This is a genomic window from Polaromonas sp. YR568 (assembly GCF_943371715.1).
Classification (GTDB): Bacteria; Pseudomonadota; Gammaproteobacteria; order Burkholderiales; family Burkholderiaceae_C; genus Polaromonas.
In genome coordinates this window covers 1-40,432 of record NZ_CALRVW010000034.1, presented here as the reverse complement: position 1 = coordinate 40,432, position 40,432 = coordinate 1, and the positions used below count along the sequence as shown (strand labels likewise).

Annotated in this window: 35 protein-coding genes and 1 riboswitch; of the genes, 22 read left to right on the top strand and 13 right to left on the bottom strand. The window is 64.5% G+C overall.

What is annotated here, in order from left to right:
• Positions 1-1,423: cation:proton antiporter (locus AAG813_RS18200; protein WP_341917322.1), on the bottom strand; the 1,423-nt coding region annotated here is incomplete at its 3' end.
• A 91-nt stretch (positions 1,424-1,514) separates the two neighbouring features.
• Between AAG813_RS18200 and AAG813_RS18195 the strand changes: the two genes are divergently transcribed.
• Genes AAG813_RS18195 through AAG813_RS18180 form a run of 4 tightly spaced genes read left to right on the top strand, consistent with a single transcriptional unit; the run spans position 1,515 to position 4,648 of the window.
• The gene (locus AAG813_RS18195; RefSeq protein ID WP_341917320.1) at positions 1,515-2,507 is read left to right on the top strand and encodes a KpsF/GutQ family sugar-phosphate isomerase; all 993 of its coding nucleotides are present in this window, start codon (positions 1,515-1,517) and stop codon (positions 2,505-2,507) included.
• Positions 2,508-2,515: 8 nt separating this feature from the next.
• On the top strand, positions 2,516-3,118 hold the full coding sequence (locus AAG813_RS18190) for an HAD hydrolase family protein (RefSeq protein ID WP_341917319.1): 603 nt from the start codon (positions 2,516-2,518) through the stop codon (positions 3,116-3,118).
• Positions 3,118-3,807 carry an LPS export ABC transporter periplasmic protein LptC gene (gene lptC / locus AAG813_RS18185; protein WP_341917318.1) on the top strand — a complete coding sequence of 230 codons (690 nt, stop codon included), beginning with the start codon at positions 3,118-3,120 and terminating at the stop codon, positions 3,805-3,807. Before AAG813_RS18190 ends, lptC begins: the two co-directional genes overlap by 1 nt.
• A gap of 58 nt (positions 3,808-3,865) precedes the next feature.
• Positions 3,866-4,648 carry an SDR family oxidoreductase gene (locus AAG813_RS18180; protein WP_341917316.1) on the top strand — a complete coding sequence of 261 codons (783 nt, stop codon included), beginning with the start codon at positions 3,866-3,868 and terminating at the stop codon, positions 4,646-4,648.
• Between the two features lie 127 nt (positions 4,649-4,775).
• On the opposite strand, the gene AAG813_RS18175 is transcribed toward AAG813_RS18180, so the two are convergent.
• The 3 genes from AAG813_RS18175 to AAG813_RS18165 all read right to left on the bottom strand — a co-directional run bounded on the left by AAG813_RS18175 (position 4,776) and on the right by AAG813_RS18165 (position 6,503).
• Positions 4,776-5,198, bottom strand: coding sequence for an RNA-binding protein (locus AAG813_RS18175; protein WP_341917314.1), 423 nt, complete (start codon positions 5,196-5,198; stop codon positions 4,776-4,778).
• A gap of 486 nt (positions 5,199-5,684) precedes the next feature.
• On the bottom strand, positions 5,685-5,927 hold the full coding sequence (locus tag AAG813_RS18170) for a zf-HC2 domain-containing protein (protein ID WP_341917312.1): 243 nt from the start codon (positions 5,925-5,927) through the stop codon (positions 5,685-5,687).
• Positions 5,928-5,936: 9 nt separating this feature from the next.
• The gene (locus tag AAG813_RS18165) at positions 5,937-6,503 is read right to left on the bottom strand and encodes a sigma-70 family RNA polymerase sigma factor (RefSeq protein ID WP_341917310.1); all 567 of its coding nucleotides are present in this window, start codon (positions 6,501-6,503) and stop codon (positions 5,937-5,939) included.
• Between the two features lie 239 nt (positions 6,504-6,742).
• On the opposite strand from AAG813_RS18165, the gene AAG813_RS18160 reads away from it, so the two are divergent.
• From AAG813_RS18160 to AAG813_RS18140, 5 genes are all read left to right on the top strand, one after another.
• Positions 6,743-7,240, top strand: a complete 498-nt coding sequence (locus tag AAG813_RS18160; protein ID WP_341917308.1) for a TlpA disulfide reductase family protein — start codon at positions 6,743-6,745, stop codon at positions 7,238-7,240.
• 137 nt (positions 7,241-7,377) lie between these two features.
• Positions 7,378-7,683 (top strand): DUF2282 domain-containing protein, encoded by a 306-nt coding sequence (locus tag AAG813_RS18155; protein ID WP_341917307.1) that lies wholly within the window; start codon positions 7,378-7,380, stop codon positions 7,681-7,683.
• Positions 7,684-7,748: 65 nt separating this feature from the next.
• A complete protein-coding gene (locus AAG813_RS18150; protein WP_341917305.1) occupies positions 7,749-8,633 on the top strand; it encodes a DUF692 domain-containing protein in 885 nt (294 codons plus the stop codon).
• Positions 8,630-9,436 carry a putative DNA-binding domain-containing protein gene (locus AAG813_RS18145; protein WP_341917303.1) on the top strand — a complete coding sequence of 269 codons (807 nt, stop codon included), beginning with the start codon at positions 8,630-8,632 and terminating at the stop codon, positions 9,434-9,436. Before AAG813_RS18150 ends, AAG813_RS18145 begins: the two co-directional genes overlap by 4 nt.
• A 62-nt stretch (positions 9,437-9,498) precedes the next feature.
• Positions 9,499-9,951 (top strand): DoxX family membrane protein, encoded by a 453-nt coding sequence (locus AAG813_RS18140; RefSeq protein ID WP_341917326.1) that lies wholly within the window; start codon positions 9,499-9,501, stop codon positions 9,949-9,951.
• Between the two features lie 85 nt (positions 9,952-10,036).
• Here AAG813_RS18140 and AAG813_RS18135 read toward each other — a convergent pair whose 3' ends face one another.
• Positions 10,037-11,239, bottom strand: a complete 1,203-nt coding sequence (locus tag AAG813_RS18135; protein ID WP_341917302.1) for an ammonium transporter — start codon at positions 11,237-11,239, stop codon at positions 10,037-10,039.
• Positions 11,240-11,385: 146 nt separating this feature from the next.
• A riboswitch (yybP-ykoY riboswitch) is annotated at positions 11,386-11,559 on the top strand.
• 7 nt (positions 11,560-11,566) lie between these two features.
• Here AAG813_RS18135 and AAG813_RS18130 point away from each other — a divergent pair.
• The 6 genes from AAG813_RS18130 (at position 11,567) to AAG813_RS18105 (ending at position 18,426) form a co-directional block, all read left to right on the top strand.
• Complete coding sequence (locus AAG813_RS18130; RefSeq protein ID WP_341917301.1) at positions 11,567-12,133, top strand: TMEM165/GDT1 family protein; 567 nt, start codon at positions 11,567-11,569, stop codon at positions 12,131-12,133.
• 272 nt (positions 12,134-12,405) lie between these two features.
• Positions 12,406-13,575 carry a homoserine O-acetyltransferase gene (locus tag AAG813_RS18125; protein WP_341917324.1) on the top strand — a complete coding sequence of 390 codons (1,170 nt, stop codon included), beginning with the start codon at positions 12,406-12,408 and terminating at the stop codon, positions 13,573-13,575.
• Positions 13,569-14,168 (top strand): methionine biosynthesis protein MetW, encoded by a 600-nt coding sequence (gene metW, locus AAG813_RS18120; RefSeq protein WP_341917300.1) that lies wholly within the window; start codon positions 13,569-13,571, stop codon positions 14,166-14,168. Before AAG813_RS18125 ends, metW begins: the two co-directional genes overlap by 7 nt.
• Before the next feature lie 121 nt (positions 14,169-14,289).
• The gene (locus AAG813_RS18115) at positions 14,290-15,171 is read left to right on the top strand and encodes a chromate resistance protein ChrB domain-containing protein (RefSeq protein WP_341917298.1); all 882 of its coding nucleotides are present in this window, start codon (positions 14,290-14,292) and stop codon (positions 15,169-15,171) included.
• Entirely contained in the window at positions 15,168-16,544 is a 1,377-nt protein-coding gene (gene chrA, locus AAG813_RS18110; protein WP_341917297.1) for a chromate efflux transporter, read from the top strand. The genes AAG813_RS18115 and chrA overlap by 4 nt, the downstream gene beginning before the upstream one ends.
• 46 nt (positions 16,545-16,590) lie before the next feature.
• Positions 16,591-18,426 carry a SulP family inorganic anion transporter gene (locus tag AAG813_RS18105; protein ID WP_341917295.1) on the top strand — a complete coding sequence of 612 codons (1,836 nt, stop codon included), beginning with the start codon at positions 16,591-16,593 and terminating at the stop codon, positions 18,424-18,426.
• Here the strand turns inward: AAG813_RS18105 and AAG813_RS18100 are convergent.
• The gene (locus AAG813_RS18100) at positions 18,410-19,237 is read right to left on the bottom strand and encodes a DUF72 domain-containing protein (protein WP_341917294.1); all 828 of its coding nucleotides are present in this window, start codon (positions 19,235-19,237) and stop codon (positions 18,410-18,412) included. The genes AAG813_RS18105 and AAG813_RS18100 overlap by 17 nt on opposite strands.
• 163 nt (positions 19,238-19,400) lie before the next feature.
• Here AAG813_RS18100 and AAG813_RS18095 point away from each other — a divergent pair, with 163 nt between their 5' ends.
• Positions 19,401-20,873, top strand: coding sequence for a M20 family metallopeptidase (locus AAG813_RS18095; RefSeq protein ID WP_341917292.1), 1,473 nt, complete (start codon positions 19,401-19,403; stop codon positions 20,871-20,873).
• Between the two features lie 11 nt (positions 20,874-20,884).
• Positions 20,885-21,781 carry a lysophospholipase gene (locus AAG813_RS18090; RefSeq protein ID WP_341917291.1) on the top strand — a complete coding sequence of 299 codons (897 nt, stop codon included), beginning with the start codon at positions 20,885-20,887 and terminating at the stop codon, positions 21,779-21,781.
• A gap of 59 nt (positions 21,782-21,840) precedes the next feature.
• Here the strand turns inward: AAG813_RS18090 and AAG813_RS18085 are convergent, their stop codons facing one another.
• The 3 genes from AAG813_RS18085 to AAG813_RS18075 form a co-directional block, all read right to left on the bottom strand.
• Positions 21,841-23,010 (bottom strand): MFS transporter, encoded by a 1,170-nt coding sequence (locus AAG813_RS18085; protein WP_341917289.1) that lies wholly within the window; start codon positions 23,008-23,010, stop codon positions 21,841-21,843.
• Positions 23,011-23,013: 3 nt separating this feature from the next.
• Positions 23,014-23,751, bottom strand: a complete 738-nt coding sequence (locus AAG813_RS18080; RefSeq protein WP_341917287.1) for a 16S rRNA (uracil(1498)-N(3))-methyltransferase — start codon at positions 23,749-23,751, stop codon at positions 23,014-23,016.
• A 97-nt stretch (positions 23,752-23,848) separates the two neighbouring features.
• Positions 23,849-24,922 (bottom strand): phosphotransferase, encoded by a 1,074-nt coding sequence (locus AAG813_RS18075; RefSeq protein WP_341917285.1) that lies wholly within the window; start codon positions 24,920-24,922, stop codon positions 23,849-23,851.
• 108 nt (positions 24,923-25,030) lie between these two features.
• Between AAG813_RS18075 and AAG813_RS18070 the strand changes: the two genes are divergently transcribed.
• From AAG813_RS18070 to rsmA, 3 genes are all read left to right on the top strand, one after another.
• Positions 25,031-27,511, top strand: coding sequence for an LPS-assembly protein LptD (locus tag AAG813_RS18070; RefSeq protein ID WP_341917284.1), 2,481 nt, complete (start codon positions 25,031-25,033; stop codon positions 27,509-27,511).
• On the top strand, positions 27,504-28,898 hold the full coding sequence (locus AAG813_RS18065; RefSeq protein WP_341917282.1) for a peptidylprolyl isomerase: 1,395 nt from the start codon (positions 27,504-27,506) through the stop codon (positions 28,896-28,898). The genes AAG813_RS18070 and AAG813_RS18065 overlap by 8 nt, the downstream gene beginning before the upstream one ends.
• Positions 28,899-29,151: 253 nt before the next feature.
• Positions 29,152-29,979, top strand: a complete 828-nt coding sequence (gene rsmA / locus AAG813_RS18060; RefSeq protein ID WP_341917280.1) for a 16S rRNA (adenine(1518)-N(6)/adenine(1519)-N(6))-dimethyltransferase RsmA — start codon at positions 29,152-29,154, stop codon at positions 29,977-29,979.
• Between the two features lie 323 nt (positions 29,980-30,302).
• Here rsmA and AAG813_RS18055 read toward each other — a convergent pair whose 3' ends face one another.
• The 4 genes from AAG813_RS18055 to AAG813_RS18040 all read right to left on the bottom strand — a co-directional run bounded on the left by AAG813_RS18055 (position 30,303) and on the right by AAG813_RS18040 (position 34,233).
• On the bottom strand, positions 30,303-30,704 hold the full coding sequence (locus tag AAG813_RS18055; RefSeq protein WP_096696873.1) for a barstar family protein: 402 nt from the start codon (positions 30,702-30,704) through the stop codon (positions 30,303-30,305).
• 54 nt (positions 30,705-30,758) lie between these two features.
• Complete coding sequence (locus AAG813_RS18050; protein ID WP_341917278.1) at positions 30,759-31,166, bottom strand: ribonuclease domain-containing protein; 408 nt, start codon at positions 31,164-31,166, stop codon at positions 30,759-30,761.
• Between the two features lie 188 nt (positions 31,167-31,354).
• Entirely contained in the window at positions 31,355-33,667 is a 2,313-nt protein-coding gene (locus AAG813_RS18045; RefSeq protein WP_341917277.1) for an NADP-dependent malic enzyme, read from the bottom strand.
• Positions 33,668-33,990: 323 nt separating this feature from the next.
• Positions 33,991-34,233, bottom strand: coding sequence for a DUF2061 domain-containing protein (locus AAG813_RS18040; protein ID WP_341917275.1), 243 nt, complete (start codon positions 34,231-34,233; stop codon positions 33,991-33,993).
• Between the two features lie 395 nt (positions 34,234-34,628).
• On the opposite strand from AAG813_RS18040, the gene AAG813_RS18035 reads away from it, so the two are divergent.
• The gene (locus tag AAG813_RS18035) at positions 34,629-36,317 is read left to right on the top strand and encodes a ShlB/FhaC/HecB family hemolysin secretion/activation protein (protein ID WP_341917274.1); all 1,689 of its coding nucleotides are present in this window, start codon (positions 34,629-34,631) and stop codon (positions 36,315-36,317) included.
• Positions 36,318-36,339: 22 nt separating this feature from the next.
• On the top strand, positions 36,340-40,432 hold a 4,093-nt coding region (locus AAG813_RS18030), incomplete at its 3' end, for a filamentous hemagglutinin N-terminal domain-containing protein (RefSeq protein WP_341917272.1).

Sequence of the window (40,432 nt, the reverse complement as noted above, 5' to 3'; positions counted from 1 at the left end):
GCCCGGCCGCCATCAGCGACTGCAGCCGCACCGCGTCGCCGAACACCACCGAGTCGCCAGCGGCGGCGGCCTGGCGCACCCGGTCCGGGTCCAGGTCCAGCGCGATGTAGGGGATGCCTTCGCGCTCCAGCATGTGGCCCAGGTTCTGGCCGCAGCGCCCGTAACCGCAGACAATCACGTGCCGGTCGGTGTTGATGGATTTGCGCGCAATCGTGGTCATCTGCAGCGACTGCTGCAGCCACTCGCTGGAGACCAGCTTCATCACGATGCGGTTGCTGTACATGATGATGAAGGGCGTGGCCAGCATCGACAGCACCATGCTCGCCAGGATGGGGTTGAGCAGCGACGGGGGCACGAGGTTGTTGCCCTGCGCCAGGGTCAGCAGCACAAAGCCGAACTCGCCGGCTTGCGCCAAGTACAGGCCGGTGCGCAGCGACACGCCGGTGGTGGCGCCCAGGCCGCGCGCCAGCGCCGTGATCATGACCAGCTTGAACAGCACCGGCACAGTCAGCAGCAGCAGCACCAGCGGCCAGCGTTCGAGCACCAGCCGCCAGTCCAGCATCATGCCGATGCTAATGAAAAACAGGCCGAGCAGCACATCGTGGAAGGGCCGGATGTCGGTCTCCACCTGGTGCTTGAATTCGGTCTCCGAGATCAGCATGCCGGCGATGAAGGCGCCGAGCGCCAGGCTCAACCCGGCCAGCTCGGTGAGCCAGGCCAGCGCCAGCGTGACCAGCAGCAGGTTCAGCACGAACAGCTCCTCGCTCTTGCGCCTGGCCACCAGCGTCAGCCACCAGCGCATGACACGCTGGCCGCCGGTCAGCAGCAATCCGACCAGCACCGTCGCCTTGAGAGCGGCAATCGCCAGGGCCATCAGCAGCTTGTCGGGAGAGGCGCCCAGCGCGGGAATCAGCACCAGCAGCGGCACCACGGCCAGATCCTGGAACAGCAACACGCCCATCACGCGTTTGCCGTGTTCAGAGTCGAGCTCGAGCCGCTCGGACAACAGCTTGACCACCACGGCGGTGCTGCTCATGGCAACGGCGCCGGACAGCGCCAGCGCCGTCTGCCACGGCATTTTCCAGAGCGTGGGTGCGAGCGTCGCCAGAAACAGGGAGCCGACCGTGGCCAGCACCATGGTGGACACGACCTGGAGCATGCCCAGGCCGAAGACATGACGCCGCATCGAGCGCAGCTTGGGCAGGTTGAACTCGAGTCCGATCACAAACATCAGGAACACCACGCCGAACTCGCCGAGATGGCGCACGCCATCGGAGTTTTTTGCCAGCGCCAGCGCGTTCGGGCCGATCACCACGCCGACGGCCCGGTAACCCAGCATGGGCGGCAACTTGAAGAAGCGGCAAGCAACCACGCCAAGCACTGCAGCCAGCAAATACAGCAGTGTGAGTTCGAGCGCGGTCATGCTTGGATGGTAGCCGATGGGTGTTCTCTCTCTCCCGGAGGGTGAGTGGGCAGGACGGTCCCAATTCAGTGCGGCTCTATAGAATGCAGGCATGAGCTTTGATCCCGCGAAATTCGACCCTGCGCAAGCGCTGGCACTGGCCCACAGAACCTTTGACATTGAAGCCGCCGCGGTACTCGGCCTGAAAAGCCGGGTCGGCCCCGAATTCGCGCAAGCCGTGCAGGTCATGCTGGCCTGCAAGGGCCGCGTCGTGGTGATGGGCATGGGGAAAAGCGGTCACATCGGACGGAAAATTTCCGCGACGCTTGCGTCCACCGGTACACCGGCCCTGTTTGTCCACCCGGCTGAAGCCAGCCATGGCGACCTCGGCATGGTGTCGCCGGGGGATATCGTGCTGGCGATCTCCAACTCCGGCGAAGTCCAGGAGCTGGCGGTCATTCTGCCGGCCCTGAAGCGCCTCGGGGTGACGCTGGTGGCGATGACCGGCCGCGCCGGCTCGACGCTTGCGCAGCACGCCGATATTGTCCTGAACAGCGCCGTGGATGTGGAGGCCTGCCCGCTCAATCTGGCGCCAACGGCGAGCACCACGGCGCAAATGGCGCTGGGTGATGCGCTGGCGGTGGCCTTGCTTGATGCACGCGGCTTCAGGGAAGAAGACTTTGCCCGTTCCCACCCGGGCGGGGCGCTGGGCCGCAAGCTGTTGACGCATATCGAGGATGTGATGCGCACCGGCGATGCGGTGCCGTCGGTTGGCTTGCAGGCCAGCTTCACGGAGCTGATGCGCGAGATGAGCAGCAAGGGCCTGGGTGCGTCGGCCGTTGTCGATGATGCGCGCCAGGTCCGCGGCATTTTCACCGATGGCGATTTGCGCCGGCTGATTGAAAAAGGCGTGGACCTGCGGGCCAGCAAGGCCGCCGATGTGATGCATCCCAACCCGCGTACCCTGCGTGCCGGCGCGCTGGCGGTGGAAGCGGTGGCGCTGATGGAGCAGTACCGCATCACCAGTGTGCTGGTGGTGGACGATGCGGGCGTCTTGTGCGGTGCGCTCAACAGCAATGATCTGCTGCGTGCCAAAGTGATTTGATGTTAACGATGAAACCCCATTCGCCAGCCCTGAATTTCGCGCCCCAACTGCTGCTGCTTGCGCAGCAGGTGAAAGTGGCTTTTTTTGATGTGGACGGCGTGCTCACCGACGGGGGCCTGTATTTCGGCGAATACCCGGAAGGCGATCCGAGGGCGACACCGCAGGTGGGGTTTTATGCCGCGGGCGAAACGCTCAAGCGCTTCAACTCCCTCGACGGCCATGGCCTGAAGTTGCTGCAGCGCGCCGGCATCACCCCGGCGGTGATCACCGGGCGCGACAGCGCCGTGCTGCGGACTCGCCTGCAGGCCCTCGGTATCGTGCATGCTCATTTCGGAACCGAAGACAAACGCCCGGCCGCCGAGATCACGCTCAAGGCGCTGGGCCTGGACTGGTCGCAGGCGGCCTTCATGGGCGATGACTGGCCCGACCTGCCAGTGATGCGCCGCGTGGCCTTCAGCTGCGCCCCCGCCAACGCGCATGAGGAGGTCAAGGCCCTGGCCACGCATGTCACGCAGGCCCGCGGTGGTGACGGCGCCGTGCGTGAGTTCTGCGACCTGCTGATGGTGGCCAGTGGCCGTTACGCGGCCTTGCTGCAGGAGTACACCGACTGATGGTTGCCAATCCCTCCCTGGACCCTCCTGCCAACGCGGTTCCCGCATGGCGCAACGCGCTGGACAGGGTGTCGCTGCTGTGGGAGCGCACGGCCATCTACATCCCGGTACTGATGATGGGCGTGCTGGCGCTGGGCACGTACTGGCTGGTCAGAAACACGCCCGCCTCGCTGCCGCCTGAAGGCCAGCGGGCGGTCAGCGCCGAGCCGGACTACTACCTGCGCAAGTTCGGCATCAAGACTTTTGATGACGCGGGGCGGCTCAAAAGTGATGTCTCCGGCGCCGAGCTGCGCCACTACCCCGAGACCGACACGCTGGAGATCGACCAGGCGCTGATCCGCAGCTACAGCCTGGAAGGCCGGCTGACGACCTCCACCGGCAACCGCGCGCTGACCAATGCCGACGGCTCGGAAGTCCAGCTCATCGGCAATGCACGCGTGGTGCGCGAAGCGGCCGTGGATGCGGCCGGCCGGGAAATTCCGCGGCTCGAATTCAAGGGCGAGTTCCTGCACGTGTTTGTCAACGAGGAGCGCGCGAAGTCGCACCTGCCGGTGGTCATCACGCGGGGCAGCGACCAGTTTGCAGGTGACACCTTTGCCTACGACAATTTTGACCGCGTGGCAGACCTCAAGGGGCGCGTCAAAGGCGTGCTTGTACCGCGCAAAGCCCCCGCGGGTGGCGCGCCCTGACGGCGGCTGGCGGCCGCCTGTAAAAAGCCGGCCGGTTCAGGCGCGGCAGGAGTTTTCCATGTCCAGACTTGTTTTCATCACCGGCGCCTCCAGCGGCATTGGTCAGGCCCTGGCCCTGCGGTTTTTTCAGGCCGGCTACCGGCTGGCACTGGTGGCGCGCCGGACCTCCGAGGTGGAATCATGGGCGCAGGCACAGGGAATAAGCGCCGAGAGCTATAAAATCTATAGCGCTGATGTGGCGGACTGCAACAGCATAGTGGCCGCAGGGCAGGCCTGCCTGGCAACCCAGGGGGTGCCGGATGTGGTGGTGGCCACCGCCGGCATCAGCATTGGCATGGACACGGCGGTGCGCGAGGACCTGGAGGTGATGGCACAGACCTTTGCCACCAACAACATCGGCCTGGCGGCGACGTTTCATCCTTTTGTGGCTGCCATGGTGCAGCGGGGGTCGGGTTCGCTGGTGGGCATCGGCAGCGTGGCGGGCATTCGCGGCCTGCCTGGCCACGGCGCCTACTGTGCCAGCAAGGCGGCCGTGATCAGTTACTGCGAAAGCCTGCGGGGCGAGCTGCGGCCTGCGGGCGTCAAGGTCGTGACCCTGTGTCCCGGCTACATCGACACCCCGCTGACGCAGAAGAACCGCTACGCCATGCCGTTTCTCATGCAGCCAGCGGCGTTTGCCGACAAGGCTTTCTCCGCCATCGAAGCCGGCGTCAGCTACCGCGTGATTCCCTGGCAGATGGGTGTGGTGGCCAAGCTGCTGCGCCTGTTGCCCAATGCGGTGTTCGACAAGGCCCTGGCGGGCCGGCCGCGCAAACACCGGCAACCGGAAAAGCCGCTCTAACGCTACAAAAACAATAGCTGCAGGCGACCGCAGATCAAGGGCCACCATGCAAAAAGGCTTCAAAACCGAAGTCTTGAAGCCTTTTCAAGCTGTCTTCAGCCGAAGCTGAAGGGGCTGGGGTCAGGGCTTAGTAGCCGCCGCGTCCACCGCCGGAGCCGCCACCACCGTAGCCGCCGCCGCCGGAACGGCCACCGCCGCCACCACCGCCGCCGTAACCACCGCCGCCGCCGCCACCACCGTAGCCGCCGCCACCACCACCGCTACCGCCGCCGAAGCCGCCGCCAGTGCGTGGAGGACGTGCTTCCATCGGACGGGCTTCATTGACCACAACGCTGCGACCGCCCAGAGGCTGGCCGTTCATGCCGGCAATAGCTGCCTGCGCTTCGGCATCGCTGCCCATTTCCACAAAGCCAAAGCCTTTGGAGCGACCGGTGTCGCGCTCCATCATGACTTTAGCGCTGGTGACAGCGCCGAACTGGCCAAAAGATTGTTGCAAGTCTTCGTCGCGGACGGAGTAAGGCAGATTGCCGACGTAAAGTTTGTTGCCCATGAAGGGACTCCTCTAAAACACAATGACAAAAGCGATGGAGTCCCGAAAGCACAACAATCTTCCAAAGTACAGCTGTAGCGCGCGAAACTGACCGATCACCTGACGGGTGTGGATTTGCATCCACAGCCTTTATGTTATGCGGCCCCACCCGGGGAAGACAAGCAAATATTGCCGTCGTCAGGCTGGGCAGACCCGCATCAACACTGGGCTGGCGGCCGGTTTTGCCCCGGAGCGCGAGCGTTGGCGCGCCGACTCGTGGCGCGTTGCACTGCAAATAGCGCTTCGAAAAATGAAAGAGTGTTGATTTTCAACAAAAAAACAGGAAGTTTGTGCCCACTTGTATTTTCTCGTTCAAGACGGGCGGGCGCTGTGTCGGTGCTGAAGCCAAAAAACGAATTTTTACGCTGCTGACACAAATGACCGGCCATTTTTGCGAGGGCTCGCGTTCGCCGGGACCGCTGGCGGGCCGGGCGGCCGCGCCGGCCATCAGTCGGGCTTGATGTCCTGGGTGCCAGGGCTCGGTGCCTCGCCCGCATAGTTGCGCCAGCGGCCCATCGCCAGTCGCATGGTGATGAGCTGGTTTTCAAATTGCGGGCAGGCCTTGCAGGCCAGCATGTGCAGCCGCAAGGCCACGGTATCGGACAGGCTCAACGCGCGGTCCTCCCGCGCCACCAGCAAGGCCGCGGCCTGCCTGCAGGTGCGCATCAGGGGAAGGGACTGGATCTTCATGACGGCCCTTCAGTGGGTGTGTTGGCCAAACCAGTGAACGGCCAGGCATTCGCGCAAACGCAGGCGCGCACGGTGAAGCTGGACGTACAAATTGGTCGGCGTGAGCGAGAGTTCCTTACAGACTTCTTCGCAGGACAGTTCCAGCCATTCGCGCATCAGGAACAGGCGGCCGAGCGCCGGGGGCAGCCGCTCGACGCAGGCATCAAGCACCTTGAAAAACTGGCTTTGCGCCAGGGTTTGCTGCGGATCACCCCAGTCACCGGGCGGGCTGGCGAAGTGGCCGTCGGCCTGGAAGGCGAGCTTGTCCAGTTCATCGGCTTCGTCATCGGCCCCGCTATCGGGAAGCGCAACCTCCCGGGCGTGGCTGCGGATCAGGTCGATGACCTTGTGTTTGAGAATGCCGACCAGCCAGGTTTTGAGCTGTGAACGGTTGCCAAACGATTGCGGCTTGGACAGTGCCGCCAGCAGGGTTTCGGAGACGGCGTCCTCCGCCCAGGCATCGTTGCGCAACTGCAGCCTCGCAAAACGCATGAGGTAGACCCGGTGTTCAACCAGTTGCTCTTCAAAGGTGGCCATGGATGGCGAGTCTAGCCGCACGGCGGCGCGGGGATGGCAAAAAAAGTGCAGAAATACCCGTAAGGATTCCAGCCAGTCCGCGACCAAGTCCTTGCAGTCCAAATCTGCTGCCACCACCCACCAAGGACACCATCATGGGTTTTGCCTGTCACGTTTCAACACCCATCGCCTCCCGCAGCGGCGCTCGTTCAGACCGGAGCTTCGCGGGCTTGGGTACGCTCGCCCTTATCGCTCTCGGGATGGTCATTCCCTCGCAGGCGCAAACACCGCCGACCTCCATGAAGGCGGAAAGCACCGTCGCCGCGCGAGTGGCCGCAGCAGCGCCGCACATCGAAGGCAAAACGGTGGAGGGCAAGCCCTTCAGGCTGTCCTCGCTCAGGGGCAAAGTGGTGCTGGTGTTGTACTGGTCCACTGGCTGCGCGGTGTGCCGCGACAAGATGCCCGAGCTGCGGACCAACTACGAAGGCTGGGTCGGCAAACCCTTCGAGCTGGTGGCTGTGAGCACCGACACACGCATGCAGGACGTGCTGGACTATGAAGCCATCCTCTCGCGCACGGTGTCGACCCGGCAGCGGTTTGTCCAGCTCTGGGCCGGCGACAGCAGCTACCGCGACAACCTGGGCCCCCACGCGCAGCTGCCTGCGGGTTATCTGGTCGACAAGTCCGGAAAAATTGTCGAGCGCTACCTGGGCCGGATTCCGCCGGAGGCCTGGGACCGCATTGCCGACCTGCTGTAAGCCGCGAGCATTTTTTTGACGGAGAGAAAAATCCTGTAAGAACGCCCGCTGTCGCGGGACCAAGCTTTAACCAGACAGAGAAAACAAATGGGTCTGGTCGGGATTTTTAACCTGTTCGAATCAACTGGAGATTTCAAATGAACCAACGCGCCCTGATTGCTGCAGCTGCAGCTTCCCTGCTGTCCACCATGCTGATGGCTACACCCGCTGTCGCCCAGGAAAAAGAAAAATGTTACGGCATCGCCAAGGCGGGCCAGAACGATTGCGCCAACCTCGCAGGCACCCATTCCTGCGCCGGGCAGTCCAAGCTCAGCGACGATGCCGGTGAATGGAAATATGTGGCCAAAGGCACTTGCGCCAGCATGAAAGGCATGACGGCCGACCAGGCGAAGATGAAAGGCAAGGCCATGATGGACAAGCCGATGATGGACAAGAAGAGCTGATCGCTTGCTGACTGTTCCCCTCCGGGCGAAGCCGCCTGTCCCTGGACAGGCGTCGCCTTCTGGCTGTGACTGACTCCATTCTTTTCACCACGGGCATAGGCTGGCGGCATCCGCACTATGCGTCCCTGCTCGAGGCGCGACCGGAGCTGGACTTCCTGGAGGTCCATTCCGAAAACTTTTTTGCGCCCGGCGGCGCGGCGCGCGCCGTCCTGCAGGAGGCCCGCCAGACCTACCCGATCAGCCTGCATGGCGTCGGGCTGGCACTGGGTTCCGCCGCCGGGATTGATCCCTGGCACCTGGCGCAGCTCGCTGCGCTGGTCGAGCGCATTGAGCCGGTTCGCGTCTCCGACCATGCCTCGTTTGCGCGTGGACCCTGGGGCGGCACCACCGTGCATGCGGCGGATCTGCTGCCGCTGGCCTTTCACCGGCAGTCGCTGGATGTGTTGTGCGCCAATGTGCAGCAGGTTCAGGATCGACTTCAAAGGGTCTTGCTGGTTGAAAACCTGTCGGCCTACGTCAGCTTCAGCAGCTCCGACATGGACGAGGCGGAGTTCCTAGGGGAACTGGCCAGCCGCACCGGTTGCGGCCTGCTGGTTGACGTGAACAATATCTACGTCAATGCGCTCAATGCGCGCCTTGCTGGCAGCACGGACGATCCGGTGCGCGCCTGCATGGCGTGGATGGAGCGGTTGCCGCCGCACGCGGTGGCGGAGCTGCATGTCGCCGGCCACAAGGACTGCGGCGACATCGTGATCGACGACCATGGCAGCCGTGTGTGTGACCCGGTCTGGCAGATCTACCGTCACGCGCTCACGCGTTTTGGTGGCGCGCCACAAGGCCTCGCGACCCTGGTGGAGTGGGACACCGACATTCCGCCGCTGCAGGTTCTGCTTGATGAAGCAGCTCGCGCACGCGCTTTTCAGGCGCATGCCGAAGAGGTGCCCGCGTGACGCGCGACGACTTCCCCGAGCAACAGGCCTTGCTGCAGGCCGTGCTTGGTGCGGGCGATGCGAGCGCACTGTTGCAATGGCTGCCGCAAGGCCGGGCGGCCCAACGGTTGAACGAACGCGGCCTGCTGGTCTACCGCGCCAACGGCCACGCACTGGCGGAACGCGCCCTCGCGGCGGCCTACCCGGTTTTGTTCCAGTTCATGGGAGAAGAAAATTTTGCAATGTTGGCGCGCCATTTCTGGTCCGCTCACCCGCCTTCGCGTGGCGACATGGCCTGTTGGGGCGAGGACCTTGCAGGCTTCGTTGATGCCGCGCCGCAGCTGGCGGACGAACCTTGCCTGGGTGATGTCGCGCGGCTTGAATGGCTGATGCATGCGACTGCCACCGCAGCAGACGTAGAGGCCGATTTCCCTTCGTTTGCCTTGCTGGCTTCGGAGGATGCCGCACCGCTCTCCCTTGCTCTGGGCGCGGGCGTAGCGCTGCTGGCAAGCGCCAGCCCCGTGGTCAGCATTGTCAACGCGCACCTGCTGGGTCAGCCCAGCCTCCAGGAAGCCGGGCAACGGCTTGCCGCCGGTTGCGCCGAACATGCACTGGTCTGGCGCCAGGGATTCAAGCCTTGTGTGCGACCGAGCAGCGCGGCAGAACACAAGCTGATCGAAACGCTTCTGGCTGGCCGGGCGCTTGCAGAGGCACTGGATGGCGTCGACAGGCTGGGCGAAGAGGCCGCGGCGTTTGATTTCAACATCTGGCTGGCTGCGGCCGTACAGACCGGCCTGGTCTGTGGTGCGTGTCCGTGCCAATAACCGAGGAGAAAGAAATGATGACAACAACAACGATAGCTACAGGCAGCCAGCGGGGATGGGTCATGCGTGGGCTCAAGGCCTGGGCTTTGCTGACGCGGGCGCTGGACGCGCTGCAGCCGCTGGCTGCGCTCCTAGCGCGCCTGTACATCGCGCAGGTGTTTTTTCTGTCGGGGCTGACCAAATTGCGAGACTGGGAGACCACGGTGGCCTTGTTCACCGACGAGTACCACGTGCCCTTGCTGCCTCCGGCGGCGGCCGCTCTGCTGGGGACGGCGGGCGAGCTGGTGCTGCCCGTGCTGCTGGTGCTGGGCCTGGCGGGCCGCTTGCCGGCGCTGGGCCTGTTCGTGGTCAATACCGTCGCAGTGATCTCGCTCAGCGAGATCGCACCGGCCGCCCTGCAGCAGCATGTGTTCTGGGGCACGCTGCTGGCGGGGCTGGCCATTTACGGTGGGGGGCCGTGGTCGCTGGACCGCTGGCTGGCGCCGGCATTGCGGCGGGTTCGCCGAACTTCATAAGCCAAATCGACCATCAGCCCAATAGGGATGAGCGCAGGTTGCTATAAATTCAGGAGCAAACGGTGGCGGGTCACCATCGTGGCCCTCACCAGTTGACCTCGCGGTCGGGGGTGGCGCCGATGCGGTGTATCGACAGGTCGGCGCCTTCGTATTCCTCTTCCTGGCTCAGGCGCAGGCCCATGGTGGCCTTGATCAGGCCGTAGACCGCGAAGCCCGCCAGCAGCGCCCAGCCGACACCCATGACCGTGCCGATCAGCTGCGCGCCGAGATGCACGCCGCCCAGGCCGCCCAGGGCCTTGCTGCCGAAGATGCCTGCGGCGATGCCGCCCCAGGCGCCGCACAGGCCGTGCAGCGGCCAGACACCCAGCACATCGTCGATCTTCCAGCGGTTCTGCGTCAGCGTGAACATCAATACAAACACCGCGCCGGCGATGCCGCCCGTGACCAGCGCGCCCAGCGGGTGCATCAGGTCCGAGCCCGCACACACCGCGACCAGCCCCGCCAGCGGGCCGTTGTGCACAAAACCCGGGTCGTTCTTGCCGAGCGCCAGCGCGGCCAGCGTGCCGCCGACCATGGCCATCAGCGAGTTGACCGCGACCAGGCCCGAGATCTTGTCAATCGTCTGCGCACTCATGACGTTGAAGCCAAACCAGCCGACCGTCAGGATCCAGGCGCCCAGCGCGAGGAAGGGAATGCTGGACGGCGGATGTGCCGAGATGCCGCCGTCCTTGCGGTATCGGTTGCTGCGTGCGCCGAGCAGGATCACCGCCGGCAAGGCCAGCCAGCCGCCGACCGCATGAACCACGATGGAGCCGGCAAAGTCATGAAACTCGAACCCGGTCAGCGCCTTGATCCAGGCCTGCACGCCGAAGTGCTGGTTCCAGACGATGCCCTCGAAAAACGGGTAGACAAACCCGACGATCACGGCGGTGGCCAACAGCTGCGGGTAAAACCGTGCCCGCTCCGCAATGCCGCCGGAGATGATGGCCGGAATGGCCGCGGCAAAGGTCAGTAAAAAGAAGAACTTGACGAGTTCGTAGCCGTTTTTGGCGGCCAGCACTTCCGCGCCCACGAAAAAGCTCGTGCCGTAGGCCACGCCGTAACCGACGACGAAGTACACGACGGTGGACACCGAGAAGTCCACCAGGATCTTGACCAGCGCATTGACTTGATTCTTTTTGCGAACTGTGCCGAGTTCCAGAAAAGCAAAACCGGCGTGCATGGCCAAAACCATGATGCCGCCCAGCAGGATGAACAAGGCATCCGAGCCCTGTTTTAGTGCGTCCATAAGCCCCTCTTTGAATGTTTGAGCAGTTTTAGTGCAGAAGCAGGTAGTAAAAAGCGATAGCACCAAAATCAAGCAAAAACTGCGCCAGAGAGGTGCGCACCAACTTGGGCAGATCAAAAACAGCGGGACGCCGGGAGTTACAATGGCGCTCTGTCATTGGGGAGTAGCCACCCTTTCAATCCTGAAAGGGGCTTGCGTCAACAGACTTGTCCATCACGGACATGGCGCCAGCAGTCCATCGGACCCAGCGAGACCTTTGACTGCACAGCTCCTGCTCAAGGCCGGGGATGCCGTGCAGTCAATGGTTTTCGGCCGGAGTCTTTTCACATGGAAGCTTTCCTCATCTCCACGGGCATCGTCGCCCTCGCCGAAATGGGCGACAAGACGCAACTTCTCGCCCTCGTCCTTGCGGCCCGTTTCCGCAAACCCTGGCCCATCGTGGCCGGCATCTTCGTCGCCACCGTCGCCAACCATGCCATGGCCGGAGCCCTGGGCGCCTGGTTGACCACCCTGATCAGCCCGCAAACCATGCGCTGGATCCTCGGTGTGTCCTTCCTTGCCATGGCGGGCTGGATGCTGGTTCCGGACAAGCTCGACGACGATGCGGCCGATGGGCGCCTGCCGCGCTTCGGCGTGTTCGGCACCACCGCCATGCTGTTTTTCCTGGCCGAGATGGGCGACAAGACGCAGATTGCGACCGTGATGCTGGCCGCCCGTTACGACGCCTGGTTCGGCGTGGTTGCCGGTACCACCCTGGGCATGATGCTGGCCAACGCCCCGGTGGTCTGGCTGGGCGCCCGCGTCACGCAGCTGGTGCCGCTGCGTGTGGTGCACATCGTGTCGGCGGTTATTTTTGCCGGCCTGGGGCTGGCGGCCTTGCTGATCAAGGCCTGAGTCGGGTGCCAGGCCCGCAACCGCACGCAATCAGAGGGGTTCTTCATGCCAGCAGGGGCCGCGGAACGGGCTTCGCCCGGCCGCAGGCGCAGCAGCCCCCTCGGGGGGCAGCGCATTACACGAAGCCGAAGGCGTAGTGAAAAGCGTGGGGGTATACTTATTCAGCGCCGATTTGCTCAGCTTGCGGGCGCTTAAAAAGTACCGCTAAAGACGAACATCCATGAACCCGGACTCGCTTTTAGCGATGCCGGGTTTTCTTTTGTTCACGGGTTCTGTTCAGGCTTTCTGTTTTGCTAGTTGCCACACCCCAGTCCATGCATTTCGCCGACGTTTTGCCTTTGCAAAGCGGCGCGTCCATCCTTGCCTACGACCTGAGCTACGAGACCTACGGCACGCTCAATGCCGACCGGTCCAACGCCGTGCTGATCTGCCATGCGCTGAACGCCTCGCACCATGTGGCCGGCGTCTACCTTGATGCGCAGGGTGCGGTGCTGCCGAAATCCGAAGGCTGGTGGGACACCATGATCGGCCCCGGCAAACCGGTGGACACCGATGTGTTTTTTGTCATTGGCGTGAACAACCTGGGCTCCTGCTTCGGCTCGACCGGGCCCATGCAGCGCAACCCCGACAGCGGCGAGATCTACGGCGCCGACTTCCCGGTGGTCACGGTGCAGGACTGGGTGCAGGCGCAGGCGCGCCTGCTCGACGCGCTGGGCATCACCACCCTGGCTGCGGTCATGGGCGGCAGCCTGGGCGGCATGCAGGCGCTGAGCTGGACACTGCAGTACCCCGAGCGCGTGCGCCACGCGGTGGTGGTGGCCAGTGCGCCCAACCTGACGGCGGAAAACATCGCCTTCAACGAGGTGGCGCGACGCGCCATCGTGACCGACCCGGACTTTCATGGCGGGCACTACGGCCGCCATGGCGTGTTGCCGCAGCGCGGCCTGCGCATTGCCCGCATGATCGGCCACATCACCTACCTCAGCGACGACGTGATGAACGAGAAGTTCGGCCGTCAGCTGCGTGAAGTGGCCCTGGGCCATGCCAGCGGCTACAAATTTTCCACCCAGGAGGTCGAGTTCCAGATCGAAAGCTACCTGCGTTACCAGGGCGACAAGTTCAGCGAGTACTTTGACGCCAACACCTATCTGCTGATCACGCGGGCGCTCGACTATTTCGATCCGGCGGCAGAGCACGGTGGCCAACTCACACCGGCGCTGGCGCGGGCCCGGGCCAAATTCCTGCTCGTGAGCTTCAAGACCGACTGGCGCTTTTCGCCGGCGCGCAGCCGCGAGATCGTCAAGGCCCTGCTCGACAACCAGCGCGACGTGAGTTACGCCGAGATCGACGCGCCCCATGGTCATGACGCCTTTTTGCTCGATGACCCGCGTTACATGGGCGTGGTTCGCTCCTATTTCGAGAGCAAGGTGGCACCATGCTGAAGACGCCTCCCCAGCTCTCCGCCGACCAGCTGGTGATTGCCCGTCTCGTACCCCCGGGTTCACGCGTGCTGGACCTCGGTTGTGGCGACGGCGCCCTGCTCGACCACCTGATCCGCGAACGCGGCTGCACCGGGTACGGCGTGGAAATAGACGACGCCAACATCCAGGCCTGTGTGGCGCGCGGCGTCAATGTGATCCAGCTCAACCTCGACGAAGGCCTGGCCATGTTCGGCGACGCGAGTTTCGATGTGGTGCTGCAGATCGACACGCTGCAGCACCTGCGCAACGCCGAGGTCATGCTGCGCGAGACGGCGCGCGTCGGCCGCACCGGCATCGTGGCCTTTCCCAACTTCGGCCACTGGCCAAACCGCGTGGCGGTGCTGCGCGGCCGCATGCCGGTCACCAGGGTGTTGCCTTACCAGTGGTACGACACACCGAACATCCGGGTCGGCACCCTGCAGGACTTTGCCGCGCTGGCGCAGAAAAACCGTCTGAACATCCTCGATGTCTTCGGCTTGCAGGACGGCCGGGAAGTCCGCTTCTGGCCGAACGCCCGCGCCAGCCGCGCGGTGTTCAAGTTCCAGCACGGCTAGGTCAGGGGGTGGCGGCGCCCCCCGGCCGATGCTAATATTCAGCCATCGGGATGTCAGCCTCCCGACTCTTCACAGATAGACGGTGTCCCGTCCAAGCGCTGGTAACTCATAGGAGTATTCCGTGGACACCTCTTTCATTGCCATTCCCCGCATCACCCCTGAACAACTCGCGGCCCGCATGGGCCGCGCGGACGCGCCCCTGCTGCTGGATGTTCGCCGCGAAGAAAAATTTCACGGCAACCCGCGCATGCTGGCCGGCGCCCGACGCTGCGCGCCGGAACATGTTGCTGCGCTGGCCGCGTCCGAACCGGCGCGCGAAGCGGTGGTTTATTGCGTGTACGGTCACAACGTCAGCGCCGAGGCAGCAGCCACCCTGCGCGCAGCCGGCTGGAACGCGCAGATGTTGGCCGGCGGCATGGAAGGCGGTGAAGAAGGCATCGACACGCCGCAGGATATCGCGCAATGGCGCGCCCACCCGCCACTCACCGTGTTGAAGCGCCCTGACTGGGGCGTCACCGGTGAACGGGCTTCGCGCTGGGTCACCCGTGAACGGCCCAAGATAGACCGCATTGCCTGCCCCTGGCTGATACGCCGCTTCATCGACCCGCGTGCCGAATTTTTATACGTGCCGACGGCGGAGGTTTTCAGCGAAGCGGCCCGCTTGGGCGCGGTGGCTTTCGACATTCCCGGTGCGCCGGTGTCCCATGAAGGCGAGGCCTGCAGCTTTGACGCCCTGCTGCGCGCTTTCGACCTGCATGTGCCAGCACTGGATGTGCTTGCCCGCATCGTGCGCGGCGCAGATACCGACCGCCTGGACCTGGCGCCACAGTCGGCGGGGCTGCTGGCTTTTTCGTTGGGCTTGTCACGCCTGCACCCGGACGACCCTGTCATGCTGGAGGCCGCCCTGCCGCTTTACGACGCGCTCTACGCCTGGTGCCGGGATGCGCGGCAAGAGACTCACAACTGGAAGCCGCAAACCATGACCGCAGGAACCGCCGCATGAGCGACGTCATTTCTTCCGCCGGCGCACCGGCCAGCGTGCCGTTTGCCGAAGCGTTCAGGTTCTGGCTCAAGCTCGGCTTCATCAGTTTCGGCGGGCCGGCCGGGCAGATTGCCATCATGCACCGCGAGCTGGTCGAGCAGAGACGCTGGATCTCGGAAAAGCGTTTTCTGCATGCGCTCAACTACTGCATGTTGCTGCCGGGGCCGGAGGCGCAGCAGCTGGCCACCTACATCGGCTGGCTGATGCACCGGACCTGGGGTGGCATCGTGGCGGGTGCGCTGTTCGTGCTGCCGTCGCTGTTCATCCTGATCGCGCTGAGCTGGATGTACGTGGCGTTTGGCGACGTGCCGCTGGTCGCCGGAATGTTTGACGGCATCAAGCCGGCCGTGGCCGCGATCGTGCTGCAGGCGGTGCACCGCATCGGCAGCAAGTCACTAAAGAATCCGGTCAAAGCCCCCGTCCCTTGGGTGGTCGCCGCTCTCAGTTTCATGGCGATTGCGTTTCTGCACGTGCCGTTCCCTTGGGTGGTTCTGGGCGCTGCGCTGACCGGCTGGCTGTGCGCGCGTTTTGCGCCCGGGCAGTTTGCCGTCGGTGGTGGGCATGGCGGCACGGTGCGGGTCCATGTGCCTGCGCTGATCGACGACCACACACCCACCCCCGGCCACGCGCGCTTCAGCACAGCGCGGCTGGCGAAGGTACTGGCGGCGGGTGCCGTGCTCTGGCTGTTGCCGATGGGGGCACTGGTCGCCTGGCAGGGCTGGAGCGGGGCGCTGACCCAGATGAGCTGGTTTTTCACCAAGGCGGCACTGCTGACATTTGGTGGTGCCTATGCGGTGCTGCCCTATGTGTACCAGGGCGCGGTCGAGCAGTTCGGCTGGCTCAGCGGGCCGCAGATGATCGACGGGCTGGCGCTGGGCGAAACCACGCCAGGCCCGCTCATCATGGTGGTGGCCTTTGTGGCGTTTGTCGGCGGCTGGACCAAGGAGGTGCTGGGGCCGGACGCGCTGTTCCAGGGCGCGACGCTGGCGGCCCTGCTGGTGACCTGGTTCACCTTTTTGCCGTCGTTCATCTTTATCCTGGCGGGCGGACCGCTGGTGGAGTCCACCCACGGCAAGATACATTTCACCGCGCCGCTGGCGGCCATCACGGCGGCTGTGGTCGGCGTGATTGCCAGCCTAGCTCTGTTTTTCATAGCGCATGTCGCTTTCCCCGCGGGCGCTGCAGGCGGTTTTCCTTCAAATGTGGCGTGGCCGGCGTTGGCGATCCTGGTCGCCGCCAGCCTGGCGTTGCTGCGCTACAAGGTGGGTGTGATTCCGGTCATCGCGGCCAGCGCGCTGGCCGGCCTGCTGCTGCGCCTGGGCGGCCTGACGTGAGGGTGGGGCGGCGGCGTACGACACGCGCCGCGGTATGCTCCAGCCCATGCAAGGCCATCCGGAAAACACACCCATTGCCCCGGCGCTGAAGCTGTTCGAGCGGCTGTTCGGCCACTGGGTGCACCAGGTGACGCCGGCGAGCCTGCGCGCCGATCTGATGGCGGGGCTGCTGGGTGCGGTGCTGGTGTTGCCGCAGGGCATTGCCTTTGCCACGCTGGCCGGCCTGCCGCCGGAGTACGGCCTCTACACCGCCATCATCCCTTGCATCATTGCTGCGCTGTTCGGCTCCAGCTGGCATGTGATGTCGGGCCCGACCAACGCCAACTCGCTGGCGCTGTTTGCCATGCTGTCGCCGCTGGCGCTGGCCTTCAGCCCGGGCTACATCCAGATGGCGCTGGCGGTCACCGTGATGGTGGGCGTCATGCAGTGGCTGATTGGCGCGCTGCGGCTGGGCTCGCTGGCCAACTTCATTTCGCCTGCGGCGCTGTTCGGCTTCACCTCGGGTGCGGCGGTGTTGATCGCGGTGTACGCCCTGCCCGATCTGCTGGGCCTGCCGGCGGCGGCCGACCATGGGGCTGCCGCGGTGCTGCTGCATGTGGGCGCGATGCTCCGCTCGGTGCAGCCGGCGGCGCTGGCCGTGGCCGGCGTGACCGTGGCCGTGGCCCTGCTGGTGCGGCGGCTGCGCCCCAGCTGGCCGTCCATGCTGGCCGGGCTGGTGGCGGCGACGGCGCTGGCCTGGGGCTGGGCGACGTACGTCAGCGCAGCGCCGTTGCCGCTGCGCACGGTCGGACAGATCACCACGCCATGGCCGAAATTTGCGATTCCCACTGTGAGCTGGTCGGCGCTGTCCGAGTTGTTGGGGCTGGCGTTTGCGCTGACCATCGTGGCGCTGGGCCAGTCGATCTCGATCGCCAAGGCGGTGGCCGCGCGCTCCGGCCAGCGCATCGACGCCAACCGCGAGTTCCGCGGCCAGGGCCTGTCCAACATCATCGGCGGCTTTTTTTCCTCGTATGTGTCCTGCGGCTCGCTGAACCGGTCCATGCCGAATCTGGAGGCCGGCGCGCGCACGCCGCTGGCGGCGGTGTTCTCGGCCCTGCTGCTGCTGGGCCTGGTCGCCGTCAGTGCGGCACTGCTGGCGCAGATCCCGATGGCGGCGCTGGCGGCCCTGCTGGTTCTGGTGGCAGTCTCGCTGCTGGACCTCGGGCGCTGGCGGCAGTTGTTCAGCCTGAGCCGCACCGAATTCGGCGTGGCGCTGGCCACGCTGGTGGCGACCGTCAGCATCCGGCTGGAGATCGCCATCCTGCTGGGCACCCTGCTGTCGCTGATGTCCTTTCTGTACCGCACGTCCAAACCCGCGATGCGCACCATGGGCTTCGACAGCCGCGCGCCGGACCGGCAGTTCGTGGTGCTGGCCGATGCCGAACACCCTTTACCCGAGTGCCCGCAGCTCAAGCTGCTGCGCATGGAAGGCGAGGTCTATTTTGGCGCCACCCAGCATGTGGCCGATACCCTGCATGCGCTGCGCCATGCGCGCCATCCGCAAAAACACCTGCTGGTAATGGGCAAAAGCATGAACTTCATCGACCTGGCCGGCGCCCAGCTGTGGGAGGCGGAACTCAACGCGCGCCGGGCGATGGGGGGCGATTTGTACTTTCACCGCCCGCGTCCCGAAGTCATCCAGATGTGGCAGACCACCGGTTTCACACGGCTGCTCGGCCCCGAGCACCAGTTCCCCGACAAGCGCAGCGCGATCGCGACGATTTTCACGCGACTGGACCCGGCCATCTGCCGACAATGCACGGCGCGTATTTTCGAGGAGTGCCGCGGCGTGCCCGGGCCTGATCCCGTGGACGACGCAGCCGACCCTAAGCCTGCGCCTTGAAACCCAGGCGCTGCAGCAGGGCGGTGGCGGCTGCCGGCGCTTTTTCCTTGGCGCCGTTGATGAAAAACACAAACACGTCCCTGGCCTTGCCCTTGGCTTTCAGGGGCGCCAGCCGCGGCAGGTCGTCGGGCTCACCGCCCTGCGCCCAGGTTTGCGCCGCCGCCGCCCAGCCATCCAGGGCCTTGGGCGCATAGCCGTTCGTGAACTTCGCGTCGCTGCACATCAGCCGGGCATAGACAAAATCCGAGGTGAGGTCGGCAAAGGACGGGAAGTCGGGCGAGTCGGTAAACACCGTCGCGCAGTGGTGCTTGCGCGCCAGTGTCAGGTAGTCCGGCGTCATGAAGCTGGGGTGGCGCACATCGAGCACGTGGCGCAGCTGGCGGCCATCCACCGCCTTCGGCAGCAGCGCCAGGAAGGCCCCGAAATCATCGGCATCAAACACCTTGGTCGGCATGAACTGCCAGACGATGGGGCCGAGCTTGTCACCGAGTTCGCTAATGCCGCTGCCGACAAAACGGGCTACGGACTCGCCGGCTTCGGCGAGGACCCGGCGGTTCGTGGTGAAGCGGCTGGCCTTGAGCGAGAACACAAAACCGTCCGGCGTTTCGTCGCGCCATTTGGCAAAAGTCGGTGGCTTGAAGGTGCTGTAGTAGGTGCCGTTGACCTCGATGGCGGTCAGCTGGCGGCTGGCGCAAGCCAGCTCCTGGCTGTGCGGCAGCTTGGCCGGGTAAAAGTTGTCACGCCAGGGCGCGTAGGTCCAGCCGCCTATGCCGACGCGAATGGCGGGAAGGGAACTTTCGGATGGTTTCAAGGCGATACTCCCGCAAACAGGGGATGACGGTTTCGCCAGGGTCCCGGACAATGCCCTGACGTGCGGCGTTCCCCGAAGCACAGCCTGGCACGATGTGCGCAGCACGGTTACAGTGACAGTTCAGCCGGACCGTCCCGCTGAACCCTTTTCCCGGAGTGTATTCATGAACGCCCCCTTGCATCGAGAAATTCCCGCCAGCGTGCTGGACGCCACCCAGGCCCTGTCCCAGGTCAGCGCCCAGTGGGACGGCGACATCGTCAAACAGATCACCGACTACATCACCATCCCCGCCAAGTCGCCGTCCTTTGATGCCGACTGGGCCGGCCACGGCCATCTCGAGACCGTGCTGCGTAACGCCGCGGCCTGGGTCGAGGCGCAGAAGGTGGAGGGCCTGACGCTCGAGATCGTTCGCCTCCAAGGCCGCACGCCGGTGCTGTTTTTTGAAGTGCCTGCGACCAAAACCGGCGCCACGGAAACCGTTCTGATGTACGGCCACCTCGACAAGCAGCCCGAGTTCACCGGCTGGCGTAACGACCTCGGCCCCTGGACGCCCAAGTACGAAGACGGCAAGCTGTTCGGGCGCGGCGGTGCCGACGACGGTTATGCGCTGTACGCCAGCATCGCCGCGATCCAGGCGCTGAAAAGCCAGAACGTGCCGCACCCGCGCATCGTCGGCTTGGTCGAAACCTGCGAGGAAAGCGGCTCCTACGACCTGCTGCCCTATGTCGATGCCTTGCGCACGCGGCTCGGTGACGTGGGCCTGGTGATCTGCCTCGATTCGGGCGCGGGCAACTACGACCAGCTCTGGCTCACGACCTCGCTGCGCGGCATGGCCAGCGGTGTGCTGAAGGTCGAGATCCTCACCGAAGGTGTGCATTCGGGCGATGCCAGCGGCCTGGTGCCCTCGAGCTTTCGCATCATGCGCCAGGTGCTGGACCGCCTGGAAGACAGCAAGACCGGCACCCTGCTACCGCAAAGTTTTCACTGCGAAATTCCCGCCGAACGGCTGGCGCAGGCGAAGGCCACCGCGCAAATCCTCGGCGACCAGATCTACAAGCGGTTTCCGTGGGCCCATTACGACTGCGGTGGCGCGACCATGTTTGCGCTGCCGACCACCACCGACCCGGTCGAGGCCCTGCTCAACCGCACCTGGAAACCGACGCTGAGCGTGACCGGCGCCGACGGCTTCCCCGAGATGGGCAATGCCGGCAATGTGCTGCGGCCTTACACCGCCTTCAAGCTGTCGCTGCGCCTGCCGCCGCTGGTCGATGCCGCCGGCGCGGTGCAGGAGCTCAAGGCCCTGCTCGAGGACAACGCGCCTTACCAGGCCCGGGTCACGTTTGAAAGCGCTGGCGGCGCCACCGGCTGGAATGCACCGGCGACCTCGCCCTGGTTCGAGCAGGCGCTCAACGAAGCCTCGCAGGCTTTTTATGGGGCACCCTGCGGCACCATTGGCCAGGGCGGCACGATTCCGCTGATGAACATGCTGAGCCAGGGTTTTCCGAAGGCGCAGATGATGGTTTGCGGCGTGCTGGGGCCGAAGAGCAATGCGCACGGCCCCAACGAATTCCTGCACGTGCCGTATGCCAAGAAAATCACCGCGGCCGTGGCGTCCGTCATCGCCCGCATGCCCTGAGCCGGACTGCCATGGACCATCCCTTGCTGGCACCGTTCACCGCCCGCGACGGCGAAAACCTGGCGCTGTACGAGTGGCCCATGGACGCCTGGGAGGCCGACAACGCCTTGCCGCCGCGCGCGGTGGTGCTGCTGGTGCACGGTCTCGGCGAACACGCGAGCCGCTACGAGCATGTGGCGCGTCGTTTGCTGGACTGGGGTTTTGCGGTGCGCGCCTACGACCAGCGTGGCCACGGTGAATCGGGCGGCGAGCGCGGCGGCCTGTCCAGCGAGTCCCTGCTGCTGGAGGACCTGGCCGAGGTGGTCGACGACACCCGCCAGCGCTCGCTGCGCCTGCCGCGCGCGGACGGAGAGCTGGCCGATGCCCTGCCGCTGATCCTGCTGGGGCACAGTTTGGGGGGCCTGGTGGCGGGCCGTTTTGTGTCGCTCGGGCTGCGGCCTGTTGAAGGCCTGGTGATGTCCTCGCCGGCGCTCGATCCCGGGCTCAATGCAATCCAGAAACTTTTGCTGGCCACCCTGCCGGCGATTGCACCGAATCTGCGTGTCAACAACGGCGTGAAGCCCGAGTTCATCTCGCACGACCCGCAGGTGGTCCGCAAGTACCAGGCCGACCCGCTGGTGCATGCCAAAATTTCCGCGCGGCTGGCCAAGTTCATCGCAACCGCCGGGCCGGCCACGGTGGCCGCCGCCGCCACTTGGCGCACGCCGACACTGCTGATGTATGCCGGCGCCGACAAGCTGGTCAACCCGGCCGGCAGCCGCGCTTTTGCCGAAGCGGCCGCCAGCCATGGTGGCGCCCAGGTCGTGACCACGCGCTGTTTTGACGGGCTGTACCACGAGATCTTCAACGAGCTGGACGCGGCGCCGGTGTTTGCCAGCCTGAAAGCCTGGCTGGACGCCAGGTTTTAGGAAAAAAAGCTGTCAGCCTTTACTCCTATTGCGCGGGCAGCTCCTGAATTGATAGCGTGTCAGGCGACGCTGCGGCTGCGCCGCTGCAGCGCCAACCAGCCCAGCGCGGCACCAGTCAGGCCCAGCGGCAGCAGCGAACCGAGGTTCAGCAGCGTCCAGCCCTGGGTGGTGACCAGCACACCCGAGGCCAGCGAGGACAGCGCCAGCACCGCGAACACGCAGAAGTTGAGCGCGCCCTGCGCTTTGTCTTTTTCTTCCGGCCGGTAGGCCGTCAGGGCCAGCGTGGTGGCGCCGGTGAACAGGAAGTTCCAGCCCACTCCGAGCAAAAACAAGGCGACCAGGAACTGGTGCAGGTTGACGCCCGACAGCGCCACCAGCACACAGGCCACATTGAGTGCCAGCCCCACCGCCATGATGGGCAGGGTGCCAAAACGCTTGATCAGGTGGCCGGTGAAAAAGCCCGGCGCAAACATGCCGATCACATGCCATTCGAGCACCAGCGCGGCGTCGGAAAACGGCAGGCCGCAGACCTGCATGGCGATCGGCGTGGCCGCCATCAGCAGGTTCATCACGCCGAAACCCAGCGCGCCGGCCGCAGCGGCGACGATGAACACCGGCTGGCGCATGATCTCGCCCAGCGGCCGGCCGCCGCTGGCCGCCTGCTGCGGCGGCGGCGGCGGGAACTGCACAAAGGCCAGCAGCGCCATGGCCAGCAGTGCCACGCCCGCCAGCGCCAGGTAAGCGCCGGCAAAAGGCACGGCGGTCAGGCTGCGTGTGCCCGCCGCCAGGTTCGGGCCGGCAATCGCGCCGATCAGGCCGCCAGCCATCACCAGCGAAACGGCTTTTTCGCGGAAGGCCGGCTGCGCCAGCTCGGCCGCGGCGAAGCGGTAGAGCTGGGCGTTGGCGTTGTAATAACCGGCCACCACGGTGGCGGCCACCAGCAGCCAGAAGTTCCGGCTGTAGGCGGCATAACAGCACAGCAGCGCCGACAGCACCGCCACCAGAAGGCCGAGCTGGAACGAGGTCTTGCGGCCGAAACGCTTCTGGGTGCGCGCGACGATGCCGGTCGACAGCGCCCCGCCCACCACATACCCCATGACCGGCAGGGTGGCCATCCAGCCCAGTGGCGCCAGGTTCAGCCCGACCAGGCCGTTGATGGCGATGAAGGTGACGTTGTTGGTGAGAAACAGGCCCTGGCAGATGGCCAGCAGCCAGAGGTTGCGGTTCATGGTTCAGGCTTCCAGGGTGAGCAGCGCCAGGCAGGCCAGCGGCGCGGTTTCGGCACGCAGCACGCGCGGGCCCAAGGTCACCGGCAGAAAGCCGCGCGCCAGCGCGGCGTCTTCTTCGGCCAGGCTCAGGCCGCCTTCGGGGCCGCTGAGCAGGGTCACGGGGGTGGTGCTGTCATACGCTGCCAGGGCTTGCGCCAACGGTTGTGTGCCGGCGCGCAGCGACAGTAGCAGCCGCGGTTCGCCCGGCGAGGCGGGCGGCAGCGCGGCCAGCCAGTCGCTCAGCGTGTCGACCGCATGCACCGGCGGCAGCCGGTTGCGCCCGCACTGTTCGCAGGCGGCGATGGCGACGCCCTGCCAGTGCGCGACCTTCTTGTCGGCGCGTTCGCCCTTGAGCCGCAGCACCGAGCGTTCGGCCATCAGCGGCGCGATGCTGGCCGCGCCGAGTTCGCTGGCTTTTTCGACCAACCAGTCCATGCGTTCGTTGGCCGGCATGCCCACCGCCAGGTGCACGGCGCGCCGGGTTTCGCGCTCCACCGGGCTGTGGCTGTCGACCCGCACCTGCACGTCGCTGCGGCCCATGCGTTCAATCGTCGCCCGGAACTCGCCGCCCTGGCTGTTGAACAGCGTGATCACGTCGCCCGGCTGCAGGCGCAGCACCTGCACGTGGCGCGCGGCGCGTTCCGGCAGGGCCAGCGCGTCGCCGGTGCGCAGCGGCAGGTCGGCATAGAAGCGGGCCGTCATAGCCGGCCTTCGGAAACGTGCATGTTGCTATGAAATAAAGAGCGGTCTGCGCTTGTGGACAAAGGGCCAGGACCCGATTTGGCATGAAAGGGAAGGCTCAAAACGTGTAGCCCACCCGGGTTTCGTTGCCTTCAATCTCGTCGAGCAATACCATCAGCGGTCCGAGCTGGCGGTAGCGGGCACAGGTGGCGCGTGCGTAAGTAATGAAGCGTGGCGTGTCGGCCAGGTATTTCGGCTTGCCATCGCGCAGGGTCAGGCGCGCAAAAATGCCCAGAATCTTGAGGTGGCGCTGCAGCCCCATCCATTCCACCGCCCGGTAAAACTCGCCGAAATCGTCGCCGACCGGCAGGCCGGCCTTGCGCGCCTGCTCCCAGTAACGCACGGTGATCTCGAGCACAAAGTCTTCCGGCCAGCTGATGAAGGCGTCGCGCATCAGGCTGGCGATGTCGTAGGTGATGGGGCCGTAAACGGCATCCTGGAAGTCCAGTACGCCGAGCCGCGGCTCGCCGCTTTCCGGCACCATCAGGTTGCGCGGCATGAAGTCGCGGTGCACAAACACACGCGCGCCACCCAGTGCGTTCAGGTTGCTGTCCTTGATCTGCGCAAACAGGCCGTCGAGCTTGGCGCGCAGGGTACTGTCGATGGTGATGCCACGGTGTTTTTCCACATACCAGTCGGGAAACAGCGCCAGCTCACGCGACAGCAGGGCGTCATCGTAGGGCGGCAGCACATCCGGCTGCGAGGCCAGCTGCCAGCGGACCAGCGCGTCGATCGCTTGCCGGTAAAGGTCGTAGGCGCACTGGGCTAGGCGCGCCTCGGGCTGCTGCTCGATCACCTCGAGCATGGTCCGGGCACCCAGGTCGCTCAGCAGCATGAAGCCCTGGGCCCGGTCCCAGGCCAGCACGCGCGGCGCCTCCAGCCCGGCATCGGCCATCAGGCCGGCGACCTTGACAAATGGCGCGCAGTCCTCCTGCGCAGGCGGGGCGTCCATGATGATGCAGCTGCTGCCGTCGGCGGTGCGCACCCGGAAATAGCGGCGGAAACTGGCGTCGGCCGAGGCGGGATGCACGGTTTCGGGCAGCAGGCCGTGGGGGGCGGTCTGGGCCTGTAGCCAGGCGGAAAACGCGCTGGCGCGGGTGGCATCCGGCCAGACAAGGGGGGATTCGGTCATGCGGTCTTTCGGCCTGCCTCAAAGGGATACATCAAAAGATGGGAAAGGGTGGGGTGGGCATAGGATAATCGGCCCAGCTTTCACAAACGGGTTTATCTCATACTTCCGATGCATCGCGCATCCCGCTCGCGTTTTATTCATTCTCCGGTCGCCCATGCCGTCCTCAGCCTTGTGTCCTGCACCATGCTGGGCCTGGGGCATGGCGGGTCGGCTTACGCCCAAGGCCCAGCGACGGCTCCCGGGCAGGCGCAGGAACTGCCGGGGGTAAAAACCACGGATGGCGCACCGGTGCTGCTCCGAAGCTCGTCCATGCTGGCTGAACAGCCGCCGGGCGGCCCGGGCATCGAACTGCCGACCTTTGTGTTTGGCAACCGCGTGTCGGGCCGACCGGATCTCGAAACCGTGGTGGACGGGGAGGCTGAACTGCGCCGCGGCGGTTCGGCGATACGCGCCGACCGGATCGAGTACGACCAGCCGACCGACATCGTCAAGGCCCGGGGCAATGTGCGCGTCAACAGTTCGGGCAACCTGTACAACGGGCCGGAACTGGAAATCAAGCTTGACACCTTCGAGGGCTTTTTCCTGAGGCCGGACTACCGGTTTTTGCAGAACGACGGATATGGCTCGGCCACCCGCATCGATTTCCTGGACGACAAGCGTTTGGTGGCACAAAACGCCACCTTCACCACCTGCCAGCGCGGCGAGGGTCCGAGCTGGATGCCCGCGTGGATTGTCAACGCGACCACACTCAAGCTCGACAGGGAAGCAGACGTGGGCGAGGCCTCGGGCGGTGTCCTGCGTTTCATGAATGTGCCGATTCTGGCGGCGCCCACCTTCAGCTTCCCGCTCAGCGACAAGCGCAAGTCGGGCGTACTGCCGCCAACACTGGCGATCGACAGTCTCAGTGGCACGGCCGTGACCGTGCCCTACTATTTTGATATTGCGCCCAACCGTGATGCCACTTTCTCGCCAACCTTGATGAGCAAGCGCGGGGTGGACCTGGCCGGCGAGTTTCGTTATCTGGAGCCCGGCTACAAGGGGGAATTGCGCGCCAGCTTGCTGCCCAATGACCAGCTGCGCAACGCAAACCGGTGGTCCTACAACTACCTGCACAGCGGAAGTTTCAACTCGGGCATACCGGCTATCGGCGGTATAGGCATCAACCTCAATTTGAACCGGGTTAGCGACGATAACTACTGGCGCGATTTTTCAGGCTTTGGCAGTGCGGGCGCGAGCACCTTGTTGACCCAACGGCTGCTGCCCAGCGATGCCACCCTCAGCTGGGGGCGCGGCTATTTTTCGACCACGCTGCGCGCCCTCAAGTACCAGACGCTGCAGGATGTGACCTCGCCCATCGTGCCCCCTTATGACCGCATGCCGCAGCTCACCGCCGCGTACAACCGCTTCAATGTGCCGGTGGGCGGGCTGGCGGGGCTTGACTATTCCATCAGCACGGACTACACCCGTTTTGAGTCGGACCAACGGCTGACCGGGCAGCCCAATGCCAATCGCGCGTTTGCTCTGGCACAGATCAGCCGGCCGTGGATCCGGCCGGAGGGATACATCACGCCCAAGTTGATGCTCAACACCACGACTTACCAGTTTGATGGTCCGCTGGCCAATGGTTCACGCACGGCCTCCCGGACGGTGCCTACCTTCAGTCTGGACAGCGGCCTTACGTTTGAGCGCGACACCGGGTTTTTCGGACGAGCCTACACCCAGACGCTTGAGCCGCGCGCGTTTTATGTGCACACGCCCTATCGCGATCAGAGTTCTTTGCCCAACTACGACTCGGGTGCCAACGACTTCAATTTCGCGACGGTGTTCACCGAAAATGCGTTTGTTGGCAACGACCGCATCTCGGACTCCAACCTGCTGACGCTCGGCCTGACTTCGCGCCTGCTGGAGCCGGAGAGCGGCGCCGAGGCCTTGCGCGTGGGCGTGGCCCAGCGTCTGCGCTTCAAGGACCAGCGGGTCACCTTGCCCGGGGGCGTACCGGTGACGGATCGTTTCAGTGACTTGTTGTTCGGCGGCTCGGTGAATTTGACAAAGGCCTGGTCACTGGACAGCACCGTCCAGTACAACCCGAAGACCAGCATTTCCCAGCGTTCGACGGTGGGTGCCCGTTACAACCCTGGCAACTACCGCGTGATCAGTGCGGCCTACCGTCGTCAGCGCAATGTCAGTGAGCAGTTTGATGTGGGCTGGCAATGGCCGATCAATGATCTGTGGGGCGACAAGGGCAAGGACTTGGGTGCCGGGCGTGGCCAGGGCGCCGGGCGCTGGTACAGCGTCGGTCGGTTGAACTACAGTGTGCCCGACAAGAAATTCGTGGACATGGTGTTGGGCATTGAATACGACGGCTGCTGCTGGATCGGGCGGGTGGTTCTGGAGCGGACCCAGCTTGGCACCGCTCTGGCGGCCTCTTCATCCAAAGCCAACAATACGCGTATCCTGTTCCAGCTGGAGTTTGTCGGTTTCTCACGCATTGGTGCCAACCCGCTGAAAACCCTCAAAGCCAACATCCCGCGTTACCAATACCTGCGTGAGCAGGGCACGACACCCAGCCGCTTTACCAACTATGACTAAATCCAGCTTTTTCCCTCGTCCTGGCTTTCGCTGCGCCGCCGCGCTCGCGCTGGTGCTGGGCTTGCCCGCCCTTTCCGCGCAGGCCCAGGTCCTGAGGCCGCCCGGCCAGTTGCGGGTGCCGGGTCTGGGAACCCTGGGTGCGGGAGCTGGTGTACAGCGGCAGGCCGACTACATCGTGGCGGTGGTCAACTCCGAGCCGATCACCAACAACGAGGTGCGCGCGCGCATGCTGCGCACCGAGCAGCAGATGGCCCAGCAGGGCACGGCGCTGCCGCCCAAAAACGAGCTGGCACGGCTGCTGCTCGAACGCATCATCGTGGAGCGCACACAGCTGCAGCTGGCCAGGGAGTTGGGGGTGCAGGTCAGCGAAGCCATGGTGGACGAGGCGGTGCTCAATGTCGCCCGGCAAAACCAGCTGTCCGTCGAGGAGCTGCGTCAGCGCGTGACCGCCCAGGGGCTGGCTTTCGCCCAGTTTCGTAACGACCTGCGCAATGAAATCCTGCTGACCCGGGTCCGGGAACGCGAACTCGAGTCCCAGGCCAAGGTCAGCGACCAGGAAGTGGAGCAGTTCATTCGCGAGCAGGAGGCCGGTGCTGATCCCGCCGTGCAGGAGCTCAACCTCGCGCAGATCCTGGTGGTCGTTCCCGAAAACGCCACCCCGGCCCAGGTCGCCAGTCTGCAGGCCAGGGCACAGCTGGCGGCAGAGCGTGCGCGCAGCGGGACGGACTTTACCGCGCTGGTGAGCGAGTTTTCCACGGCGCCAGGGCGCAGCGCCGACGGTCAGATGGGCTTGCGCCCGGCCGACCGCTACCCGGAGCTTTTTGTCGAGACGACGAAAAGTGTACCGGTCGGAGGGATCGCCGGGCCGGTGCGCAGCGGTGCCGGTTTCCACGTGCTCAAGGTGCTGGAGCGAAAACGCGCCGGCATGCCGGGCGCCACGGTGGTGGAGACACGCGCCCGTCATATCCTGCTGCGCCCCACGGCCCAGCTCGGCGAGGCGGCCGCCGTCGCGCGGCTGGCCGATTTCCAGAAGCGCATCGCGGCCGGACAGGCCGATTTTGCCGCGCTGGCCCGCGAGAACAGCCAGGACGCCTCGGCCAAGGACGGCGGTGACCTGGGCTGGGCCGGTCCCGGCCAGTTTGTGCCCGAGTTCGAGGAGCGCATGAACAGCCTCGCGCCCGGCCAGGTCGGGGATCCCGTCGTGTCGCGTTTCGGCGTTCACCTGATCCAGGTGCTGGAGCGGCGCAACACCAAGCTGTCGCCGCGCGAGCAGCGTGAAATGGTGCGTGCATCGTTGCGCGAGAAAAAGTTCGAGGAGGCCTACAGTGCCTGGGCGCAGGAAGTGCGCGGCCGTGCCTATGTGGAATACCGGGACCCGCCGCAGTGATGAGGCACCCACCGTCGCGCACTGCGTGTCGCTCCCTGCGCCTTGCAGGCCGCCGCTTGCCAGAGGCCTCGCTTCTGATGCCTGTCCAAACCTGCTCAAGCAGGTCTGGAGCCGCAGACATCAGCCCCGAGGGGGCGGCTGCGTCTGCGGACCTGCAAAGCCGGACTCGCGGCCCCGGCTTGCGTCAGAAACCCTCACGTTCAACAGCCATCTGGGCTGACGAGCGGCTCGGGTCTGGTCCCCACGCAGGGCAATGAAACATATTGCCCGCAAGCGCTTCGGGCAGCATTTCCTGACCGACCGCGCCATCATCGAAGACATCGTGCAGGCGATTGCTCCTCTGCCTGGCCAGGCCATGGTGGAAATCGGCCCCGGTCTGGCGGCCCTGACCCAACCCCTGGCCGAACGTCTCGGACACTTGACGGTGATCGAGCTGGACCGTGATCTGGCCCGGCAGCTGCGCGCGCACCCCCAACTGACGGTGGTCGAATCCGATGTGCTCCGGGTGGATTTCAGGCAGCTGGCCCGGCAGGTGCAGGTCGACGCCTCAGTCCGCGCGGGCACCGCGACCGAAGCGGCAGGAGGAGAAAGCGGCAAGCTCAGGGTGGTGGGCAACCTGCCCTACAACATTTCCACACCCATCCTGTTCCACCTGCTCGACGCGGTGGAAGTCATTGAAGACCAGCATTTCATGCTGCAAAAAGAGGTGATCGACCGCATGGTGGCCCGCCCCGCGACCAGCGACTACGGCCGGCTCAGCGTGATGCTGCAGTGGCGATATGCGATGGAGAACGTGCTGTTTGTGCCGCCGCAGAGTTTTGACCCGCCGCCGCGCGTGGACAGCGCGGTGGTTCGCATGGTGCCCCGGGCTGCGCCGGAGAAGGTGGATGTCAAGCTGCTGAGCGAGGTCGTGCGTGTGGCCTTCAGCCAGCGCCGCAAGCTGCTGCGCCACTCGCTGGGCCAGTGGCTCGAGCAGCGGCTCCACAGCCCGCCTTTCAATGTGCAGCGCCGCGCCGAGGAGGTGCCGGTGGCTGAATATGTGGCGCTGGCCCAGGCGCTGGAAAACGGGCCGGCTGCCTGAGCCCTTGGTCGGGCGTCATTTTTGCTATCGAATTGGTAGCTAATAACGGCCCTCCATTAGGCGTTGACAGCCCTTTTTGGCATCAGTACGACGGCGGTTCGCCATGAAAAAAGCCCGTCGAACAACGGGCTTTTTTTGCGTGCTTGCAAGAATGTATCAGGCAGCGGCCAACCAGTATCCCGCGTTGAACGGGCTGCTCATGCGCAGCGCCAGTGGCGACACGTCGAGCAGTTTGTCGGTTGGCATCGGCTCTTCGCCGTCTGCGCTGTTTGCTTGCTGGGCCTCATTCGCCCGATCCCCTTGGCCAATGTCTGGGGAGCGGGCTACAGAAAAGAATAGAAACATCTGAACGGGATTTTTCGATCCGCCCAGTAGTCCGCAGCATCCCTGAAGATATCCAACAGCTGCTCGCGTGCTTCCTTGTCAAATTTTGCATTCGCAGGGATTTGCTCCAGCAGGACAATGAAGCCGGGCTGCGGGCCGGACTTGTGAACCAGGTCCGTCATGCAGTCGTACAGCGCATCAAAGTTTTTGCCAAAATGCGCCGGGAAGGTGTACTGTGCCGCGATCATGTCCAGCACATCCTGCTTGCTCTGGGCGTTGCCCAGGTTGGCATAGAGGAAATGGTGGCCAAGCTGGGTGGCGGCATCTTGCAGGTCCTGCACGCGGAAGGCGCGTATGGACTGCACGATATTGGGTCTCACAGTACGAAGTGGTGTTTCCATCTCCGCGTCTCTTTCTTAAGTCAATAATTCAAAGTTGACGATCACTGTTGAACCTTATTGAGCGATTCTGCGAAAACTCGCGTAGTGATCATCGGTGTAATAACAAGCATCGGGCGTGGTAGGTACAAAACCACCACAAACGATGCGCCGGGCGCCCCGACTGCGCTCACCTGGGGTTCTGACGGTGTATTCACGGTAGTAGCCGCGATTTTTGGCGGGAAGTATTCTTTCCCGATTGCCAAACACCGAACCGTCCTTGTCGTACCTGAACGGGCCCCCCTGGTAAATCAAGCGGACCATGTGGCGTCCCTGCTCCGGCAGCGCCGCGACTGAAATCGTGCTGACTTCTGCCGCGGGGACGGGCCCTTTGGCCTCTACCCCGGACGGGCTGAACCCCGTGCTCAAAGCAGCCAGAACGACTGCTGCGGCTAGCCGCCAACCGGCCCCACTTTTTCGCAACATGGAAAAATCCGTCTTTCTTGAACCAGAGCCAACCGCTAATTGCTGAGCAGTTGCCGGGTTAACCCTTAAATTTCAAGAGGTAGAGTTTGACGCATCCCAAAGAAAAACGCAAGGGCCTGCCCAAAATTCAGGCAGTCTGTTTCTGATTCAGGGCGTCTATAAGTTAGTGCTAGCTGTCTAAAAAGGGCTTATCGGGAAGCGTTGGCGTCTGCCACGGTCAAGGCTGTCATGTTGACAATCCGGCGCACCGTGGTGCTGGCGGTCAGGATGTGCATGGGCTTGGCGGCACCCAGCAGGACCGGGCCGATGGCGATGTTGCCACCCGCTGCCGTCTTGAGCAGGTTGTAGGCAATGTTAGCCGCATCGATGTTGGGCAGGACCAGCAAATTGGCCTCGCCGGACAGGGTGCTGTTGGGCATGACCGCGGTGCGCGCCGCAGGGTCCAGCGCCACATCGCCGTGCATTTCACCGTCTACTTCCAGCCACGGGGCTTCGTCGCGCAGCAATTGAAGGGTGTGGCGCATTTTCAGGGCGCTCGGAAGATTGGAGGAACCAAAATTCGAGTGTGACAGCAGCGCGGCCTTGGGCTTGATGCCAAAACGCATCATTTCCTCAGCAGCCATGGTCGTGATCTCGGCCAGTTGCTCGGCCGTGGGGTCGTAGTTCACATGGGTGTCGACCAGAAACACCTGGCGGTCCGGCAGCATCAGGCCGTTCATGCAGGCGTAGGTGCAGACGCCCGGGCGCTTACCGATCACCTGGTCCAGGTAGTTTAGGTGGTGAGCGGTGGTGCCCCAGGTGCCGCAGATCAGGCCGTCCACATCGCCCTTGTGCAGCAGCATGCCGGCAATCAGCGTCAGGCGGCGGCGCATCTCGATCTTGGCCATCTGCACGGTCACGCCTTGGCGCTCCATGAGGCGATGGTAGGTCTGCCAGAAGTCGCGGTAACGGTGATCCTGCTCGACGTTGACCACGTCGTAGTCAAGCTCTTCCCTCAGCCGCAGGCCGAATTTTTCGATGCGCTGGGCAATGATGGCGGGCCGGCCGATCAACGTCGGCCGGGCCAGGCCCTCGTCCACCACGATCTGGCAGGCCCGCAGCACGCGTTCTTCCTCGCCCTCGGCGTAGGCTACGCGTTTTTTGACGGCCTTCTTGGCGGCCGCAAAAATCGGTTTCATGGTCGTGCCCGACGCGTAGACAAAGCTCTGCAGCTTCTCGCGATAAGCGTCCATGTCGGTGATCGGTCGCAGCGCCACACCGCTGTCGGCCGCCGCCTGCGCCACAGCCGGCGCGATCTTCATCATCAGGCGCGGGTCAAACGGCTTGGGAATCAGGTACTCCGGCCCGAACGCAAGCTGCTCGCCGGTGTAGGCAGCGGCTACCACCTCGCTCTGCTCGGCCTGCGCCAGCTCGGCAATGGCATGCACCGCGGCAATTTCCATCTCGACCGTGATGGTGGAGGCGCCGGCGTCCAGCGCGCCGCGGAAAATGTAGGGGAAACACAGGACGTTGTTGACCTGGTTCGGGTAGTCGGTGCGGCCGGTGGCCATGATGGCGTCATCACGTACCGACTTGACATCTTCGGGCGTGATTTCAGGGTTGGGATTGGCCAGCGCAAAAATGATGGGCCTGGCGGCCATCTTGCTGACCATGTCCTTCTTGAGCACGCCGCCCGCCGACAGGCCCAGGAAAATGTCCGCACCTTCGATGATCTCACCCAGAGTCCGCGCCGAGGTCTTCTGCGCAAACTGGATCTTGTCTTCGTCCATCAGCTCGGTGCGTCCTTCGTAGACCACGCCGGCCAGATCCGTCACGAAAATGTTGCTGCGAGGAATGCCCAGCTTGAGCAGCAGTCCCAGGCAGGCGAGCGCCGCGGCGCCCGCGCCCGAGGTCACCAGTTTGACCTGCGTCGGCAGCTTGCCGACCACCTTCAGGGCGTTCAGGATGGCGGCGCCAACCGTGATGGCCGTGCCATGCTGGTCATCATGAAACACCGGGATTTTCATCCGCTTGCGCAGTTCGCGCTCGATGTAGAAACAGTCCGGCGCCTTGATGTCTTCGAGATTGATGGCGCCGAAGGTGGGCTCCAGCGAGGCAATGATGTCGACCAGCTTCGCCGGGTCTTTTTCGTCGATCTCAATATCGAAGACGTCAATGCCCGCGAACTTCTTGAACAGCACGCCCTTGCCTTCCATCACCGGCTTGGAGGCCAGCGGGCCGATGTCACCGAGGCCCAGCACGGCTGTCCCGTTGGTCACCACCGCCACCAGGTTGCCGCGGCTGGTGTATTTGAAGGCCGCATTCGGGTCCTTGACGATTTCTTCGCACGGGGCAGCGACGCCGGGGGAGTAGGCGAGCGCCAGATCGCGCTGGTTGACCAGCTGCTTGGTGGCTGCAATCGCGATCTTGCCGGGGGTCGGAAACTCGTGGTATTCCAGTGCGGCACGGCGCAGCTCGTCGCGTTTTTCCTGGCTGTCGGGGGTGGCTGGCACGGCGGGCATGAAGTTGTCTCCTGAGCGGCGGCCCCGGCAGGGCCGTCAATTTTTTGTAAGGTCTGCGATTGTAGGGCGTCCAAGGGGAAAACCCTAGTACGTGGATCTACGCAAACCAGTGCAGCGCTTTTGACTTTTTCACAAAGATCAGAGGCGCATCGGGGGCACTTGTTCGGGGGCAGCGCCTGTTGCCGGCTCTTACGTGCTGTACGGTGAACGATCACCGTTGTCGGCCACTGTTTGCGGCAATACCCGCTGTGACCGCAGCCGAGCGGGCGGCGCGCTTGGGATGCAGACCGACGCGGGCGGCCGATAGTACAGATTGCGGGAATTCAGGCGCTGGCGCCCATCGCAGACGGTGTTGCGGCGGCCCGGCCGCCCCAGTGCTGCCAGGCCTTTTCGTGGAAGAAAAAGGCGATGGCCTGAATCGCTGGCTCGAGCAGGCTCAGCGTGAGGGACAGCAGCAGGTTGCCGGTCACGGCATACGCCACCCCGGCGGCCACCGTGACGTGAACCACGTAGTAACTGGCTGTTTTTTTCAATGTGGGCAAATTGGCACGTACAAGCTTGGCCATCTTCAGACTCCTTGGGCTCTGGTGGAGGAAATGTCAGTTTTTCAGTTCGGATTAATCGATAGCTGAAAATTATTGAAGTTCTAGCCACTATATGTATTGACTATCTAGCTGGCCAATTGAGATTGGCTACCGCAAGGATAGAAGTTATCGCCAGCGTGGTCTTTCGCTTCCAGGTCAGGTCGCTTTCTGCGCCTTGACTTGAGAAAAATCCCCCAGTTTTGTTTGGTGGTTACGACATATGTAAGTCGTTTCCATCAACAGGCCCGCGTGACTGTTGACGAAAGGCCCAATAAGTGCTTAATACGATTTGTTGCCTTGTGTAAATATTTTTAACAATCAAATTTTCTTTGAAGCGTCACTGCCTGCGGCCTCGTTTTTTGCTGGTTTCCTGTCTGGTGCTTTCGGCCCCGGGCGGCTCGTCTGTTTTCGCCCAGACAGTCCGCCGGCCGGACGCCGGTACCCTGCAGGAGCCGCAACGCCAGATTCCCCTGCTGCCGAAGCCGGGCGCGCCGCCGATCAGCCTGCCTGCCGGAAAACCGGTCCTGCCGGTTCAGGCCGCGGTGTCCATCACGCCGGCCGGGTTCCGCTTCGAAGGCAACAGCCTCTTTGACCAGGAAACCCTGGCGGCCCTGCTGGCGGATCGCGTCAGCCGGACGACCGACCTGGCAGGACTGACCGAAGCCGCAGCCCTTGTCAGCCGGTATTACCGGGCGCAGGGTTACCTTCTGACGGAAGCCTATCTGCCCGAGCAAGCCTTCCAGGCGGTCGGCGGGACAGTCACCATTGCCGTGATCGAGGCGCGCATCGGCAGGGTCCTTGTTCAGTTCGAGGGCGACAACGGGTCGGCGTCCTACGCCCGACGCGTGGTGGGCGCCAATCTGCAACCCGGGGCGTTGATCAGCGAATACCTGCTGGACAAGCCTGTGCTGCTTCTGCGGGACCTGGCCGGCGTGGAAGCCAGCGCCACCGTCGAGCCGGGCCAGCGACCCGGGCAGGCCGACGTGACCGTGACGATTCGGGCGCGGGGTCCGCAGGTGGATGGCTCGGTAGCAGTGGACAACTTCGGCGCACGCGCGGCCGGGCCCCTGCATGTGTCGGCCAACCTCAATGTCAGCAACCTGCTGGGGCGCGGCGATGTGTTCAGTGCGCGCGTCCAGACCAGCAACGCGACACGCAGCAATTTGTACCGCCTGGCGTACGCGGTTCCCGTCGATGCCGCCGGAACCCGGCTCGCGGTCAGTGCCGCCCGGACCGACTACGCCCTGGGCGAACAATTTGCAGCGCTGGGGGCCACCGGCAAGGCGGACATCCTGGGCGTTTCCCTGACCCGGCCGCTGATCCGTTCGCGCGACAACAACCTGTATGGCCTGTTCAGCCTGGAACACAAGAAATTCAGCGACCAGATCGCCACTCCGGCCAACGACAGTGAGCGCCGCATTGCATCGGCGCGCATCGGCTTGCTGGGCAATTTCTCCGATGACGTGGTCGGAGCCGGCGGCTCCAGCAGTTACGCCCTGACCGGGACGCTGGGACGCACCCGGCTGGATGCGATCAGCCTCGGTTTCGACCAGGGCCCCGGCGGGCTGCGCACCGCAGGCGGCTTCGGCAAGCTCAACCTCGAATTCCAGCGCACCCAGCTGTTCGGCAGCGCGTCCAGTGTGTTGTTGGGCTTTCAGACCCAGCTGGCCTCCCGAAACCTTGCCTCCGCCGAAAAAATGGCGCTGGGCGGCCCCAACGGGGTGAGGGGCTACCCGGTGGGCGAAGGCATCGGGGACGCCGGGCTGCTGCTCAATCTCGAGTACCGTTATCAGTTGCCGGCGCCCGTCACGCTGGCCGGCGAGCCGGTGAGCCTGGCGGCCTTTTATGACTACGGAACGGTCCGGTTCAACCAGGATGATTCTGCGGTACCCGGCGTCACCAACCGGATCGCCCTGGGCTCCGTGGGCATAGGCGCGCTGGCCGGGCGAGTCAACAATTTCCTGATCACCACCTACCTGGCTTGGCGCACGACCCGGTCCACGCCTTCCACCGGCGATCCGGATCGTTCCCCGCGCGCCTGGGTGTCCGCCCAGAAGTGGTTCTGAGCTGCGGCGCAAGAAAACAGCCATGACCCATCCATCCGCAAAACACGGCGCCTACCGCCCCTGGGCGGTTCGCACGGTGGTGGTTCGCCTGTCACGCAAGCTCACCGCCACGTATCGCCTGCGCAGCGGCCGTGTCTTGTCGCGCCTGCTGGCAGCCATGCTGGCGGGCTTTTCAACGCTGGCGACGGCCTTGCCCGAGGGCGCCAGCCTCGTGGCCGGCCAGGCAAACATCAGCACACCCAACGCCAATGCCATGGTGGTCACCCAGGGCAGCGACAAAGCCATCCTGAACTGGCAGAGCTTCAATATCGGCACGGGGCAGTCCATGCAGTTTGTGCAGCCTGGTGCGGCCTCGGTCGCGCTGAACCGGGTGGTGGGCGCTGCGCCCTCTTCCATTTATGGCTCGCTCAGCGCCAATGGTCAGGTGTTCTTGATCAACCCCGCCGGTGTCATGTTTGCGCCCGGTGCGCAGGTCCATGTGGGCGGCCTGGTCGCGTCGACCCTGGCCCTCAGCAACGAAGACTTCATGGCCGGCCGCTACACCTTCAGCAGCAGCGGCAACGCCGGGATCGTGACCAACGGCGGAAACATCCGGGCCGCGCGCGGCGGCTACGTGTTGCTGGCTGCACCGGGTGTGAGCAATACCGGCGCCATCCAGGCGGACGGCGGCGCGGTCGGGCTGGTGGCGGGGTCGCGTGTTTCGATAGATACCTCGGGCGTGGGTCTGGTGAGCTTCTCGGTGGATGCGGCTGCGGCCAATGCGGTGGCCTCCAACAGTGGCGTGATTACTGCAAACGGAGGCCAGGTGGCGGTGCTGGCCAGCGCGCTGGGTGATGCGATGGCCACGGTGGTCAACCAGACGGGTGTGATCCGCGCTACGTCCGCGACCGAGCGCAACGGCATGATTGTGCTCAGTGGCGGACGCAGCGGCGTGGTACATGTGGCGGGCACACTCGACGCCAGCGGCGTTGCAACCGGCCAGACCGGGGGCACGGTGCAGGTGCTGGGCGACAAGGTGGTGCTTGCGACGGGGGCGGCCATTGACGTTTCGGGGAACTCGGGGGGCGGCACGGCGCTGGTCGGTGGCGACTACCAGGGGACCAACGCGTCGGTACAAAACGCTTCCTACACCCATATGGCCGCGGGTAGCCAGATCCGGGCCGATGCGTTAGAGAGCGGAAATGGCGGGAAAGTTGTCCTGTGGGCCAATGAGGCAACGGTTTTTGAGGGCGCCATCACGGCCCGTGGCGGAAGCCTCAGCGGTAACGGCGGCCTGGTGGAAACCTCAGGCAAGGAGTTTTTGCGCGCCACGGGCAGCGTCGATGCGTCGGGCGTGCAAGGCACCGGTGGCGTCTGGCTTCTGGACCCGCGCAACGTCAGTATTGTCAACGGCGCTTCCAGCGGCGGCACGTTTGTCAGCCCGACCTACACCCCGACCGCAGATAACGCGATTGCTGACAGAAACCAGCTGGAGGCGGCGCTCAACGGCGGTACCAGTGTGAACGTGGTGACCGGCGGTACCGGTACCCAGGCCGGCAACATCACGGTCGTTGACTCCATCACGAAATCGTCAGGCGCGGCCGCCACTTTGACCTTGACGGCCGCCGGGAGCATGTTTGTCAACAATGCGATTTCCAGTACCAGCAATGCGCTCAATGTGAACCTCAGCGCAAGTGCTGCAACCACTTTCGGCGCGTCGGGCAGCCTGGTGACGAATGGTGGCAACGTCGCCATCACCGGGACGGGTGCCAAAACCCTCGGAAGCATCGATACCACCGGGGGCACTGGGACTGGAAACCTCTCGGTGGGCAGTAGCGGCGCGGTCAGTCAACTGGGGGCGACTTCGCTGGCAATAAAGGGCACGACGGGTATCACTGCTGGCGCTACCAACAACGTGACACTGAACAACGCTGGCAACGATTTCGCCGGTGCTGTCTCGGTCACCACGGGCTTGAACGTTGGCATCACCGATGCCAACGCCCTGATTTTGGGCACATCGACTGTATCGGGGACCCTGGGTATCAACACGAGCGGGGCAATCACTCAGACAGGGGCGCTGGCCGTGACAGGTGCGGCCACCCTGGCAGCGGGTGCGGGCAACGACATCACATTGACCAATGCTGCCAACAACTTTGCCTCTGTGGGCATCACGTCCGGCAACAACGCGGCGCTGACCGACAGCAATGCGATCGTACTGAATGGCTCGACGTTGGCGACTTCCCTGACAGTTCGGGCGGGAGGGGCCATCACACAAAGCGCGGCCATCACTGCGCCCACGCTCAATGCCACAACCCTGATCAATGCGGGTGCGGCAATAACGCTGACCAATGCGGGCAATGAGGTGGATACGGTGAACCTGAGGGCCAGGAACCTGGCCGATTCTGCCAACGTCGCAGGCGCCACCGCTTATACCGACGCGAGCGCGATCGGCGTGGCTGCGGCGCAGTCCTTGTCAACGGTAACGCTGCTCGCAGGCGGTGCGATCAGCCAGACAGGCGCAATCGTGGCCAGCACGCTGACTGCAACCACGGCCAATGCGGCCGGCGCTGCGATCACGCTGACGAACGCGGGCAACAATGCGGCGACGGTCAACCTGCAGGCAAGAGATGGGACCGCCGCGGCGCCTGGCGCGGCCAACGCCAACGCGGCAATTCAATATACGGACAGCAACGCAGTAGCGGTCTCGGGCATCAACAGCGGCACGGGCGCGGGCGGCGACGTGACGCTGCTCGCAGGCGGCGCCATCACGCAGACGGGCGCGATCAAGGCGAACACGCTGACAGCAACCACGGCCAATGCCACTGCAGGAACTGGTCTGATCACGCTAACCAATGCGGGCAACACGGCTTCCACGGTCAATCTGCAGGCGCGTGCCGGGACAGTGGCTGCGGTTGGTGCGGCCAACGTGGCCTCGACCATTCAATACACGGGCGCTGGTGCGCTAGGGATCTCGGGGATCAACAGTGGCACGGGCGCTGGAGGGAACGTCACGCTGATTGCCGGTGGTCCGATCACACAAAGCGGGGCGATCAAGGCCGGCATACTGACAGCGACGACGGCCGATGCGGCGGGTTCTGCGATCACGCTGACCGATACGGCCAACGACGCCGTCACAGTGAATCTGCAGGCGCGCACTGGCACGGCGGCAGCACCAGGCCTGGCCAACGCCAGCGCCGCCATCCAATATACCGACAGCAACGTCGTAGCGGTGTCGGGCATCAACAACGGCACCGGGGTGGGTGGCGACGTCACGCTGATTGCCGGCGGCGCCATCACGCAGAGTGGCGCCATCAAGGCTGGAACGCTGTCCGCCAAGACGCTGAATGACACGCCGGCAGCCATCACCCTGGCAAACGCCGGCAACGATGCGGCAAGTATCATTTTGCAGACACGCAACAGCGCCGACAGTGATCGCACTGCTGCGGCCATTTCCTACACCGATGCCAACGCGGTAGTCGTTGGCGGCATCAATGCTGGCACCGGCAGCGCCGCGACGGGCAACCTGGCACTCGTGGCTGCCGGCGCCATCACCCAGACCGGCGCGGTGATTGTGGGCGGCACGACGGGTATCACCGCAGGCGCTACCAACGATGTGACGCTGAGCAATGCCGCAAATGACTTCACGGGCGCTGTCTCTATCGTCAGCGGACGTCACGTCAACATCAACGACGCAAACGCCCTGGTGCTGGGCACGATTACCACGACGGGAGCTGCAAGTTCAGACGGTGGAAATGTGCAGATCACTGCGGGCGGATCTGTGACGACGGGCACGATCACCACGACGGGCGGCACGGCCGGCACGAACAGCGTTGGCCGCAACGCGGGCTCGGTGAATATCACCGCCGGCGGAGCTCTGAGCGTCGGTGCCATCAGCGCCGGCGGAAGCGCTGGCAACGGAGCGAACCAGACGGGCGGAGGAGGCGGAGCTGTGACGCTGACCTCTACGGGAGGCAACGTGTCGGCGGTGGCGATCACCACGACGGGCGGGAACGGCGTTGCAGGGGTGGCTTCGGGCGGCAATGCCGGGACCATCACACTCGAAGCAGCAGGAGGCACGCCCACCATCACGCTGGCCGGCAACCTCAGCGCAGTCGGCGGCGCACAGTTCGGGGGAG

Coding starts and splice junctions, on each gene's coding strand:
- AAG813_RS18090 (WP_341917291.1), top strand. CDS start 20,885: ATGGACCATCCCTTGCTGGCACCGTTCACCGCCCGCGACGGCGAAAAC.
- AAG813_RS18055 (WP_096696873.1), bottom strand. CDS start 30,704: ATGGAAACACCACTTCGTACTGTGAGACCCAATATCGTGCAGTCCATA.
- chrA (WP_341917297.1), top strand. CDS start 15,168: ATGAGCGACGTCATTTCTTCCGCCGGCGCACCGGCCAGCGTGCCGTTT.
- AAG813_RS18165 (WP_341917310.1), bottom strand. CDS start 6,503: ATGGCCACCTTTGAAGAGCAACTGGTTGAACACCGGGTCTACCTCATG.
- AAG813_RS18135 (WP_341917302.1), bottom strand. CDS start 11,239: ATGGACGCACTAAAACAGGGCTCGGATGCCTTGTTCATCCTGCTGGGC.
- AAG813_RS18070 (WP_341917284.1), top strand. CDS start 25,031: ATGCATCGCGCATCCCGCTCGCGTTTTATTCATTCTCCGGTCGCCCAT.
- AAG813_RS18040 (WP_341917275.1), bottom strand. CDS start 34,233: ATGGCCAAGCTTGTACGTGCCAATTTGCCCACATTGAAAAAAACAGCC.
- AAG813_RS18050 (WP_341917278.1), bottom strand. CDS start 31,166: ATGTTGCGAAAAAGTGGGGCCGGTTGGCGGCTAGCCGCAGCAGTCGTT.
- AAG813_RS18105 (WP_341917295.1), top strand. CDS start 16,591: ATGCAAGGCCATCCGGAAAACACACCCATTGCCCCGGCGCTGAAGCTG.
- AAG813_RS18195 (WP_341917320.1), top strand. CDS start 1,515: ATGAGCTTTGATCCCGCGAAATTCGACCCTGCGCAAGCGCTGGCACTG.
- AAG813_RS18075 (WP_341917285.1), bottom strand. CDS start 24,922: ATGACCGAATCCCCCCTTGTCTGGCCGGATGCCACCCGCGCCAGCGCG.
- rsmA (WP_341917280.1), top strand. CDS start 29,152: ATGAAACATATTGCCCGCAAGCGCTTCGGGCAGCATTTCCTGACCGAC.
- AAG813_RS18180 (WP_341917316.1), top strand. CDS start 3,866: ATGTCCAGACTTGTTTTCATCACCGGCGCCTCCAGCGGCATTGGTCAG.
- AAG813_RS18095 (WP_341917292.1), top strand. CDS start 19,401: ATGAACGCCCCCTTGCATCGAGAAATTCCCGCCAGCGTGCTGGACGCC.
- AAG813_RS18045 (WP_341917277.1), bottom strand. CDS start 33,667: ATGCCCGCCGTGCCAGCCACCCCCGACAGCCAGGAAAAACGCGACGAG.
- AAG813_RS18140 (WP_341917326.1), top strand. CDS start 9,499: ATGCGTGGGCTCAAGGCCTGGGCTTTGCTGACGCGGGCGCTGGACGCG.
- AAG813_RS18080 (WP_341917287.1), bottom strand. CDS start 23,751: ATGACGGCCCGCTTCTATGCCGACCTGCCGCTGCGCACCGGCGACGCG.
- AAG813_RS18065 (WP_341917282.1), top strand. CDS start 27,504: ATGACTAAATCCAGCTTTTTCCCTCGTCCTGGCTTTCGCTGCGCCGCC.
- AAG813_RS18085 (WP_341917289.1), bottom strand. CDS start 23,010: ATGAACCGCAACCTCTGGCTGCTGGCCATCTGCCAGGGCCTGTTTCTC.
- AAG813_RS18130 (WP_341917301.1), top strand. CDS start 11,567: ATGGAAGCTTTCCTCATCTCCACGGGCATCGTCGCCCTCGCCGAAATG.
- AAG813_RS18160 (WP_341917308.1), top strand. CDS start 6,743: ATGGTCATTCCCTCGCAGGCGCAAACACCGCCGACCTCCATGAAGGCG.
- AAG813_RS18170 (WP_341917312.1), bottom strand. CDS start 5,927: ATGAAGATCCAGTCCCTTCCCCTGATGCGCACCTGCAGGCAGGCCGCG.
- metW (WP_341917300.1), top strand. CDS start 13,569: ATGCTGAAGACGCCTCCCCAGCTCTCCGCCGACCAGCTGGTGATTGCC.
- AAG813_RS18155 (WP_341917307.1), top strand. CDS start 7,378: ATGAACCAACGCGCCCTGATTGCTGCAGCTGCAGCTTCCCTGCTGTCC.
- lptC (WP_341917318.1), top strand. CDS start 3,118: ATGGTTGCCAATCCCTCCCTGGACCCTCCTGCCAACGCGGTTCCCGCA.
- AAG813_RS18190 (WP_341917319.1), top strand. CDS start 2,516: ATGAAACCCCATTCGCCAGCCCTGAATTTCGCGCCCCAACTGCTGCTG.
- AAG813_RS18175 (WP_341917314.1), bottom strand. CDS start 5,198: ATGGGCAACAAACTTTACGTCGGCAATCTGCCTTACTCCGTCCGCGAC.